Below are 40,553 nucleotides of genomic sequence, written 5' to 3' on the forward strand. Positions count from 1 at the left end.
TCTGTGAACTTTGTTCACAAAAAACGCCTCGCGGAACGTTACCAGTGAACAGTAATGTAATGCTCCGCGAACAGTTAAAAAATAGCTTTATAAACTTGCCTAAATGAGAAATATAGATTATAATTAGAACAAATGTACGGAAAATTACTTTTGAATTGGAGAGAAATACATGGATTTATTTGAATATGCGAAATCCAGGACAATGGAGAATGAATCCCCACTTGCCTCACGTCTTCGCCCTACGAAACTGGAGGAAGTAGTGGGACAGCAGCACATTGTGGGAAAAGATAAATTACTTTACAGAGCCATCAAGGCAGATAAGCTGACTTCCGTTATTTTTTACGGTCCTCCAGGAACCGGAAAGACCACCTTGGCTAAAGTCATCGCCAATACTACTAGCGCAGACTTTACCCAGATCAATGCCACCGTAGCAGGCAAGAAAGATATGGAAGAAGTGGTAAAACAGGCTCAGAATGCCCTTGGAATGTATGGGCGAAAGACGATTTTGTTTATTGATGAGATTCATCGCTTTAATAAAGGACAGCAGGATTATCTTTTGCCTTTTGTGGAGGACGGAACCATTATCCTTATTGGGGCCACCACAGAGAATCCCTATTTTGAGGTAAACGGTGCGCTCCTTTCACGTTCTATTGTATTTGAGTTGAAGGCGCTGGAGATTCCGGAGATTAAAGAACTGCTCCTACGGGCAGTGAACGATAAGGAAAAGGGCATGGGAAGCTATAATGCGGTTCTGGATGAAGATGCCCTGGAGTTTCTGGCAGATATGGCAGGGGGAGATGCCAGAAGCGCTCTGAATGCCATAGAACTGGGCATTCTTACTACGCCAAGAGCTTCAGACGGCAAGATTCATATTACTCTGGATGTGGCTTCTGAGTGTATCCAGAAGCGTGTGGTGCGCTATGATAAAGATGGAGATAACCATTATGATATTATTTCTGCATTTATCAAGAGTATGCGCGGCTCCGATCCGGATGCTGCAGTTTATTATCTGGCGAAGATGCTGTATGCAGGTGAAGATGTGAAATTCATTGCAAGACGTATGATGATCCTTGCTTCTGAAGATATTGGAAATGCAGATCCCCAGGCCCTGGTAGTGGCAACAGCAGCAGCCCAGGCAGTTGAGCGGGTGGGAATGCCGGAATCCCAGATCATTCTTTCCCAGGCTGCCGCATATATGGCGTGTGCACCTAAGAGCAATGCTGCGGTGAATGCTATTTTTGCAGCAATGGACAGTGTGAAGCGTACTAGGACGACTGTGCCGGTTCATCTTCAGGATGCCCATTATGGAGGGCATGAGAAGCTTGGACATGGAATGGGCTACAAGTATGCCCACGATTATCCAAATCATTATGTAAAGCAGCAGTATCTGCCAGATGAGATTCGTGGAGAGAAATTCTATGAGCTGTCAGATATGGGATATGAGAAGAAACTAAAGGAACACATGAAATTTATAAAAGACCATGCAGATTGAAGGAATGATTTTTCGAACACGGTTTGGAATAAATATTGAGTAATTATCAGCAAGTGCTGTTTTGCCAAGCGTGCAGCTGTGAAGGTACTGAACAATTACAATATCTGAAATAAAAAGTGGAGGAGCTTTATAAAAGCCCCTCCATTATTTTTGCATAAATTTCTTCATATTTCTTGGGCCACTGCCTGCACATGGCCTTGGCAGCGGAAAGAGATGGCGCTGCAAGAGAAAGATCGATCACAGAAGCACCCTTCTGCAAAAGCTGAAGGTGAACCACATATTCTCCCTGATTATTAATGTAATAATCGGCTGGAGCTTTCACCTGATTCTTGGTGGAGGCACCTCTGGCTGCCAGGTACTGGAGCACTTCAGTACGGATGTCCTGGGAAATATCATTCTCGAAATAGGTGAGCGTGTTTTTTCCATCTTCAGTAAGATAATAGTAGGAAGTATTGGAAATGGTACGCTTCTCAATCAGTTCTGTTTCCTCAAGCTCGGAAAGGGCCTGTTGCAAATGGAAATAATTTGTGTACTCACGGTCCAGAATAAATTCTGAAATTTCTGAATTAGTGATGGGGGACGAAGAATTCCGAAGCATGTATAGGATGATCAGTTTGTAAACAGTAAATGGTGTAGCCATTTTCCAGCCTCCCTTCTGGTGAAATATTGCGTAAGTTCTAAATTCGAGCGTGTTTGAAAAAGGCTTTCTGCAAGATGCGTATTACACTTTGCGGGAGATTGCGGGAATAATATTTCAAACAGACTCTGATGCTTTGCCCTGAAAACTCTGACGCTCTTTCAAACGGTGGTGGAGCAGATTCAGCACTTCTCTTTTTCTGCTGGCCCATAGAGGGGCGATCAGCAGATCTTTCGGCCCATCGCCGGTAACCCGGTGGATCACAATGGATGGATCCAGATGTTCCAGGCAGTCTGCTACAAGGTCAATATATTCGGTGCGTTCCAGCACTTTAAATTTCCCGGCAAGATAATCATATGCAAGGTCAGTGCCTTTCAGAACGTGGAGCAGCTGAAGCTTGATTCCCTGAATATCCCGGGCATTTAAATAATCCATAGTAGCCAGCATATCTTCCCTGGATTCGCCGGGAAGCCCGAGAATGGTATGAACTACTACTTCCAGACCAGCTGCGCGGAGTCTCTTAAGGGAGTCTTCAAAGCAGGACAGAGGGTAACCTCGCCGGATATAAGCTGCGGTAGATTCATGAATGGTTTGAAGTCCCAGTTCTACCCAGACTGGTTTAACCATGTTTAGCCGGGAAAGAAGTTCTACTACATCGTCCTCCAGGCAATCCGGCCTTGTACCAATAGAAAGTGCCACAATTCCCGGATGGGAAATAGCTTCCTGAAAAATTTTTTCCAGATAAGGCACAGGAGCATAAGTATTGGTGTAAGCCTGAAAATAGGCGATGTATTTGTGAATAGGTCTTTTGGCGGAAAGCATGGCAATTTGGCTGTCTATCTGTTCATGGATAGAGAGGGCTGCACTGGCGGCAAAATCACCGCTGCCACCTTCGCTGCAGAAGATGCAGCCGCCGTGTCCTATTGTACCATCGCGGTTGGGACAGCTCATGCCGCCGTTTAAGGTGACTTTATAAACCTTTTCCCCGAAGCGCTCCTTTAGCATATAGTCAAGGGAGTGATAGGGCTTTCCATTCCAGCTGGTGATCATAAATTCTTATTGTCGGAATCAAGACTGTGGTCTACTACACTGTCAGGATTCGGCTCAGAGGTTTCTTCCGGAATATATTTGTCAAAAATTTTCACAAAGAAATGGGAATTGATGTATGCAATTCCGGAAAATCCAATGAGCACCAGCAGCAGGATGACCATGGACTGTACCTGGGCACTTGGAATAAAAAATACAAGAACCGGGGCAGCAGTGACAAGGATCATAAGTGCTGTATATGGAAGATGGCGGATGGACATCAAAAATGCGTTGGTAAAAGTATTCTTGATGGTATTGTAAAATTTCGCAAGAACCGGGTAGATGTACAGGAAGATCATCAGGTAAACGACCAGGATCATCATAAATAATACCATAAGAACCTTACCGATGGTGCCAGGTGTGCTGCGGCAGATGCTAATGTCAAAGTACAGCAAAAGGGCAGCCGCAAGCATGATCAGATTGATCACAATACCCTGTTTCAGATTCTGTTTAAAGGATTTAAAAAATCCGCGGACGATATAAGACTCTTCATTACGAACCATTTTCAAAGTGACGTAGAACATGGCGGCAATGGAAGGTCCAATGGTCACCACCGGAATGCAGCAGACAATGCAAAGCAGATTCAGAATGATAAGATCTGCCACCCTGCTCATGAAGGTGAAAAATTTGTTATCCATGTTGAAAAAACGATCCATTCAAAAATTCCTCTTTTCTATTTTGTATATAGCATTAATGAGCTTATCACATAGTATAACGAATCTGTGAAAAAAAAGCAATTTGAAAATAAAAAAGAACATAAAAACTATATAATCTTCACAAAAATATTTATAGAAAGTCCTTGCTTATCACACGTCAGAGTGTTAAAATAGTAATCATTGAAAAGAGAATAATAAACATTAAATATAGAAAAAGGAGTAGCGAAATGAGTAAAAATATCAGAACTGAGGCAGTTGACCATCTTTTTGAGGCCATACTTTGTCTGAAGGATAAGGAAGAGTGCTACACTTTCTTTGAGGATGTGTGTACCATTAACGAACTTCTTTCTTTATCTCAGAGATTTGAAGTGGCCAAGATGTTGATGGATAAGAGAACTTACCTTGACATTTCTGAGAAGACCGGTGCTTCCACAGCCACGATCAGCCGTGTAAACCGTTCTCTGAATTATGGCAATGACGGTTATGATATGGTATTTAAGAGAATGGAAGAGAAAAAAGAGCAGAACCGTTCTCTGGATCAGAAGGACGAATAAGCGTCAGAGGATCTGAATCCGAAATAGAATAAAATATACGAAAGAAAACCCGCGAAATTGTGCTATGAGATAATTTCGCGGGTTTTGTACTGTTATTTGTCTTTATTCTTCTTATGTTTGTCCCTGGGCTCAGATGGGGAAATGTCATCGATCATTTTCTCAATGATCATCTTCTTAATGTAGACATCAAAGCTCATGAGACAGATAAAACTGAATCGCTTCAGAAATTCCTGATCTTCCTCATCTGCATCCTGGAAAGTGGCGCTGGAGAAACGGTAATCCTTCAGAAGATTCTTGATCAACTGGTCAATCTTGCGGTTCTCCATTCCAAAAACTTCATTATATACATAGGTCATGTCCTTGCCTGGCTCACCTTTAAAGTATTTCGCTGTGATGGGACCGAGAAGCTTCTGGATGTCTGTGATGGACAGAATATTCTTAAAATAATAAATGAAGATCAGCATGAGCAGATGATCTTTGGAATAGCGCTTCTTCTCAGGGGAAGGGAGCAGGTTATTCTTGGCGTAGTTATTGATCATGGTCTTTGTCAGGATCTTGTCATCATCGTGACGCTTTGTGGACGCAAGCTGATCCTCCATAAACGTGGTGACCTGATCCATGTACAGGTCGATGTTTGGAAGATCTTCTGGTTTTATATAATCCATTCCGGAAATGTGCTCCAGAATGCTCTTTAATATGGATTTATCATCAGCTGTCATTTTTATCACCTCTGCTCCTTATTATATAGTTTTTAAAACTACTTGTAAACTGTTTTTTTCAGATCTTGTGAAAAACAGAAAAAAACCAGAACTTTGTTTACAAAAAACACCTCACGGAATGTTACTGGTAAACAGTAAAAACCCGAATCTATGTTTGGATTTTCTGCACGTTCGGGGTTGTGGGAGATAAGGATTTCATGTATAATGAGATTTAACTATTTGAAAAATCATTCCCGCAATCTGCATGCCCCATTTGACGGTATATTTCGTCCGAATTCAGTTGTCGCAGTCCGCTGTGACGCCCTCATCAGGGCGGAAGCTCCTACAAATTGTGGCGCACATCCTGCAGAAAGCTTTTTTCAAACATGCGTTAGCGAAAAAAGGAGAACATAAATGAGCATATATGATACATTAAATCCCCCTCAGCGCGAGGCGGTAGCACAGACAGAGGGACCAGTCCTGATCCTGGCGGGAGCTGGTTCCGGCAAGACAAGAGTGCTGACACACAGGATTGCCTATCTGATGGATGAAAAGGGAGTAAATCCGTGGAATATTCTGGCTATTACTTTTACCAATAAGGCTGCTCAGGAGATGAGAGAGCGTGTGGATAAGCTGGTGGGCTTTGGTTCTGAGAGTATCTGGGTGTCTACTTTCCACTCAGCCTGCGTAAGAATCCTTCGGAGACATATTGATAATCTGGGATATGACACGAATTTTACAATCTATGATACAGATGACCAGAAGTCTCTTATGAAAGATGTGTGCAGGAAGATGAACATTGACACCAAGATTTATAAAGAGCGTTCCCTTCTTGCCCAGATTTCCCATGCCAAGGACGAGCTGCTTACACCAGATGATATGGAGATGAAAGCTGCCGGAGATTACAATATGAAGAAAGTGGCTTCTGTTTACCGTGAATACCAGGCTGCTCTTCGCAAGAATAATGCACTGGACTTTGATGATCTGATCGTAAAGACGGTGGAGCTTTTTGAAAAATGCGGTGCAGTGCTAGAGTACTATCAGGAGCGGTTTAAATACATTATGGTGGATGAGTATCAGGATACCAATACTGCACAGTTTAAGTTTATCAGTCTTCTGGCCCAGCGGTATCAGAATCTTTGTGTGGTAGGTGATGATGACCAGTCCATTTATAAATTCCGTGGGGCTAATATTGGAAATATTCTTGGATTTGAGCATGTTTTTCCAGATGCCAGGGTAATCCGTCTGGAGCAGAACTACCGCTCTACAAGGAATATCCTGAATGCAGCGAACCAGGTGATCGCGAATAATACAGAACGTAAGGCAAAAACCCTGTGGACAGAGAACGAAGAAGGCAGCAAGGTGCATTTTCGCCAGTTTTTGAATGCTTATGAGGAAGCAGAGTATGTGGCAGGGGAAATCGGCAAGTTAAAAAGAAACGGTCTTGGGAACTACCGTGATTGCGCTATTCTTTATCGTACCAATGCCCAGTCCCGTATTTTCGAGGAGAAATTTATTGCAGCCAATATTCCATATAAACTGGTAGGAGGCGTTAATTTCTATGCACGTAAGGAAATCAAGGATCTTCTCTGTTATCTGAAAACGATTAATAATGCCAGAGATGATCTTGCTGTGCAGAGAATCATAAATGTGCCAAAGCGTGGAATCGGTGCAACGACACTTGGACGTGTTCAGGATTATGCGGACAATATGGGAATCAGTCTGTATGAGGCATTGCGCGTGGCTGAAGAGGTTCCTTCTATTGGAAGAAGCTTGTCAAAGATCGATGGCTTTGTAACTTTTATACAGATGCTGAAAAGCAAGGCAGATGTGATGACTGTGGAGGAAATCCTGCAGGAGGTAATTGATTCCACAGGTTATGTGGCAGAGCTGGAAGCTGAGGATACAGAAGAATCGAGAGCAAGAATTGAGAATATTGATGAGTTGATTTCCAAGACTGTAGCTTATCAGGAGGCTATGGAGGAGCAGAATCAGTCGGCTACGCTTTCAGGCTTTCTGGAAGAGGTGGCTCTGGTAGCAGATATTGATACTGTAGATCCGGATCAGGATTATGTGCTCCTTATGACTTTACATAGTGCCAAGGGTCTGGAGTTTCCGAAGGTGTTTATGGTAGGAATGGAAGACGGCATTTTCCCTAGTCATATGACCATCAGCTATGGCGATGACGGGGAGATGGAAGAAGAGAGAAGACTTTGTTACGTGGGAATTACCCGTGCAATGAAAGACCTTACTTTGACTTGCGCCCAGCAGAGGATGATCCGTGGAGAGACTCAGTATAACAGGGTTTCCAGGTTTGTGAGAGAGATTCCAAGAGAACTGGTAGATCTGGGACACACTATTCAGGAGAAGAAGCCGAAAGTGGAGGAACTAATCCCAACACCGGCGAAATACTCCAAGATGAAAGAGATTCTCCAGGGCAGAAATTATAAGCCAAGAGAATTTAAAGTAACAAAAGCTAATTCGCTGGATTATGAGGTGGGAGATACGGTACGCCATATTAAATTTGGCGTTGGAATTGTGAAGGAAATCGTGGAAGGCGGCCGTGATTATGAGGTTACAGTAGAGTTTGATAAGGTTGGTGTGAAGAAGATGTTCGCAAGCTTTGCCAAGCTGAAGAAAATTTGATTGGAAATTGGGTTTGGAAAAATTTAAAATTAATATATTAACTATGGTAAAATAATTGCAAAAGTGGTATAATAAATAAACCTAATGAGTACTTTGAAAGAGAGGATGGTATCACATGAACATTAAAATGGATAAGCTCGAGGAATTATTATCATTACTTAAGAAAAAAGAAGATGAGAAGCAGAAGAATACAGTCCTCTGGGTACTGGCTATCATTGGCGCTGTAGCTGCTGTTGCAGGAATTGCATTTGCAGTATATCGCTTCTTCGCACCGGATTATCTTGAAGACTTCGAGGAAGATTTTGATGATGATTATGACGATTATTTCGAGGATGAGGAGAAATAAGTAAGGCGTTTAGCGGATATCCACGGTCGTCCACAATTTTTGGAATACAAATCTGGTTTGGATGTGGATAATTTCGGGGATTTTTTATAAGTGAGTGCATATTAAATGAAAAGGTATACGGGCATATAGCAGTTATGCTCCCCCGTATACCTTATTTTTGATTTAAGGTAACTGTTCAGTATCTTCATAGTAATACGCTTCGCGCTGCACAGAAAGACGAACCTTCTTGTGACAAGCACAAGAAGTAGCGTTTGCTGCGCAAACTTAATTTTCGGGTTTTCTGTGAACTTTGTTCACAAAAAACACCTCGCGGAACGTTACCAGTGAACAGTAATCTATTGGCGACAGTATTATATATAAAAGACAGCTGCGGAATAGTTACGATCTATATACAATTATTTTATGGAGGATTTATGAAAAAAGGAGAGATTTACGAAGGAATTATCGAGAAAGTTGATTTCCCTAACAAGGGATATGTGAACATAGATGGAGAAAAAGTAATTGTAAAAAATGGAATTCCAGGTCAGAAAGTTCGCTTTATGATCAATAAGAAGCGTTCGGGCAGGGCAGAAGGCAGGCTTTTGGAGATTCTGGAGAATTCTACCCTTGAGGTAAGAGAGCCTGTATGTAAGATTTTTCCAGCATGCGGTGGCTGCATGTACCAGACAATGTCCTACGAAGAACAGTTAAAAATGAAGGAAACTCAGGTGAAAGGACTTCTCCAGGAGGCAGTAGGTATTGGTACAGACCTTCACTGGGAAGGAATCCACGGAAGTCCTATTGAATTTGGTTACCGTAATAAGATGGAATTTTCCTTTGGAGATGAATATAAAGATGGTCCTCTTTCTCTTGGTTTGCACAAGAAAGGCAGCACTTACGACGTACTGACAGCGTCTGACTGCAAGCTGGTGCATCCGGATATGACGGCGATCCTTTCCAGTGTGCTGGACTTTTTTACAGAGCTTGGGGCTGTGCATTATAAGAAAATGCAGCATACTGGTTATCTGCGCCACTTGCTTCTGCGCCGTGGTGTGACCTCTGGTGAAATTCTGGTACATGTGATCACCACAAACCAGGCAGAGTACGACTATGCGCCGCTGGTATCAAGGCTTCTGGCTCTTCCGCTGGAGGGAAAAATCGTGGGAATTATGCACATTATCAATGATTCTCTGTCTGATGTGGTGCAGAGCGATGAAACCAGATTACTTTATGGACAGGATTACTTCTATGAAACGTTGCTGGGTCTGCGGTTTAAGATTAGTACATTTTCCTTCTTCCAGCCAAACTCACTGGCAGCCGAAGTATTGTACTCCATTGTGCGTGATTACATTGGTGACACCAAGGATAAAGAAGTATTTGACCTCTACAGCGGTACTGGAACTATTGCCCAGCTTCTTGCTTCTGTTGCGAAAGAGGTTATCGGCGTGGAAATTGTTGAGGAAGCTGTGGAAGCTGCAAAAGTAAATGCCGCCTTAAATGGTCTCACCAATTGCCGTTTCATCGCAGGTGACGTCCTGAAAGTCCTAGACAATCTTACTGAAAAACCAGATATGATCATTCTGGATCCCCCTCGCGATGGAATCCACCCCAAAGCGCTGCCGAAGATCCTGGCATATGGAGTAGAAAACATCGTCTATATCTCCTGCAAACCAACAAGTCTTGCAAGAGATTTACCAGCATTTCTGGCAGCTGGTTATGAGGTTCAGCGCAGCTGCAGCGTGGATCAGTTTTGCGAGACGGTGCATGTCGAGACGGTAGTCTTGATGTCAAGGAAAGATAAATAAGTGCCAGAAAGCGGCGTATTTCCGGGCTTTTTCGGAAGTTAGGAATAGAAGCCTAACTCTTGAAAAAGCTCGGTTGTTTTATATGGAAACATATCTACCGCGAAATCTGTGTCAGGTTGTAACATCGGATTAGATGTCACAATTTGAGACAGTGGATTAGATGTCAGGCATTTGGGGATGATTTTGGGAAAATGAAAACGGATGACAACCAATCCGGCAATTCGACCATTTGGGGTGTTTGTAGGCAGTGGATTAGATGGCAAGGAGGAATGAATGAGTGGCAGATATTAAATACCTGTTGAAATTTGGAAAGAGAGAACATTTGGAAAGTCTAGTAAGTGGAAATATATATTGTTCAAATGCAATTACTTTCTGGGGGATTGAAGATAAACTGAAAATCAAAGGACAAGGAGATATTCTTGAAGCTGGTACTAGAATGTTTGCTCAAAAAATGATAATGCAGCATCCAGATACCAAAGAGGTAATTGCAAAATGTGGAAAAGCAAATGGCTTGGTGAGAATAGAACCAGCAGAGAAAATGCCAGTTTTTTGTATGTTTGCTGTTTATGAAGACGATTGCAAAGTCGATATTACTGGAGCTTCAATCATCAATCTTTCAGATGATAAAAAACAGACTATTAGGGAACACTTCCCTAATGCTGATGCTGTTGCAGTAATTCCGAATCCTGAGGAATTTATTGAAGATGTTAAAAGAAGTATCGGTACTGAGATTAAGGCTGAAAAAGTCAATTATTTTCATATAGATAAAGGTTACGAAACCACCGATGGTGAAATAGCTATGGACATGGAGTATATGAAATATTTGATGCAAGATGCATCTCCAGAAAAAGTAGACGGAGGAATAAGATATACTTTTTATGCGGATTATGCATTTAGAGTTTTATTCTGCAAAGATGTATTTTTTGAGCAAGAACAGGAGTATAGAATAGTTCTTCCAAATGAGACTATAGAGGCTGGAAAGAGTTATCCCGTGCGGCTTTCAAAAGATTACGAAATAATTGATTTACATACTTTCTTTGATAATTAGAGGAGGGCGTAAACATGCCAACAACGATAGAAGTAAATAAACAAAGCGTGGAAGCGCTCCTGGGTAGCGGAAAATCAAAACCGTTTGTCATTCCTGAGTACCAGCGACCATATGCTTGGACGGATGAACAGGTAGAAACACTTTTTGAGGATTTATGGGATTTTACTGCTACAAGTGGCGGTACAGAAAGAGAGAGTTCCTACTTCCTCGGAAGTGTGGTTTCCTACGAAAATGAAGATGGTGAGCAGGAAATAATTGATGGACAGCAGCGTATTACGTCTTTGTTTCTGCTGCTACGTGCAATTTATACGAAGCTTGTTGCTACGCCTGCATCAGAGAGAACGGCAGAGGCCAATAACTTTATTGGAAAGATTGAGCCTACTATCTGGAGAACCAATAAACTTACTGGAACGGTGGATTTCAAAAATATCCTTTTGACCTCACGTGTTGTGAATAACGAAGGAAATGAAATTCTGCGATCAATCTTGGAAACCGGAAAAGCGGATGAGGATGCGAAAGATAACTATTCAAAGAATTATCGCCATTTTCAAGAGTTGTTTGATAAGCATTCCACAGAGAATCCATTGATGGTATATCAGTTTATCTATGCGCTCTTGAACCAGGCTATTCTGCTTCCTATCACAGCAGACACCCAGGATACTGCGTTGACTATTTTCTCAACGTTAAATGATAGAGGTCTTCCTCTGTCGGACGCAGATATTTTTAAGGCAAAGATTTACAACCAGCTTGCGCCGGATGATAAGAAGGCATTTATTGACCGCTGGAAAGATTTAGATGAGCAGTCTACAGATGCTAATGAAAGCATCCAGCAGCTGTTCTACTACAATATGTTTTATTATCGAGCACTGGATAAGGATACGAAGACGACTACTCCTGGTGTCAGGAAGTATTATGCGGTTAATAAGTTTGAACGCTTGTATAAGCCTGAATTGTTGGATACTCTTTTTGTTATCCTGAATCTGTGGAAGGTTGTAAACAAAGGAGAGGAACTTGAAGATGAAGCCTGGTCCAAGAATATTAAAATTAGGCAGACACTGGATATTCTGACTTCATATCCGAACGAGTACTGGAAATACCCGGTTGTTATTTACTATGTTTGCTACAGGAATGAAGAAAATTTTGAAACACGATTTGCTCGGTTCTTGAATAAGCTGCTCATGGAGCTGATGACAAAATACTTGATGATACCGACAATCAATGCTGTAAAGCCGGATATTCTGAAGCTGAATTCTGCAATTGTAGCATCGGATATACCTACGTTTGAATTTAAGACTGTCGATATGACACAGCTGGAGCCATATATCCAGAATCCGAATCGTAATGTAGTGCGTATGCTTCTGAAGACGCTTGCGTATGAACATCAGGATGATTTGCTTCCGGCTAAGTGGGAGATAGAGCATATCTTTCCACAGAAGTGGCAGACGAATTATTTTCCGGATGAGCCAGACGCAACCATCAAAGAGAAAATTGAGCATATAGGCAATAAGCTCCCATTCGAAAAGAAGCTGAACATTGTCGCTGGTAATGGATATTTTGGCAAGAAGAAAAAAGAGTACATAGCTTCCAAAATTGTAATTACTAAGGCAATGGGAACCTCTGATGTAATGGATTGGAACCTGGAATCCATCACGAAACGTGATATTCGTGTATCTGATGAGGTTGTCAAAATCATGAACAGATGGAATAACGAATATTTAAACACTCCGGTCAGCGAGGGTAAGGCGGGCGAACCATCTGAGGAAGAATTAGCTCAAATTGAGAAATTTAAAAAGAATGGCTGGATCTAGTGATATGTAGAAGGGAGGCATTCTATTTGGCAAAGAAAAAAGATGAAATAACCATCCGTTCCAGCGCAGCAGAGTACCTGACCTATGTTGCCTCTGTAGGTGATCAACAGGACAGCATAGAGATGCGCTATGAGGATGAGAATATATGGCTGACACAGAAGATGATGGCCACATTGTATGATGTTGGTTCACCAACGATAAATGAACATATTAAAAAAATATATGCGGATAGTGAATTGGAAGAGGCCGCAACTATTCGGAATTTCCGAATAGTTCAAACCGAAGGTTCTCGCCAGGTCACACGCGATACCAAGCACTATAGCCTTCAAATGATCATTGCCGTAGGCTTCAAGGTCAATTCCGAGCGTGCGGTACAGTTCCGAAAATGGGTAAACCAGATCGCAAAGGACTACACCATCAAAGGCTGGGTCATGGATGATGAGCGGCTGAAGCGCGGAACGTATCTGACAGAAAAGTATTTCGATGAGCAGCTAGAGCGCATCCGAGAGATCCGTGCCAGCGAAAGAAAATTCTATCAGAAGATCACTGACCTGTATGCGACAGCCATTGACTATGATAAAAATGCTGCAACAACGAGAAGATTCTATGCGACTGTTCAGAATAAAATGCATTATGCCGTTCATGGACATACGGCGGCGGAGATGATCGTGGAAAGAGCGGATCACACAAAAGAGCACATGGGATTAACCACCTGGGCAGATGCTCCTGACGGAAAGATTAAGAAAAGCGATGTCACGGTTGCTAAAAATTATCTGAGTCAGGATGAAATGAAGCAGCTGAATCGTATGGTGACGGCATACCTGGATTTTGCGGAAAACATGACCTTACGACATATTCCGCTTACGATGCAGGACTGGGAAAAGAGGCTCAACAGCTTCATTGAAATGTTTGATTATGGCATTTTACAGGATGCGGGTAAGGTGTCCGCAGAAATTGCAAAGCTTCATGCTGAGACAGAATTTGAAAAATATCGCGTGATCCAGGACAGTTTATTCATGTCCGACTTTGATAGGTATATGCTGGAGTTGGAAGAAAGCGCAAAGAAATAAGGATCAGATATCAGGTCGAGACGGTGAAATCAGGCAACTCAACTCCCTGCGAGTGTATGGCAAATCCGTGGTTTGAACGGATGGATTGTGTAGAAGTTAAGCGGCCTTCACTGTCTCAACGGTCGAGACAGTGGCAGGTGGCAGCAGTGTAAACTTGCCTTGCATTGTATAGGTAGAAAAGGCCTTATACCGACTTGTTCCCATAGACTTCAATGGTTAAGACCGAGCATAAGGTGCTGTGGGAGCTTGCTCACAAAGGCACCATTATGCGATGGGCTGTATGCGGCGAATGCCGCGGATAAGCGTAGGAAGCTTTGCTTCCGTAGCGCATCCGGCGTGGCGTAGACAAATTAAAAAACATAGATTCCGAGCTTTTTCGGAGGTTTGGATTTGAAGCCAGACTTTTGAAAAAGCTCGGTTTTCTTATATGGAAACATATCCGCTGCAAAATGTGTGTCAGGTTGTAACCCCGGATTAGATGTCACGATTTGAGACAGTGGATTAGATATGTGGAGAATTGTTTAAATCGGAAGTTGATGGAATGGCCTGGTAGAGATGGTTTCAGCGATGGGGGACGTATCTAACCGAGGCGAAATAATCCCTGCGGAATAAAAGAGGAAGGCAGAGATGCTGATGAATTTCAGTTTATTACAAAAAGGAGAATTAGTCATGATAAGACGAGCAATAGATAGAGATGCATCGAGAATTGCTGAGATATCAGTATTCTCCAAGCGGATGAACTATAGAGAAATTTTTCACGATGATATGGTTTCATTTGGTGAAATACAAGTTTATCCGTTGGCAAAAGAATACATCGAGCACCCAGAGATACTTAAGGAATTTTATGTATATGAAGATGATTTTGTTAAGGGGTTCATTCATATTCAGGGAACGCAAGTCTTGGAATTGTATGTAGATACGTTTTTCGTGGATCAGGGAATCGGAGGTAAATTATTAGATTTTGCCGTAAGTAGGAATTGTAATTCACTATGGGTTCTTGAGAAGAATACAAAAGCGCAGCACTTTTATTTGCGACACGGTTTTACTCCAAGTGGAGTAAGGCAATTGGAAGAGGGAACAGAACAATTTATCATTGAAATGATACGTTGAAGTAAGTAGGTTATTCTAGAAGTTAACTGTACCAAAAACATACAATGGAGAAGCTGTAATCCATTGATATGTTTCCACAAACTGATGAGACGTTGGACATATTTTCGCAAACCAACGAGTAAAAAAGAGAGCAGTTCAGACGTCTCAACGCATGTTGAGACGGTAGTCTTGATGTCAAGAAAATAAAATCAAGTGCCAGAAAGCGGCGTATTTCCGGGCTTTTTCGGAAGTTGGGAATAGAAGCCTAACTCCTGAAAAAGCTCGGTTGTTTTATATGGAAACATATCTACTGCAAAATGTGTGTCAGGTTGTAACCTCGGATTAGATGTCACGATTTGAGGCAGTGGATTAGATGGCAAGGGAAAATTCGGTGAATCGCGATTTGTCAGAGCGTTATAGAGGATAAAATTATGTTTTTTGGATATTATCAATTTCACGAAAGTAATTATGCAATCCTTCATATGCAGAAGGGTGCCATTGCTTCGCAAGAGAAGCATATAAAGGGTATCCAATTTTAAGAGACAACAGGTATAAAATATATCTAATTTCCTGTTGTCTCAAATCAACGTATGAAGGGAATTAGAAAAATGAATAATCCATTTAAAAGAATGACCAAAAGAGAATGGGCACTTTGGTTCGTGTCTATTGCTATTGTTGTTATGTCCAATATTATGGCAGGAAGAGTAGATGCTTTGACACTTACTGCAACTTGTATTGGTGTAACTTCACTGATATTTGCCGCACAGGGAAATGTATGGGCACCGATATTGATGACGATTTTCTGCATCCAGTATGCGATAATATCATACCGTTTTCGCTACTGGGGAGAGATGTTTACTTACTTATTTATGTCACTTCCGATGTCTGTTTGGTCGATTGTGACATGGCTGAAAAATGCGAGAAACAGTAGTGATGGAACAGTAGAAATACGAAAAATTACAAGAAAAGGAGCAGGAGTTCTTGTTCTTTGCAATGTGGTAGTGACAATTGCATTTTATATATTACTAAAAAAACTTAACACGCCGAATCTGATATTTAGTACCATTTCGGTAGTAACAAGTTTTTTTGCTGCATCACTCACTATGTTACGGTCTTCCTATTATGCTTTGGGATATGCATCGAATGACATCGTGCTGATTATCTTATGGATACTGGCATCAATTAAGGACCCGGGGTATATTCCAGTGGTTGTAAATTTCTTGATATTTATTCTTAATGACATGTATGGATTCATATGTTGGAAGAAAAGAGAAACAGCACAGTGTTAAGACAATTCTGGTTTGTGGATGTAGAAAATACCCTCCCGGCCATCATGGTCGAGAGGGTGTTGTGCATCTATTGGGATTATTCATCAATATCAATTTTTAGTTCGGACTTAAGCTCCACAGTGAAGTGGTCCTCCCAAACGGTGATTCGCTCGAGCCAGCGCTTTACCAGGGCCTCGTCGATGTATTTCTCGTTTCGGACACTCACGCGTGCCTTTATAGTTTCCTGTAAGGTCATGATCCCTGTATTTTGCATCCAGCGTACCGCCATTCGCCAGAATATCGATTACCTCAAACAGCTTATCAAGATTTTTATTTTGCTTTTTGGCAAGCTTCAAATCCTTTTTAAACTGATTGGTAAACTGAATGTCGTATTTCATACGTCGAGAGCTGCCTTAAGCGCATCCATACTGGAATAACGCGGAGCAGAAGGATCCTTCATCATTTTTCTGCCATCCTCAATGGCAGCGGCTGTCGTATCATTCGGTACTTCCAGTTTTAATTCAAAAGGAATACCATGCTCACGGATAGCGGTTCTCAGGAACATATTTACAGCAGTTGTCATATTCAGACCAAGCTCATTGAAGATTTCCTCCGCCTGATCCTTGATTGCCTTCTCTGTACGAATATTTAAATTAGTTGTTGCCATACAGAACACCTCCATTCAAGTATAGTATACTCAAATGCGTGTCTAATGTCAACACACTGTCATTATATAAGGCACATAAATTTGCTAAAATGCATCAAAATCCCTCTGCGTAGCGATCTGCGCATAGCCTTTGTACTCATCATTGCTGCTTTCTGCGTACATGTCGTTCACCATCCCAATCGTAAGAAGATCCAGATCCCGGCTGGAGATTCCGAGCTGTACGCAGCGAAGCAGAAACAAGGGTGTGGTCATCGGGCGGTCAGTTGCGTGAAGTTTTTTTTAGACTCCACATCCGTCTGGATATTCTATAGATTGAACAGGTGATCCGTGCCGGGACAGCAGACATCGGAGAAAAGTATTTGGCTGTAATCCGTAAGGCTGCCAGTGATTACACAAGAGAAATCTTTCATAAGCTGAGAGAAAGGGAATACAATCCGGAGCTGATGCGTTTATATGTAGTTGTTGGTGGTGGCTGCTGCATGATTCAGAACTTCGGGGAATATGACAAAGACAGAGTAACGATTGTGCGAGACATCTTCGACTTTGCGAATGGTTCATAAACACAGATTTTCTATCAAAATATTATTGACGCACCGGAAACTTCATGGTATTTTATTTTTGATGAAAAATGGGAATTATTTAAAGGCAAACTTGCTGAAAGGCAGGGACGCAAAGCCAGAAGGGGCTAAAGTCAGAAAGTCTGACCATGTCAGCCGGTTGCTGCTGTTTCCATATATAGAAAAGACGTGAGAACGGAAGCGATTCCGATACCTTTTATACTATATGTATATGGATGTGTGAGTTTAAAAAGATGTAGCAGGGACACTGGCAGGATGTTTGTCAGGTGTCCTTTTTATATGCCAAAATATGTACGAGAACTTGCCGGAGCATGTTCTGGAGCGTGGTTGAAAAAGCATTCCTACAATCTGCGCGCCACATTTTGCAGAAAGCTTTTTTCAAACACGCATCAAACAGAGTGAGGGTTTTTATAAAATGTTATATAAGGAAAATTATGAGGATAAAATATATTCTTTAAACAAGACGGTACCTGGACAAACACAGGATTTATCACAGGCAATACAGAAAACACTGGAAAATAATGGCGGGGTAGGTATGTTGACCGGATATTATGACCAAAATCTGTCTATTCTGTCTGTGAGTAATCTGCTGCTACATAGTATAGGACATACGTTCGATTCTTTTATGAAGCAGACAAAAGGCTCATTGAAGAATTTTTTTTACGGCAAGGATATAAGTATATTGGATCGAGACCGTTTTTTGCAGATCCACGGAGCCGGGGAAGCGCAGATCCTTACAGCGGACGGTACAGTGAATAATGTACGGCTTTATAAAGAGGATGCGACAGATGAAGCAGGCAGACAGATCTGGATTATGTCCGTACAGGTCAACTGGGATCATGTAAATCTGGCACTGATCAATGAGGCTATCTGTTCTGGCTTCTGGTATTTTGACTGTGACGAAAACAGTGAGATTGTGAATGCAAACTGGAGCCATGAGTTCCGAAAAATGCTTGGCTATCATGATACTCTGGATTTTCCGAATAAACTGGAATCCTGGTCAGATCTTCTGCATCCACAGGATAAAGAAAGAGTAATGATGCAGCTTCAGGCGGCAATTGCGGATAAGACGAATCAGGTAAAATACCAGGTAGAGTACCGTATGAGAATGAAGGATCATCAGTACCAGTGGTTTCGGGCATCAGCAGAAGTAATACGCCGGCTGGATGGTTCTGCCAGCAGGATTGCCGGGATTTTTATTAATATTGATGCGGAAAAAAAAGAAATTATGCAGGCACAAAAGTCAGCAGCTTTCCACCGTGCCTTTACGAAAACAGATCTGTGCGAATATTATGTTAACCTGGAAGCAAACACATTTGATACCTTTAAGGTTGAACCGTCCCTGATGACTGTTTTTGAACAGAGTCATACATGGGATGAACTGATCCGGCATTTTGTGGATTCCTATGTTGTGGAAACAGATAAGAAGGCAGTATCTGCTTTTTATGATCGTGGCTATATTGCGGAAAAACTGAAGGGTCTGGAAACCGAATTGTCTTTGGAGTGCCGAATCACTCTGAAGGGAGAAGAACGATGGGTCCGTAATGTGATCATACGTGGCGAGATAGAGGATTCAGAATATGCCATGATTTTTCTGCGGGATATTACGGAGGCAAAGGTAGAGAGCGCACGGCATCTGCAGATGGCAGCGGATAATGCTTCCATGGAGCAGCTGATTCAGAGCATAGTGCGTCTGGTTGACCGTTTTGTTGTCTGTGATCTGGAAAATGACAGATATGAATTCTACAATCTGAATGGACAGATGATATATAAACCTCTGGGCTTCTATCATGATTTTCAGATGCAGGTTCTTGAAAAGTATAAGACACTGGAACCGTTGGAAGCTATAGATATTCTGATAGCCCCGGAAAATATCCGGGAAAATCTGAAAAGCGAAAATGATATTTATAAGTTTGAGTATTGCAGCCTGGATGAAAAGACTTATAAAATCGCTTCTTATATTCCCTTGGAATGGAAGAATGGAAAGCTGGAAAAGGTATTGCTGGCATCCATGGATGTGACACAGGAGAAGAAAGCAGAGATTGAATCCCGTCAGGCACTGAAAGAGGCTTACCGGTCCGCAGAAAATGCAAATCGTGCAAAAACAGAATTCCTTTCCAATATGTCCCATGATATCCGGACACCGATGAATGCCATTGTGGGTCTGACAGCAATCGCCGGAGCAAATATTGAGAGTCAGGACAGAGTTATTGAATGTCTCAGCAAGATTACAGAATCAAGCCGTCATCTGCTTGGGTTGATCAATGAAGTGCTGGATATGGCACGTATTGAAAGTGGAAAAATGACACTGGCACAGGAAGATTTCAATCTGTCAGAGTTGGTGGATAATCTTATTACACTTACGCGACCGGTGCTTGATGAACATAAACATAATTTTGATATACACATTAATCATATTGAACATGAGGATGTCTGCGGTGACAGTCTGAGGATTCAGCAGGTATTTGTGAATCTGATGAGTAATGCGATCAAGTATACACCGGATGGCGGGAATATTACTTTTTCCATAGAGGAAAAGCCAAATGGATTTTCGGAGCTTGGATGCTATGAATTCACGATTGAGGATAATGGAATCGGTATGTCGCCGGAATTCCAGAAAATCATGTTTGATCCCTTCAGCCGCGCAGATGACCATCGGACAACCAGAGTTCAGGGAACTGGTCTGGGAATGGCAATCAGCAGAAATATTGTAAATCTGATGAATGGTAATATTAAAGTGGACAGCACCTTACACAAGGGAACTAAAATTACGGTAACAATTTATCTTGAACTTCAGGAAAAAGAGAAAGAAAAGGATGAAAATCTGATGAATTTGCCGGTTCTGGTTGTGGATGATGATAAGACATGCTGTGAAAGTACAGTTGCGACATTGAAGGAGATTGGAATTACAGGCGAATGGGTCCTCTCCGGCAGAGAAGCCGTTGAGCGCTGCTATGCACGTCATGAGCTAAAAAATGATTACTTTGCTGTTATTTTGGACTGGAAGATGCCGGATATGGATGGCATAGAAACTGCCAGACAGATTCGGAAACGGATAGGGAAGGAGATTACCATCATTGTACTGACATCTTATGAGTTCAGCGAGATTGAAGAAGATGCAAAGGCAGCAGGTGTAGATGCTTTTATTGCAAAACCGTTATTCCGTTCCAGGCTGACCGCTACACTGCGGCAGTTTGTTTCTGACAAAAAAGAAAAAACAGCAAGGAATTATCTGGAGAATCTGTCAGAAGCAGATTACACAGGAAAAAGGATTCTGCTGGTCGAGGATAATGAGTTAAACAGAGAAATTGCAGTGGAAATCCTGCAGATGACAGGGGCAGAAGTTGAGACAGCCGAAAATGGAAAAATTGCAGTTGAAAAAGTGGAGGTTTCTCCAAAAGACCGGTATGACCTTATTTTTATGGATATCCAAATGCCTGTTCTGAATGGTTATCAGGCAACCGCAGCAATTAGAAGCCTCCCCGGTGAAAAAGGAGAACTGCCAATTGTTGCCATGACTGCCAATGCTTTTGCAGAAGATGTACAGCTGGCAAAAAATACAGGTATGAACGGACATATCGCAAAGCCGCTGGATATGAATAAGCTGAGTGATGTTTTGAAAAAATGGCTGTAATGATACTGCGAACGGAGTGAACAGGAACGCTGTAATTTATTTATGTGTAGGCGAAAAAATAATTGACAGAAAAACACAGTCATTATAAAATATTTCCGAAAGGTAATGTGGACAAAAGTCTGGGTGGATAAGCTTCCCAGGCTTTTTATGTGAAGATAGAACAGACCGCAGTTTTCTTATTGAAAGAGAAATGTCTGTTTGAAAGTCTGTTGCCTGTCTTTCATTGAGGAGAGAAAAATTTATGTTAAATCAGTTTTCAAGAACCCAGCTTCTTCTTGGAGAAGAGGGGATGAAGAAGCTTGCCGGTGCCAGAGTGGCAGTATTTGGAATCGGCGGTGTTGGCGGATATGTGTGTGAGGCGTTGGTGAGAAGCGGGGTAGGTGCTTTTGACCTGATCGATGACGACAAGGTATGCCTTACGAATCTGAACCGCCAGATCATAGCAACGCGAAAAACAGTGGGAAAATACAAGACGGATGTTATGAAAGAGCGTATGCTGGAAATCAATCCGGACGTGAAGGTGGAGACACATAAGTGTTTTTTTCTGCCGGAGAATGCAGACGATTTTCCATTTGAAGAATATGATTATATTGTAGATGCAGTAGATACCGTTACTGCAAAAATCTCCCTTGTCATGAAGGCAAAGGAGAAAGGGGTTCCGATCATCAGTTCTATGGGTGCCGGAAACAAACTGGATGCAAGCCAGTTTAAAGTTGCGGACATTTATAAGACTAAGGTCTGCCCTCTTGCCAAGGTTATGCGCCGCGAACTGAAGAAACGTGGCGTCCGTAAGCTGAAAGTGGTTTATTCCGAGGAAATCCCTACAAGACCGATAGAGGATATGTCCATCAGCTGCAGAACCCACTGTATCTGCCCGCCAGGTGCCAAGCACAAATGTACAGAGCGTCGTGATATTCCGGGAAGCGTAGCATTTGTGCCGTCTGTTGCAGGACTGATCATTGCCGGAGAGGTTGTGAAGGATCTTTGCAAGCCTTGAAAGATCCCACAAAGTGGGGAGTGCAGGTAATTGAGGATTATGCTCTGAAACGTGACGATTATGCAGATTTCTCCCCGAGAGGGAACGTTGTGTTATAATAAACTAGTCAAGTACAAGGAGGCTTTGGGAGAGCTTTGGTAAACAGAATTGCCATATGTGACGACGTGGAAGTTGAGCGTTTTGTGCTGAAGCGTCAGTTGATGGTGTACTTTCAGACAAATGGCAGGGAGGCGCAGATCCAGGAATATGAATCTGGAGAGAGCCTCCTTGCAGACATTGAAGAGGGCTATATATGGCCAGATCTGATTTTTCTTGATATTTATATGGGCGATCTGAATGGAATGGACACGGCACGGAAGCTGCGTGACCTGGGAGTAAAAGCGCCTATTGTATTTCTGACTGCTTCACCTGATTTTGCGCTTGAAAGTTATGAGGTAGAAGCATCCGGCTATCTTCTGAAACCTGCAGAAGAGAAGCAGACCACAGCAATTTTAAACAGACTGCTGAAGTCTGAGCTTCGCAGGCGGATTTCCGTGAAATGCAGAAGACAGTATCGTTATCCTTTCGTGGATGAAATTTTATACCTGGAAAGTGACCGCCATACAGTAACCTTACATATGCTGGATGGTTCGGTGCTTGAAACTGCGGAAAAACTTGGGAATCTTGAGAAAAAGATAGAGGATCCCCGTTTTTTGCGTTGCCACCAAAGCTTTCTGGTAAATATGGATCACATTACAGATGTAGAAGAGGAGTTTTTACTCCGAAATGGAGAACGGGTTCCCATTCGCGTGAGAGGACGTAAGGATGTGCTGGATGCTTATAATCACTATTTCAGGATAAAGTCATCCGGCAATTGAAAGAGAGCAATTGCCAGTATGGTGAATAAAAAACGGATTTCATAGACAACAGGCAGGAAACACAGTGATTAAACGGAGCTATTGCTCTCTTGATCGCTATGTTTCCTGCCTGTTTTTGTATGGTGCAGATTGCGGTATATTTTGCTCGAATTCGACCTACGCAGCCCGCTGCGGCGCCCTCATCCGGGCAAAATCTCCCACAAATTGTGATGTACATCTTGCGGAAGCCTTTTTTAGACACGCTTTCGTTTCTTAATCCCTGGAAAACAGATCCCTTGTATAAACCTTTTTCTTCACATCGTCCAGGACCTTGTCATAACGGTTCGCCAGAATACACAGGCTTTTTTCTTTAAACTCTTCCAGATTATTTACAACCTTGCTGCCAAAAAATGTGGAACCGTTTTCCAAATTGGGCTCATAGATGATGACAGTGGCGCCTTTTGCCTTGATCCGTTTCATAACACCCTGAATGCTGCTTTGCCGGAAATTATCGGAATTACTCTTCATAGTGAGGCGGTAGACGCCGATAACCACTTCTTTTTCCAGGCTTGACTGATAAAGGTTGTCCTCATTGTAGTTGTAATAGCCGGCTTTTTGCAGTACCTGATCAGCAATAAAATCCTTTCGGGTACGGTTGCTTTCCACGATTGCGGACATCATATTCTGAGGAACGTCGTTGTAATTGGCAAGAAGCTGTTTGGTGTCCTTAGGCAGGCAGTAGCCGCCGTAGCCAAAGGAAGGATTATTGTAATGAGTTCCGATCCGGGGATCCAGACAGACTCCATTGATAATATCGCGGGTGTTCAGCCCCTTCATTTCCGCGTAAGTATCCAGCTCATTAAAATAGGAAACACGAAGTGCCAGATAGGTGTTGGCAAAAAGTTTTACAGCTTCTGCTTCCGTATATCCCATGAACAAGGTGTCGATATTTTCTTTAAGAGCACCCTCCTGAAGAAGTGCTGCAAAAGTATGAGCTGCTTCTCTGGTGTGTTCATCACAGGAGACAATGATCCTGCTTGGGTAAAGATTGTCGTACAGGGCCTTGGACTCTCGGAGAAATTCCGGGCTGAAAATAATATTGTTATTGTGAAGCTTCTTTCGGATAGATTCTGTGTAGCCTACAGGAATCGTAGATTTGATCACAATTGTGGCAGCAGGATTCACCCTTGTGACCAGGCTTAGTACAGCTTCAACAGCGGAAGTGTCGAAATGATTTTTCCTGCTGTCATAGTTGGTGGGGGTGGCCACTACCACAAAATCAGCCTCTGCGTAGGCGGATTCTCCGTCTGAGGTGGCCGTAAGATCCAGTTCCTTTTCCGACAGGTATTTTTCGATATATTCATCTTGGATTGGAGATTTCTTCTGGTTTATCAAAGCAATCTTCTCCGGAATTATGTCAACTGCAACAACATGATTATGCTGAGCCAGCAGTACAGAAATAGAAAGCCCTACATATCCGGTACCTGCGACTGCAATAGATTTATTCATGGTAAGTTCCTTTCTTAAAAAAGTGTGAAATCGGGAAAAAAGAGTTTAAATTTTCACAGTTTGTGCTACAATATATAACACTAATGATGAACCGTTCATGCACAATTTTTATAAATAATAACATGACAGACTGGAAAATACAACGCCTTGGGAACTTTTTGGAATATGCAGATTACAGAACGTTACCAGTGAACAGTAATACAGAACTGACTTTTAAACAGTCTCTGATGAATGGAGGAACAGAATATGTGTACAGCAGCAACCTATAAAACAAAGGATTTCTATTTTGGAAGAACTCTGGATTATGAGATTTCCTATGGAGACCAGGTAGTGATCACGCCTAGAAATTATGTATTTGACTTAAGAGAAGGCGGTCAGCTGAAAAATCATTATGCCATGATCGGAATGGCATGTGTTATGGAGAACTATCCTCTGTATTATGATGCGGTCAATGAGAAAGGTCTTGGAATCGCCGGCCTTAATTTCGTTGGAAATGCCAGCTACAAGAAGCCTGTAGAGGGGAAAGACAATATCACTCAGTTCGAACTGATCCCATGGATTCTGGGAAAATGTGCTACAGTGAAAGAAGCACGCCAGCTTCTTAAGAATATGAACCTGATTGACACCCCATTTCTTCCTGATCTGCCAGTTGCGCAGCTGCACTGGATTATTGCGGACAAAGAGGAATGTATTACCCTGGAGTCGTTGGAAGAGGGAATGAAAATATATGATAATCCAGTAGGTGTCCTCACAAACAATCCGCCCTTTAACTATCAGATGTTTAATCTGAACAATTATATGCAGCTGGCTGTGGAAAACCGCAGTAACACTTTTTCAGAAAATCTGGAACTGAATCAGTACAGCCGGGGAATGGGTGGCATGGGACTGCCGGGAGATCTCTCCTCCCAGTCAAGATTTGTGCGGGTGGCCTTTGTAAAAATGAATTCTCTGTCCGGGGATTCAGAAGAAGAAAGTGTAAGCCAGTTTTTCCACATTCTTGGCAGCGTAGACCAGCAGAGGGGCTGCTGCAAGCTGGGAGAAGACAAGTATGAGATTACGCTATATACTTCCTGCTGTAATACGGATAAGGGAATTTACTATTATAATACTTACGACAACCACCAGATCAGTGCTGTGGATATGCACAAGGCGGACCTGGAAGGTGAGAAGCTTTATACCTATGCGCCCATAAAAGGGGAACAGATCAGAATGCAAAATTAGCTCCCGTTTCGAAATAAATGTTTCAAAAAACTACCATGTTCCAGAAAGAATGTTCGATTCTTATTGCAAAATTTTAATTTAGTGCTATAATGAACTATCATAGATTCAGATGGCGAATTCATATGAGTTCGCCATTTTCTATAGAATAAATCTGGCACTCATATTAAAGGAGTGCTAACAATACAAGGAGGAAACATGTATGATTACAATACCAGTTTATGAACTTCTTCTTTTACCGGAAGTTACATTTTTCTTTAAAAAAGATATGTTTCCGGAAGGCAGAATTAAAGAACAGAATATCGGAGAAGAAATTCTCTTCGTTTTACAGAAGAAAGAAATAGCCCCAGAGGAAATTTCCATGGAAAATATTTTTCCAGTGGGCGTGATGGGAATCATTGAGAATATAGACGAGGAAGGCAGCGTCAAGATTACTACCAGAAAAAGAGTGCAGGTGACTCGTGTAGAATATACTGACGGCATGGTTCAGGCAGAAGCGGTAGATCTTCCGGATATCCAGGATATCTCCCCGGAAGAAGAAAAGGAGAAATTTGATAAGATCAAGAAAGAACTGATGGATTTTGCAAAAGGCTTTCAGTGGGGCGTCTGGGTACGCAGCATGATCTACCATTGGAAAAGCTATCCGGAAGCCGTCAGTGCCCTGGCTGGTTACATGAGCCTTTCCTGGGAAGAAAAATACCATATGATCGAGGTGGATTCCAGGAAAGAACGCATGCATCTGATGGAAGAGGCTGTCTATGAGCTGATGGAGATTTTCCGTGTCAGTGAGGAAGCTGAGACTGCGCAGAAGAACTCCAATGAGAAAGTTTACCGGGAGTCCGCTATCCGGAAGCAGATCGAATTTCTTCAGCAGCAGCTGGACGAAATGCATCCGGAGAATATTTCTGATGTGCGCCGTTTCCAGAAGAAAATCCAGGAATCCGGCATGAATGAGGAAGCACGCAAAGAAGCTGAAAAGGTGCTGAACCGCATGAAGCAGGAAGGAAAAGACAGCCATGAGTATGGTATGCTGTATGATTATCTGGACTTTGCTACAAGTCTTTCCTGGAAGACAGAGGAACCTGCTGAAATTGATTTGAACGAGGCAGAAGAAATCCTGAATGAAGACCATTATGGGTTGAAAAAAGTAAAAGAGCGAATTATCCAGCAGCTTGCTGTTATGGCTCTTAATAAGAAACAGTCTGGTTCCATTTTATTGTTTGTAGGTGCGCCTGGAACTGGAAAAACCAGTATCGGACAGAGTATTGCCCGTGCGCTTCACCGTAAATACGTGCGTATCAGTCTTGGTGGAATCCGTGATGAAGCGGAAATTCGAGGACACAGAAGAACCTACATAGGTGCTATGCCAGGCAGGATTATGGAAGGAATGAAGAGAAGCGGAGCTGCAAATCCGGTTATGGTACTGGATGAGGTGGACAAGCTCGCCAAAGATTACGGCGGTGATCCGGCAAGTGCTCTTCTGGAAGTGCTGGATCCGGAGCAGAACGGAAGCTTTACAGACCATTATATGAATGTTCCTTATGATCTTTCCAATGTGCTTTTTGTGTGTACAGCCAATTCCACCGATACCATTCCTGAGCCATTGCTCAATCGTATGGAAGTAATCCAGTTTCCTGGATATACTGCAGTAGAGAAGTTTCAGATCGCGAGACGTCATCTTTTGCCGAAAGCAATGAAGAGCATGGGAATCAAAGCCCAGAATCTGAAGGTGACAGATGAGGCAATCCGCCGCATTATTGAAGAGTATACAGCGGAGGCTGGTGTCCGCGGACTGAAGAAGCAGATGGATGTGTTATGCAGATATGCAGCTGTGAAGCTGGTAAAGGGTGAGCAGAAGAGCATTACGGTAAGTGAGAAGCGTGTAGCAGAATTTTTGGGACATGGAATTCATCATGAGAAGATTCTGGAAAACCCAGTGCCTGGAGTTGTAACCGGTCTTGCCTGGACCAGTGCTGGTGGAGAAATCCTTTTTATCGAAACTTCTTTTACAAAAGGCGATGGAAAGGTGATCATTACCGGACAGCTTGGAGATGTGATGAAAGAGTCCGCCCAGATTGCCATTACTCTTGTGAAGTCCCTCTATCCGGAATTTGCAGATAAATTCAAGGAAAATGATCTTCACATCCATGTGCCGGCAGGAGCAGTTCCCAAGGATGGCCCATCAGCAGGCATCACGCTGGTAACTGCATTATCCTCTCTGGTGACAGGAAAGCCTGCACCAGCAGAAATAGCAATGACAGGAGAAGTTTCCCTTCGCGGCGGTGTTATGCCTATTGGCGGATTGCCGGAGAAGCTGATGGCTGCCCAAAGAGCTGGCGTAAAGCATGTGTTTATTCCATATGAGAATATGGATGATCTTGATGATGTGGCCGATGAGGTAAAAGAGAAGCTTGAGATTACACCAGTTAAGACCGTGCAGGAGGTTCTGGATTACTGTTTACAGCCTGCACGGTAACAGGCTCTGGAAAAGCTGCTGATATAATAATTTTTTTACCAAAACATATTTTCAGGTTCAAAGAGAGAATTAACAATTAAAATTACAAAAACTATAAGAAGTATGTTATAATAAGTGTACTAAATGAAACAACTGCAAAGACAGAAGTGCAGTGCATGGAAGCCGTTACAGAGTATGAGGCTTTCATTAAAGATCAGATTATAACCCGGACAGAAAGTTGGAGGAAAAGTTATGAAGAAAGGCAAATTATTAGCTACGCTACTCTGCAGCGCATCAATGGTTATGGGAAGCATGGTTCCCACAGTACCGGCTATGGCAGATGCTATGAAGGTTGTTACACTTGGCGCAGATCTTTCAGATGAGCAGAAGAACACCATGCTGAAATATTTTAAAGTAGATTCCAGCCAGGTACAGATTATCTACGTTACCAATCAGGATGAGAGGGATCACTTAAGTTCCTATGTTCCGCTGGAGCAGATTGGTACAAGAACAGTGAGCTGCGCTTATGTGAAGCCTACCACATCCGGTGGCATCAAGGTTCGTACCGCCAATTTGAACTGGGTTACCTGCAATATGATTGCAAGTTCCCTTTCCACATCTGGTGTTACCAACTGTGAGGTTGTTGCTGCATGCCCATTCGAGGTATCCGGTACAGGAGCACTGACTGGTATCCAGATGGCATATGAGACTGCCAGTGGACAGAAGCTTGACGAGACCAAGAAGGAGCTTGCTACTGAGGAGATGGTAGTTACAGGTAATCTTGCTGATTCTGTAGGACAGAATGACGCTACCACTGTTATTAACCAGGCGAAAATGCAGGTTATTGCAGACAATGTTCAGAATGCAGATGATATCTACAATATTGTCGTAAATATCTCCAATAATAACAATGTAACTCTTACAGATGATGAGATTAATACCATCGTAAACCTGCTTCAGCAGATTTCCCAGCAGGACTATGATTACTCTGAGATGCAGGAAACTCTGGAGCGTGTAAATGACAATGTAACAGGAAAGGCAGAGGAGAGCAGTGATTCATCAGATGATGAGGACAGTATTGTGGATAATGTAGACCAGAGTGCTCTTGGTGACAATGTTATCGAGAGTTCTACAGAGGATCCGGGACTTGCTGAGGAGACTGGAGCTGCAGACGAATCCGGTGAAGAATCCTGGGAAGAATTTCCGGCTTCTGATGATTCCGGCGAGAACACAGATGGAAGTACAGATGAGCCAGCTGATGGTGACATCAGTGAAGTTGGCGGAACAGATACTGGTGATGGCAGTGATTCTTCCGAAGAGATCACAGATATATCCCAGCTGAATACAGATTTCCTTGGCGATGATGCGAAAGCGAAATTTGAAAAAGCGAAGACCTTCTGTCAGGGAGAGTACAGCGGTGATGAGGATGCTCTTTACGAAGTAATGGGAGATGATGCTGCAGTTACTGTAACACTTGATTCTGACACAGCCAACAAGCTTTCCATCAAAGTTCTTCAGAAATACCTTGGTATCCTTGGAAATGGTGCTGTTTCCTATCAGGAGGATGGAACTGAGAAATACATTACACCAGAACTGAATATGCTGGATAAAGAGATGAAGAAACTTTTCGGCATTGATGTGATCGATGATGGTGAGTCTTCTGAGGATATTGATGTTCTTGGCGATGCAGTATCTTCTGATGATAAAGATACCCTGTATAAAGATACTATGAAGTTCTTTGAGAAACTTTATGGTGAGAGTTCAGAATCCAGTGATTCAGCTGACGGCTCTGAAAATGTGACAACAGATGAAAGTGCTACAGATGAAGTAGGCGATGAGTCTTATGACGAGACTATTGATGAAGAGTCCTACGAAGAATAACAGACCTGAATTCGGAAGAATACTGTTGAATAGTATGTGTTGATGCTCCAGGAGATGACATGTCTGCTGGTGGAAAAGGTACAGAAACTGATATCCAGTGGGATATTGGGGACTGTACCTTTTTTTGCAGAAAATAACTGTCCTCTTAAAAATAATCAAAACTGTCTATTGAAGACATACCAGTATCTCGCTATGATAAGTGCTAATTAGATACTGCAGTATAAAAAGCAGTGATTAAACAGGAAACATTGGAGCTTGTTTGAGAAATCATTCCTGCAACTTGTGAGGCACATCTTGCAGAATGTTTTTCAATATGTACCAGGTTTCCGGGAAAGAGAGAGAAACCTATGAACAAACAGAATTCTACCATTATGAAACTTGCAGAGACTGCACTTCTTGCAGCACTTTGCTATGTATCTTTTACATTTTTGCAGATTAAGATTCCGGTACCGGGTGGAGATGCTACTTCTCTTCACATCGGAAATACCTTCTGCGTGCTTGGAGCTCTGCTTCTTGGCGGTTGGTACGGCGGTCTTGCTGGTTCTATTGGAATGACTATTGCAGACCTTATGGATCCGGTTTACATTACAGGAGCACCCAAGACTTTTGTCCTGAAGCTTTGCATCGGTCTTATAACAGGTCTTGTAGCCCACAAGATTGCAAAGATCAATGAGACGAACGACAAGAAATACGTATTCAAATGGAGTCTGATCGCTTCCATTGCAGGTCTTGCTTTTAATGTGATCGCAGATCCCATCGTTGGCTATTTCTACAAACAGTACATTCTTGGTCAGCCCCAGGAAGTAGCGAGCATCCTTGCAAAATTAAGCGCCGGTGCTACATTTGTAAATGCAATTGTATCTACAATCCTGGTTGTGATTATTTACAATGCAGTTCGTCCAGCCCTTATTAAGGCAAATCTGATTCATGTATATGTAACTGCAGCGAATGCGAAATAAGAAGAAAATAACCATCTGGAAAAGTCAGAATATAAGATAAGTGAAAGCTCTGGAATGTCTGAACCGTGTACCGCCATTGAAAGTCAGATTTAGAATCTGACGATAGGAAGCGAGTTCAGGCAGTCCGGAGTTTTTTTGTGTTGTTAATGAGACTGAGATGTCTGTTAAAAAAAGAAGATGAATGGCTGGCAGTTTATAAAATTTTAAGATTAGTGAAATTTTTATGACTTTTTCTCAGAACCCCTGGAAACACTGGCAAATTGAGAAATTGTGTGCTACAATGTTACCTAAATCGCAAAAGCAAAGGAGTAGTGCTATGAGTCTGGCAGTAGTAACCCTGAAAAAGGGAGAAGGACGTCTTTTGAAATCCGGCGGAATGTGGATTTTTGATAATGAAGTAGCTTCTATTATGGGAAGCTTTGTAAATGGAGATATTGTACTGGTTCATGATTTTGACGGATATCCTCTGGGAAGAGGATTCATCAATACGAATTCCAGGATTGTGGTACGTCTTCTTTCAAGAGATGAGAATACTGTGATCGATGAGGAATTTTTTGAGAAAAGAGTGCGGGATGCATGGGAGTATCGTAAGAAAGTAACGGATACTTCAAGCTGTCGCGTGATCTTCGGAGAGGCAGATTTTCTGCCGGGTTTTATTGTGGACAAGTTTTCTGATGTGCTGGTGGTACAGTCCCTTGCACTTGGAATCGACCGTTATAAAGAGATGCTGGTGGAACTTCTGAAGAAAGTTCTGGCAGAGGATGGTATCCGGATCTGCGGCGTTTACGAGAGAAGTGACGTGAAAGTACGTAAGCAGGAGGGAATGGAGCCATATAAGGGCTTTATTGGTGAAGAGTTCCCTACTTTGGTTGAAATTGTGGAAAATGGTGTAAAATATCAGGTGGATGTAAAAGACGGTCAGAAGACAGGATTTTTCCTGGATCAGAAATACAATCGTCTGGCAATCCAGAAGCTTTGCAGGAATGCCAGAGTTCTGGACTGTTTTACCCATACTGGTTCTTTTGCTTTAAATGCAGGATATGCAGGAGCGAAAGAAGTAACTGGTGTGGATGCTTCACAGCTTGCAGTTGATCAGGCTACAGCCAATGCAGCTTTAAACGGACTTTCTGATTCTGTAAAATTTATCTGTGAGGACGTCTTCGATCTTCTTCCGAAACTGGAAGAGAAAGGCGAGAAATATGACGTGGTGATTCTGGATCCACCTGCATTTACCAAGTCAAGAAGCTCTGTTAAGAATGCAGTGAAAGGCTATCGTGAGATCAATCTTCGTGCCATGAAGCTGGTGAAAGACGGCGGTTTCCTTGCAACCTGTTCCTGTTCACATTTTATGGATTACCAGCTTTTTACCCAGACCATCGGGCAGGCTGCCAGAAATGTGCATAAACGTCTCCGTCAGGTAGAATATCGCACCCAGGCACCAGATCATCCGATCTTATGGTCTGCTGATGAATCTTATTATCTGAAATTTTACATTTTTCAAGTCTGCAGCGACAGATAGGAAAAGACGGAATGATTGCTGGTTGTTTTGTGAACCATAATAGTGAATGTACAGAATCAGGGATAGGGAAATAATATAATAACAAAAGAGCGACAGAAACTTATTCCAGGAAGATAAGTTCACAAGAAAGAAGGTATTTTATTGAAAGAAAAATTTATGAGATTTATGCAGGGACGCAACGGAGTAGATCAGTTCGCAAGATTCACTATGGGAGTGGCACTGGCTGCTATTGTGCTCACCGTATTTACTGGGACCAGAAGTGGAATTGGCGCATTTTTGGATCTGTTTGGAATGGCTGCCATTGTTTATACTTATTTCAGGATTTTTTCCAAAAATATTTCCAAACGTTATCAGGAGAATCAGAAGTATCTTCAGATGACAGATAAGTTAAGAGCCCGTTTCCAGAAAGAGAAGCGAATGATGAGCCAGCGCAAGGACTATCATATTTACAGCTGTCCTGGCTGCGGTCAGAAAATCCGTATTCCCAGAGGCGGATTTAAGAAAGTGGAGATTGAATGTCCCAAGTGTCATACCAAATTTATAAAGAGGCGCTGATATGTTTGGATATATTGTAATGAACAAGCCGGAGATCAAGATGAAGGATTTTGACGTATACAGGTCCTTTTACTGCGGACTCTGCAGGGAACTGCGTGAGAAATACGGGATATCCGGCCAGATTACATTAAGCTATGATATGACTTTTGTGATCATGCTTCTTTCCGGCCTTTATGAGCCAAAGACGTACAAGGGCACTACCAGATGCATTCTTCATCCTATGAGAAAACAGCCAGTTCGAAAGAATGTGATGACAGAATACTGTGCAGACATGAATATACTTTTAACTTATTATAAATGTCTGGATGACTGGAACGATGACAGAAAATATGTGAAGCTTGGTTACGCCAGGCTTCTCGAGGGGAAAAATAACCGTCTGTTAAAACTTTATCCAGATAAGGCGAAGCGGATCGTCGAACTTCTGGATGAGCTTTCCGCTTTGGAGAAACAGGGAGAGACAGATATAGACAGAATGTCCGGGATTTTTGGGCATATTATGGAGGAGATTCTTGCTTACAGGCAGGATGAGTGGGAGAAAAGCCTTCGAAGAATTGGCTTTTATCTTGGCAAATTCATCTATCTTCTGGATGCATATGATGATGTGGAAGAAGATGTGAAAAATAAAGATTACAATCCTTTCGCAGAAAAATATACAATGGAAGGGTTTGAAGGGGAAGTACGCCAGATCCTTATGATGATGATGGCAGAAACCTGCAGAGAATTCGAGAAGCTTCCTATTATTAAATATGGGGATATTCTTCGGAACATTTTATATTCCGGTGTGTGGTGCCGCTTCGAGGAAGTGAGCAGGAAACGCAGGGAAGAACGGGAGAAAGAACATGTTGGATCCATATAGCGTACTGGGAGTTTCCAGAAATGCAACAGATGAAGAAATAAAGAAGGCATACAGAAAGTTAAGCCGGAAGTACCATCCGGATGCGAATATTAACAATCCGAACAAGGATCAGGCAGAAGAGAAGTTTAAGGAAGTACAGCAGGCATATGAGCAGATCATGAGAGAACGCGAGTATGGAAGCAGTGGTGGATCTTCCGGCGGATACGGTGGTTATGGATATGGAGGATTTGGCGGCTTTGGAGGACAGCAGCGCCAGAGCACTTACGAAGATGAAGAAAGTGTGCGCAGACGTGCAGCAGCTAATTTTGTTCAGAGCGGACATTATCAGGAGGCTATGAATGTGTTGAATTCCCTTTCCCAGAAGAATGGAGAGTGGTATTATATTTCCTCCATGGCGAACATGGGAATGGGGAATAATGTAAAAGCGCTGGAGCATATTCGTGAAGCTGTGCGCCAGGAGCCGAATAATCAGCAGTACCGTATGCTCCTGAACCGGATGGAAGGTGGCGGAAGCTGGTATGAGACACAGCAGGGACCGTTTGGAGGAATGCCAGTGGCAGGGGATGATATGTGCCTGAAGCTTTGTCTGGCGAATGCGCTTTGCGGAATGTGCTGTCCGGGAAGCGGAGTGCTGTGCTGTTGATAAAGTAGAAGTTTATGATACTGTACCGTGGAGAAGGATGCCATTGTACAGTATTCTTTTTTGAGGTGTTTTGATGTTACCAGAGAACAGTAACCTTTGAATGACAGATTTTGTTAAAAATTAATTGACAAGAAAACTCGCACGTATTAAACTGTTAAAGCGTGAAATAGATATAGATACCGCAGACGTGAAGCATCTGACGTTCGTATGGGATAATACAGCTTTTGGGGGCTGCATGACCATTTGTGGGGATTGTGCATCTGGCGTGCGGTAGTATAGGAGGAATCAAATAATGAGTATTCGTATTGGTATCCTGGGATATGGTAACCTGGGACGTGGCGTAGAATGTGCGATCAAACACAATCCTGATATGGAACTGGTGGGAGTTTTTACCCGTCGTGCTCCTGAAAGTGTTAAAATTCTGACAGAGACAGCGAAGGTATATTCTGTAGATGATGCTGAGAAGATGAAAGATCAGATCGACGTTATGATTCTTTGCGGCGGAAGTGCTACTGACCTGCCAGAGCAGACACCGAAATATGCCCAGTGGTTCAATGTGGTAGACAGCTTTGATACCCATAAGAGAATCCCGGAACATTTTGCAAATGTGGACAAAGTAGCTTCAGAGAACGGTCATGTTGGAATTATTTCTGTAGGCTGGGATCCGGGAATGTTTTCCCTGAACCGCATGTATGCAAATGCAATCCTGACAAACGGAAAGGATTACACATTCTGGGGAAAAGGCGTAAGCCAGGGACATTCTGATGCAATCCGCCGTATCAAAGGGGTAAAGGATGGCAAACAGTACACTATCCCGGTTGAGGCTGCACTGGAAGCAGTAAGAAGCGGAAAGAATCCGGAGCTTACTACAAGGGAGAAACATACCAGAGAGTGTTTCGTAGTAGCTGAGGAAGGCGCTGATCTTGCAAGAATTGAGAATGAGATCAAGACTATGCCGAACTACTTTGATGAATACGATACCACAGTACATTTTATTTCCGAAGAGGAACTGAAGCGTGACCACAGCGGAATTCCGCACGGTGGATTTGTAATCCGCACAGGCAAGACCGGCTGGAACGATGAGAACAGTCATGTGATCGAATATAGCCTGAAACTGGATTCCAATCCGGAATTTACTTCTTCTGTAATTGTTGCATATGCCAGAGCTGCATACCGCATGAACCAGGAAGGACAGAATGGCTGCAAGACGGTATTTGATGTAGCACCTGCTTACTTAAGCGCTCTGAGCGGAGAAGAATTAAGAAAACATTTGTTATAATCACTTTATAACAGAAATATTACAGAATTTATAAAAGGACAGTTCTTTTACATTGTGTGGGACTGTTCTTTTTTTATGGAAAATACCTTTGAAATCATTGCTTTTAAAGAAAAATAATACGAAAATATTGTGAAAACTTTACAGAGTTTTACTTTCGGGTTGACGATAGATGGAAATTGTAATATAATGAGCTACATAAAGCTGTAACAACTTTGTAAAAACTTGAAGATGATAATAACAGGGGTTGTGTTTGCTGGACTGCAGTATTACCTGTGGACAGCAACAGATTAATTAAAAAGGAAGGTAAGTATGCAAAACAAATGTAAAAAATTCAGACTTTGGAGTATCCTGCTGCTGGTAATGCTTATGGCAGCCGGTTTTACATGCCATAGTACATCAAGAGATGTACAGGCTGCCACGAAGAATGGATTCCGTACAGTAAAAGGAAAAACATACTACTATAAAAACGGCAAGAAAGTCAAAGGATGGCTTACCCTGAACGGTAAGAAATATTATTTTAATAAATCTACCGGTGTTCAGGTGAAAGGCTGGGTGAAAGATAAAAAGGGCAGAAAGCGTTATTTCACAAGCAAAGCAGGTGTTATGGTAACTGGATGGCTTTCCAATTCCAAGGGACAGCGCCGTTACTTTGCACCGTCAACCGGATACATGAAGAAAAAGTGGCTGAAGCTTGGCGGAAAGACCTATTACCTTTACGCGAAATCAGGCGTTGCAGCTACCGGTTTTGTAAAGGACAGCAAAGGAAATATCCGCTATTTTTCCAAAACGGGAATTATGGCCACAGGCTGGCTGACTAGCTCATCAGGAGTGAAGCGGTATTTTGACACTACATCGAAAACTGCTACCAATGGAATCATGGCAGTTGGATTTAAGACAATTAATAATGTTACCTATTATTTCTACAGCGGCTCCGGAGCTATGGCGACGGGCTGGGTGGAGAATACAGACAAGGGTACAAAGTACTATTTTGATCCTACTACAGGCGCGATGTACACAGGCACACAGACTATTGATGGTGTTACATATACATTTTCCAGTACTGGTGTATGTCAGGGAGAGAAGAAGGATGATCCTTCTCCGAATGGAAATACAGGAAATAAGACCATCAAGAATTATCTTGCAGGAGCACTTTTACCTGTTGGAAAAGCACTTTACGTATGGGGCGGCGGATGGAATGATTCCACAAGAAAGGGTCTCAGCGATACCATGACCAGCTGGTATAATAAATGGTCAGCGAATCCATCCAGTTATGATTACAATAATTACCGTGATCTTTCTACTTCCAATCGTGCGAAAGGATTTGACTGTTCAGGCTTTGTAGGCTGGTCTGCTTATCAGGTAATGCAGACACAGTCCGGTGTAGGATATGGATACACAGTGGTTTCAGGTGAAATTGGAAGCTATTACAAGGGGAAAGGCTGGGGATCAATCGTAAATCAGTCTTATCTGTCACAGAATGGATGGGAGCTGAAGCCTGGCGATATCGGATACAATGATGGTCATACATGGATCGTTCTTGGACAGTGCAGTGATAAGAGTGTTGTTATCATTCATTCCACTCCGCAGGCAGGTGTCCAGATTTCCGGAACTACCACACCTACGGGAAGCTATTCCAGTGAGGCTGCAGCCCTTGCGAAGAAGTATATGTCCTTGTATTCCGGATACAGCATCTTCAACTATCATCCATCCGTTGGAAACTATATCCGAAATGGAAACTATCTGAGATGGAATGGAGATACACTTTCCGATCCGGATGGTTATTATAATATGACAGCAGACCAGATTTTGTACGATCTGTTTGGAAAATAATGGTTAAGTAATATACAAGAGAGAATCAGTGAAAATACTGGTTCTCTTTTTATGTAACAGCGGAAATCTTTGAATTCCCCCTCTGTTGCACAAACACGCTCTGTGTTCTCTTATTTAGACAAATGTATTACGAAATGTTACAAAGTTTTAAAATTTATTGCGATTTAGGGTTGAAATCTTTGCGAGAGTGTGCTAATATGTAGCAAGATTGAATGAAATGTTGCAAACATATTACAAATTGAGCTTTTTAGATTATCAAAAAGATTAACGAGGGTGATGAAACATGAAGAAAAGAATTGTATGTCTGACACTGGCAATTTTAATGTGCGGCTCACAGGTTGTAAGCGTAATGGCTGACCGTGAGAGCGATTTAAGAGAAGAGCAGGCCTGGACAAGCCAGCAGCTGGATGCTACATACGCACGCATGAGTGCCCTGTGGGATCAGAAGCAGCAGCTTGAGAGCCAGATCGAATCTTTGAATTCTGATCTTGTAAATGTAATGGTTTCCATTCAGACTCTTGAGAGTGATATCGCTTCCAAGGAAGCAGAAATTGAGAAAACACAGGGTGACCTGACCAAGGCTCAGAATGCCAAGGATAAACAGTACGGCGCCATGAAGAAACGTATTCAGTATCTTTATGAAAAAGGTGGAAACAATGCATGGTTCCAGATGATGTTAAATGCAGATAACCTTGCAGACCTTCTTACCAGAGCTGAGTATACACAGCAGATGTATGAGCAGGACAGAGAGAGCCTTCAGAAATATGCTAGAACGATTGAGGAGGTTCAGAAGTTAGAAGATCAGTATGAGCAGGAGAAAGCTGATTTTGAGACCATGAAGGAAGAATATGAGGCTCAGCAGTCTAACCTTCAGTATCAGTTGGATGTAACCCGTGCGAACAGTGCTGATTGCGAGAATGAGATCGCATACGCACAGCAGCAGGCTACTGAGTATGCGAACCTTCTGGAACAGCAGCAGGCAGAAATTGAGCAGCTTGAGGCAGAACGTATTGCAGCAGAAGAAGAGGCAAGACGTCAGGCAGAGGCAGAGGCCGCAGCGGCTGCAGCAGCACAGGAAGCAGCTCAGAACGGAGATAATTCCTCAGAAGAGGTTCAGTATGATGAAGATGGAAATGTTGTAAGTGGTTCTTCTGATGGATCTTCTGATTATGAATATGATGAGTATGGTAATGTAATTGATACTGACAATACAGTTGATTACAATTCCGATGCAAACAGCTCCGACAGTTCCTCAGATAGTTCTTCTGACAGTTCATCAGCCAGCAGTTCTTCAGGTTCCGGCTCTTCTGTTGTATCCTATGCAACACAGTTTGTTGGAAACCCATATGTATGGGGAGGAACAAGCCTTACCAGTGGTGCTGACTGCTCCGGCTTCGTGCAGAGTGTATATGCAAACTTTGGCGTAAGTCTTCCAAGAACATCTTATGAGCAGCAGAATGCAGGATACGAAGTGTCCTATGCAGATGCACAGCCAGGCGACTTGATCTGCTATGGCGGACATGTTGCAATCTATATGGGAAATGGACAGATCGTACATGCATCCAATGCCAGAGATGGTATCAAGGTCAGCGATAATGCTGCATACAGAACGATTACTTCTGTAAGACGTCTTGTGTAATCTGAATAAATGAATTTGTGAGCCCTTTCCGGAAATGAAAATCCGGAAGGGGCTTTTTACTGAAAATAATGTGGAAAAGCAAAGAAAAAAGAAGTATAGTAAGAATAAAAGTATTGTCTGAAAATCGTAACATAAATATTTCGTATAGCCAGATGAGAGGTGGAGAAAAATGCTTAGCCATTATCAGATGAAGGAAATTCCATATTTAAGAATATTAGGAAGAACGAATGGCAGTCTGGAACCGGTAACACTATTTTGGACTGCTTCCGGAATTGAACTGAACGTAAAAGCAACAGAAATATGGGTGAAAATCCGCTCCGATTATGATGTTTTTGAGCCATGGGTGGATGTGATCGTAGACGGCGTATTGTCCCAACGGCTTATGGTAAATAAGGGAGAACAGGAAATCTGTCTTTTCCGTAATATGGAAAGGGATAAGGTAAGAAATGTAAAGCTTCTTCGTGATACCCCTGCGTTTCCCACAGATGAAAAAACATTGCTTCAGCTTCTGGAGGTTGAAACTGACGGTGAGTTTTTACCTCTTGAAACACCAAAGCTCAGATTGGAGGTAATAGGGGACAGCATTACCTCTGGTGAGGGCGGCAGCGGTGCAGGAGAAGAAATGACATGGAATTCCTTTTGCTTCAATGCCGTGGATAATTATGCATATATGGCAGCAAAAGAACTGGGCGCGGTGTACAATTGCATCAGTCAGAGCGGCTGGGGCGTTTTCTGTTCCTGGGAAGGCAATGAGCAGCAGGCAATCCCGCTATATTATGAGCAGGTGTGCGGTCTTTTAAATGGAGAAAGAAACAAACAACTGGGTGCTATGGAAAAATGGGATTTCCAGAAGTTTCAGCCTGATGTGATCGTGGTGAATCTGGGGACAAACGACAGCAGCGGCACGAAGAATATGGACAGGGTTGGAAAGGCTGTGGAAGACTTTTTGAGAAAACTGCGCGTATGTAATCCGGAAAGCTATATTCTGTGGTGTTATGGAATGCTTGGAGATGAGATTTTACCAACGCTTGAGAAAGCGGTGGGGAATTATAAAAGAAAAACAGGGGATGAACGCGTAGAATTTGTGAAGCTTCCGGATACACTGGAAGGAGAATTTGGATCAAGGCAGCACCCAGGGCACAGATCTCATGAAAGAACAGCGAAAATCCTGGTGGAGAAGATTCAGGAAAAAATGACGCTGCTGGTCACGCCGTGACTAGCAACATCTGGTTGATAAAAAAATAACAAAAATCTTTTCAAAGGGTGTCAAGCGTTTTTGAAAATGTCCTAAAATAATTGAAGTATTAGCCCCGGCT

General features: G+C 42.5%; 38 protein-coding genes, 1 pseudogene and 1 riboswitch. Of the genes and pseudogenes, 27 read left to right on the forward strand and 12 right to left on the reverse strand.

The features are described 5' to 3' along the window. Window positions 1-169 precede the first annotated feature (169 nt). Window positions 170-1,492, forward strand: a complete 1,323-nt coding sequence (locus LIZ66_RS15055; protein WP_173734854.1) for a replication-associated recombination protein A — start codon at window positions 170-172, stop codon at window positions 1,490-1,492. Between the two features lie 127 nt (window positions 1,493-1,619). On the opposite strand, the gene LIZ66_RS15060 is transcribed toward LIZ66_RS15055, so the two are convergent. The 4 genes from LIZ66_RS15060 to LIZ66_RS15070 are packed head-to-tail and all read right to left on the reverse strand — an operon-like array spanning window position 1,620 to window position 3,871. Further along, window positions 1,620-2,132, reverse strand: a complete 513-nt coding sequence (locus LIZ66_RS15060; protein ID WP_173716614.1) for a DUF4364 family protein — start codon at window positions 2,130-2,132, stop codon at window positions 1,620-1,622. Further along, on the reverse strand, window positions 2,102-2,254 hold the full coding sequence (locus LIZ66_RS20150) for a DUF6783 domain-containing protein (protein ID WP_306797101.1): 153 nt from the start codon (window positions 2,252-2,254) through the stop codon (window positions 2,102-2,104). Before LIZ66_RS20150 ends, LIZ66_RS15060 begins: the two co-directional genes overlap by 31 nt. Next, window positions 2,247-3,179, reverse strand: coding sequence for a tRNA modification radical SAM protein MnmL/YtqA (locus LIZ66_RS15065; protein WP_264467175.1), 933 nt, complete (start codon window positions 3,177-3,179; stop codon window positions 2,247-2,249). The genes LIZ66_RS20150 and LIZ66_RS15065 overlap by 8 nt, the downstream gene beginning before the upstream one ends. Next, the gene (locus tag LIZ66_RS15070; RefSeq protein WP_118578213.1) at window positions 3,176-3,871 is read right to left on the reverse strand and encodes a YesL family protein; all 696 of its coding nucleotides are present in this window, start codon (window positions 3,869-3,871) and stop codon (window positions 3,176-3,178) included. The genes LIZ66_RS15065 and LIZ66_RS15070 overlap by 4 nt, the downstream gene beginning before the upstream one ends. 227 nt (window positions 3,872-4,098) lie before the next feature. Here LIZ66_RS15070 and LIZ66_RS15075 point away from each other — a divergent pair, with 227 nt between their 5' ends. Next, complete coding sequence (locus LIZ66_RS15075) at window positions 4,099-4,425, forward strand: YerC/YecD family TrpR-related protein (protein ID WP_118578214.1); 327 nt, start codon at window positions 4,099-4,101, stop codon at window positions 4,423-4,425. A 92-nt stretch (window positions 4,426-4,517) separates the two neighbouring features. Here LIZ66_RS15075 and LIZ66_RS15080 read toward each other — a convergent pair whose 3' ends face one another. The 3 genes from LIZ66_RS15080 to LIZ66_RS20160 form a co-directional block, all read right to left on the reverse strand. Further along, window positions 4,518-5,144 carry a DUF1836 domain-containing protein gene (locus tag LIZ66_RS15080; protein WP_118578215.1) on the reverse strand — a complete coding sequence of 209 codons (627 nt, stop codon included), beginning with the start codon at window positions 5,142-5,144 and terminating at the stop codon, window positions 4,518-4,520. A 195-nt stretch (window positions 5,145-5,339) separates the two neighbouring features. After that, complete coding sequence (locus tag LIZ66_RS20155) at window positions 5,340-5,420, reverse strand: DUF6783 domain-containing protein (RefSeq protein ID WP_368361321.1); 81 nt, start codon at window positions 5,418-5,420, stop codon at window positions 5,340-5,342. Beyond that, window positions 5,421-5,486, reverse strand: coding sequence for a hypothetical protein (locus LIZ66_RS20160; RefSeq protein WP_408611561.1), 66 nt, complete (start codon window positions 5,484-5,486; stop codon window positions 5,421-5,423). It lies immediately after the preceding gene. 51 nt (window positions 5,487-5,537) lie between these two features. Here LIZ66_RS20160 and pcrA point away from each other — a divergent pair, with 51 nt between their 5' ends. The 8 genes from pcrA to pnuC all read left to right on the forward strand — a co-directional run bounded on the left by pcrA (window position 5,538) and on the right by pnuC (window position 16,203). After that, on the forward strand, window positions 5,538-7,769 hold the full coding sequence (gene pcrA / locus LIZ66_RS15085) for a DNA helicase PcrA (protein ID WP_118578217.1): 2,232 nt from the start codon (window positions 5,538-5,540) through the stop codon (window positions 7,767-7,769). Window positions 7,770-7,884: 115 nt separating this feature from the next. After that, window positions 7,885-8,115 (forward strand): hypothetical protein, encoded by a 231-nt coding sequence (locus tag LIZ66_RS15090; RefSeq protein ID WP_173716615.1) that lies wholly within the window; start codon window positions 7,885-7,887, stop codon window positions 8,113-8,115. A gap of 413 nt (window positions 8,116-8,528) precedes the next feature. After that, a complete protein-coding gene (gene rlmD, locus LIZ66_RS15095; RefSeq protein WP_148461147.1) occupies window positions 8,529-9,899 on the forward strand; it encodes a 23S rRNA (uracil(1939)-C(5))-methyltransferase RlmD in 1,371 nt (456 codons plus the stop codon). Window positions 9,900-10,176: 277 nt separating this feature from the next. After that, window positions 10,177-10,947: a hypothetical protein gene (locus tag LIZ66_RS15100; protein ID WP_148461148.1), complete on the forward strand. Its 771-nt coding sequence runs from the start codon at window positions 10,177-10,179 to the stop codon at window positions 10,945-10,947. Between the two features lie 14 nt (window positions 10,948-10,961). Next, window positions 10,962-12,755, forward strand: a complete 1,794-nt coding sequence (locus tag LIZ66_RS15105) for a DUF262 domain-containing protein (RefSeq protein WP_148461149.1) — start codon at window positions 10,962-10,964, stop codon at window positions 12,753-12,755. Window positions 12,756-12,781: 26 nt separating this feature from the next. Further along, window positions 12,782-13,825 (forward strand): virulence RhuM family protein, encoded by a 1,044-nt coding sequence (locus tag LIZ66_RS15110; RefSeq protein WP_148461150.1) that lies wholly within the window; start codon window positions 12,782-12,784, stop codon window positions 13,823-13,825. Window positions 13,826-14,494: 669 nt separating this feature from the next. Next, window positions 14,495-14,935, forward strand: coding sequence for a GNAT family N-acetyltransferase (locus LIZ66_RS15115; RefSeq protein ID WP_148461151.1), 441 nt, complete (start codon window positions 14,495-14,497; stop codon window positions 14,933-14,935). A gap of 587 nt (window positions 14,936-15,522) precedes the next feature. Further along, entirely contained in the window at window positions 15,523-16,203 is a 681-nt protein-coding gene (gene pnuC, locus LIZ66_RS15120) for a nicotinamide riboside transporter PnuC (protein WP_227200980.1), read from the forward strand. Between the two features lie 107 nt (window positions 16,204-16,310). On the opposite strand, the gene LIZ66_RS15125 is transcribed toward pnuC, so the two are convergent. From LIZ66_RS15125 to LIZ66_RS15135, 3 genes are all read right to left on the reverse strand, one after another. Continuing rightward, window positions 16,311-16,580, reverse strand: a complete 270-nt coding sequence (locus tag LIZ66_RS15125; protein ID WP_227200979.1) for a type II toxin-antitoxin system YafQ family toxin — start codon at window positions 16,578-16,580, stop codon at window positions 16,311-16,313. After that, the gene (locus tag LIZ66_RS15130; protein WP_118578232.1) at window positions 16,577-16,849 is read right to left on the reverse strand and encodes a type II toxin-antitoxin system RelB/DinJ family antitoxin; all 273 of its coding nucleotides are present in this window, start codon (window positions 16,847-16,849) and stop codon (window positions 16,577-16,579) included. The genes LIZ66_RS15125 and LIZ66_RS15130 overlap by 4 nt, the downstream gene beginning before the upstream one ends. An 84-nt stretch (window positions 16,850-16,933) precedes the next feature. Beyond that, entirely contained in the window at window positions 16,934-17,101 is a 168-nt protein-coding gene (locus tag LIZ66_RS15135; protein WP_173716616.1) for a hypothetical protein, read from the reverse strand. Window positions 17,102-17,208: 107 nt separating this feature from the next. Between LIZ66_RS15135 and LIZ66_RS15140 the strand changes: the two genes are divergently transcribed. Further along, window positions 17,209-17,409: a hypothetical protein gene (locus LIZ66_RS15140; protein WP_226815622.1), complete on the forward strand. Its 201-nt coding sequence runs from the start codon at window positions 17,209-17,211 to the stop codon at window positions 17,407-17,409. A gap of 74 nt (window positions 17,410-17,483) precedes the next feature. Continuing rightward, window positions 17,484-17,574, forward strand: a riboswitch (cyclic di-GMP riboswitch). A gap of 78 nt (window positions 17,575-17,652) precedes the next feature. Here LIZ66_RS15140 and LIZ66_RS20165 read toward each other — a convergent pair. After that, a pseudogene (locus LIZ66_RS20165) lies at window positions 17,653-17,790 on the reverse strand (DUF6783 domain-containing protein); the annotation flags it as partial. A gap of 52 nt (window positions 17,791-17,842) precedes the next feature. On the opposite strand from LIZ66_RS20165, the gene LIZ66_RS15145 reads away from it, so the two are divergent. The 4 genes from LIZ66_RS15145 (at window position 17,843) to LIZ66_RS20170 (ending at window position 23,171) form a co-directional block, all read left to right on the forward strand. Further along, window positions 17,843-21,061, forward strand: coding sequence for a hybrid sensor histidine kinase/response regulator (locus LIZ66_RS15145; RefSeq protein WP_118577792.1), 3,219 nt, complete (start codon window positions 17,843-17,845; stop codon window positions 21,059-21,061). 241 nt (window positions 21,062-21,302) lie between these two features. Beyond that, the gene (locus tag LIZ66_RS15150; RefSeq protein WP_148461155.1) at window positions 21,303-22,058 is read left to right on the forward strand and encodes a tRNA threonylcarbamoyladenosine dehydratase; all 756 of its coding nucleotides are present in this window, start codon (window positions 21,303-21,305) and stop codon (window positions 22,056-22,058) included. Window positions 22,059-22,192: 134 nt separating this feature from the next. Further along, entirely contained in the window at window positions 22,193-22,915 is a 723-nt protein-coding gene (locus LIZ66_RS15155) for a LytR/AlgR family response regulator transcription factor (protein WP_226815623.1), read from the forward strand. Between the two features lie 64 nt (window positions 22,916-22,979). Next, window positions 22,980-23,171 carry a DUF6783 domain-containing protein gene (locus tag LIZ66_RS20170; RefSeq protein WP_368356769.1) on the forward strand — a complete coding sequence of 64 codons (192 nt, stop codon included), beginning with the start codon at window positions 22,980-22,982 and terminating at the stop codon, window positions 23,169-23,171. Here the strand turns inward: LIZ66_RS20170 and LIZ66_RS15160 are convergent. After that, window positions 23,168-24,403: a nucleotide sugar dehydrogenase gene (locus LIZ66_RS15160; RefSeq protein WP_148461157.1), complete on the reverse strand. Its 1,236-nt coding sequence runs from the start codon at window positions 24,401-24,403 to the stop codon at window positions 23,168-23,170. The two genes, LIZ66_RS20170 and LIZ66_RS15160, sit on opposite strands and share 4 nt — an antisense overlap. Before the next feature lie 246 nt (window positions 24,404-24,649). Here LIZ66_RS15160 and bsh point away from each other — a divergent pair, with 246 nt between their 5' ends. The 12 genes from bsh to LIZ66_RS15220 all read left to right on the forward strand — a co-directional run bounded on the left by bsh (window position 24,650) and on the right by LIZ66_RS15220 (window position 40,453). Continuing rightward, a complete protein-coding gene (bsh, locus tag LIZ66_RS15165; RefSeq protein ID WP_148461158.1) occupies window positions 24,650-25,624 on the forward strand; it encodes a choloylglycine hydrolase in 975 nt (324 codons plus the stop codon). Window positions 25,625-25,823: 199 nt separating this feature from the next. Then, entirely contained in the window at window positions 25,824-28,097 is a 2,274-nt protein-coding gene (lon, locus tag LIZ66_RS15170; protein ID WP_173716618.1) for an endopeptidase La, read from the forward strand. Window positions 28,098-28,328: 231 nt separating this feature from the next. Further along, entirely contained in the window at window positions 28,329-29,957 is a 1,629-nt protein-coding gene (locus tag LIZ66_RS15175; protein WP_173770700.1) for a DUF1002 domain-containing protein, read from the forward strand. 347 nt (window positions 29,958-30,304) lie between these two features. Beyond that, window positions 30,305-30,916 (forward strand): ECF transporter S component, encoded by a 612-nt coding sequence (locus tag LIZ66_RS15180; protein ID WP_118577788.1) that lies wholly within the window; start codon window positions 30,305-30,307, stop codon window positions 30,914-30,916. A 316-nt stretch (window positions 30,917-31,232) separates the two neighbouring features. Continuing rightward, the gene (locus tag LIZ66_RS15185; RefSeq protein WP_148461162.1) at window positions 31,233-32,435 is read left to right on the forward strand and encodes a class I SAM-dependent rRNA methyltransferase; all 1,203 of its coding nucleotides are present in this window, start codon (window positions 31,233-31,235) and stop codon (window positions 32,433-32,435) included. A 141-nt stretch (window positions 32,436-32,576) separates the two neighbouring features. Beyond that, the gene (locus LIZ66_RS15190) at window positions 32,577-32,990 is read left to right on the forward strand and encodes a TFIIB-type zinc ribbon-containing protein (RefSeq protein WP_173717919.1); all 414 of its coding nucleotides are present in this window, start codon (window positions 32,577-32,579) and stop codon (window positions 32,988-32,990) included. Between the two features lies 1 nt (window position 32,991). Next, a complete protein-coding gene (locus tag LIZ66_RS15195; protein ID WP_173717920.1) occupies window positions 32,992-33,846 on the forward strand; it encodes a DUF5685 family protein in 855 nt (284 codons plus the stop codon). Continuing rightward, on the forward strand, window positions 33,830-34,489 hold the full coding sequence (locus LIZ66_RS15200) for a J domain-containing protein (RefSeq protein ID WP_118577784.1): 660 nt from the start codon (window positions 33,830-33,832) through the stop codon (window positions 34,487-34,489). Before LIZ66_RS15195 ends, LIZ66_RS15200 begins: the two co-directional genes overlap by 17 nt. Before the next feature lie 292 nt (window positions 34,490-34,781). Continuing rightward, complete coding sequence (locus LIZ66_RS15205; RefSeq protein ID WP_173717921.1) at window positions 34,782-35,768, forward strand: diaminopimelate dehydrogenase; 987 nt, start codon at window positions 34,782-34,784, stop codon at window positions 35,766-35,768. Between the two features lie 309 nt (window positions 35,769-36,077). Continuing rightward, window positions 36,078-37,598 carry an N-acetylmuramoyl-L-alanine amidase family protein gene (locus tag LIZ66_RS15210; RefSeq protein WP_148461164.1) on the forward strand — a complete coding sequence of 507 codons (1,521 nt, stop codon included), beginning with the start codon at window positions 36,078-36,080 and terminating at the stop codon, window positions 37,596-37,598. 283 nt (window positions 37,599-37,881) lie between these two features. Beyond that, complete coding sequence (locus tag LIZ66_RS15215) at window positions 37,882-39,237, forward strand: C40 family peptidase (RefSeq protein WP_148461165.1); 1,356 nt, start codon at window positions 37,882-37,884, stop codon at window positions 39,235-39,237. Window positions 39,238-39,406: 169 nt separating this feature from the next. Further along, the gene (locus LIZ66_RS15220) at window positions 39,407-40,453 is read left to right on the forward strand and encodes a GDSL-type esterase/lipase family protein (RefSeq protein ID WP_148461166.1); all 1,047 of its coding nucleotides are present in this window, start codon (window positions 39,407-39,409) and stop codon (window positions 40,451-40,453) included. Window positions 40,454-40,553 lie beyond the last annotated feature (100 nt).

Origin of the sequence: Blautia faecis, from assembly GCF_020554845.1 — a bacterium.
GTDB lineage: Bacteria > Bacillota > Clostridia > Lachnospirales > Lachnospiraceae > Blautia_A > Blautia_A faecis.

Coding starts and splice junctions, on each gene's coding strand:
- LIZ66_RS15105 (WP_148461149.1), top strand. CDS start 10,962: ATGCCAACAACGATAGAAGTAAATAAACAAAGCGTGGAAGCGCTCCTG.
- pcrA (WP_118578217.1), top strand. CDS start 5,538: ATGAGCATATATGATACATTAAATCCCCCTCAGCGCGAGGCGGTAGCA.
- LIZ66_RS15065 (WP_264467175.1), bottom strand. CDS start 3,179: ATGATCACCAGCTGGAATGGAAAGCCCTATCACTCCCTTGACTATATG.
- LIZ66_RS15115 (WP_148461151.1), top strand. CDS start 14,495: ATGATAAGACGAGCAATAGATAGAGATGCATCGAGAATTGCTGAGATA.
- LIZ66_RS15185 (WP_148461162.1), top strand. CDS start 31,233: ATGAGTCTGGCAGTAGTAACCCTGAAAAAGGGAGAAGGACGTCTTTTG.
- LIZ66_RS15180 (WP_118577788.1), top strand. CDS start 30,305: ATGAACAAACAGAATTCTACCATTATGAAACTTGCAGAGACTGCACTT.
- LIZ66_RS15060 (WP_173716614.1), bottom strand. CDS start 2,132: ATGGCTACACCATTTACTGTTTACAAACTGATCATCCTATACATGCTT.
- LIZ66_RS15130 (WP_118578232.1), bottom strand. CDS start 16,849: ATGGCAACAACTAATTTAAATATTCGTACAGAGAAGGCAATCAAGGAT.
- rlmD (WP_148461147.1), top strand. CDS start 8,529: ATGAAAAAAGGAGAGATTTACGAAGGAATTATCGAGAAAGTTGATTTC.
- LIZ66_RS15125 (WP_227200979.1), bottom strand. CDS start 16,580: ATGAAATACGACATTCAGTTTACCAATCAGTTTAAAAAGGATTTGAAG.
- LIZ66_RS15055 (WP_173734854.1), top strand. CDS start 170: ATGGATTTATTTGAATATGCGAAATCCAGGACAATGGAGAATGAATCC.
- LIZ66_RS15080 (WP_118578215.1), bottom strand. CDS start 5,144: ATGACAGCTGATGATAAATCCATATTAAAGAGCATTCTGGAGCACATT.
- LIZ66_RS15135 (WP_173716616.1), bottom strand. CDS start 17,101: ATGACCACACCCTTGTTTCTGCTTCGCTGCGTACAGCTCGGAATCTCC.
- LIZ66_RS15090 (WP_173716615.1), top strand. CDS start 7,885: ATGAACATTAAAATGGATAAGCTCGAGGAATTATTATCATTACTTAAG.
- LIZ66_RS15210 (WP_148461164.1), top strand. CDS start 36,078: ATGCAAAACAAATGTAAAAAATTCAGACTTTGGAGTATCCTGCTGCTG.
- LIZ66_RS15200 (WP_118577784.1), top strand. CDS start 33,830: ATGTTGGATCCATATAGCGTACTGGGAGTTTCCAGAAATGCAACAGAT.
- pnuC (WP_227200980.1), top strand. CDS start 15,523: ATGAATAATCCATTTAAAAGAATGACCAAAAGAGAATGGGCACTTTGG.
- LIZ66_RS15145 (WP_118577792.1), top strand. CDS start 17,843: ATGTTATATAAGGAAAATTATGAGGATAAAATATATTCTTTAAACAAG.
- lon (WP_173716618.1), top strand. CDS start 25,824: ATGATTACAATACCAGTTTATGAACTTCTTCTTTTACCGGAAGTTACA.
- LIZ66_RS15150 (WP_148461155.1), top strand. CDS start 21,303: ATGTTAAATCAGTTTTCAAGAACCCAGCTTCTTCTTGGAGAAGAGGGG.
- LIZ66_RS15070 (WP_118578213.1), bottom strand. CDS start 3,871: ATGGATCGTTTTTTCAACATGGATAACAAATTTTTCACCTTCATGAGC.
- bsh (WP_148461158.1), top strand. CDS start 24,650: ATGTGTACAGCAGCAACCTATAAAACAAAGGATTTCTATTTTGGAAGA.
- LIZ66_RS15215 (WP_148461165.1), top strand. CDS start 37,882: ATGAAGAAAAGAATTGTATGTCTGACACTGGCAATTTTAATGTGCGGC.
- LIZ66_RS15205 (WP_173717921.1), top strand. CDS start 34,782: ATGAGTATTCGTATTGGTATCCTGGGATATGGTAACCTGGGACGTGGC.
- LIZ66_RS15175 (WP_173770700.1), top strand. CDS start 28,329: ATGAAGAAAGGCAAATTATTAGCTACGCTACTCTGCAGCGCATCAATG.
- LIZ66_RS15195 (WP_173717920.1), top strand. CDS start 32,992: ATGTTTGGATATATTGTAATGAACAAGCCGGAGATCAAGATGAAGGAT.
- LIZ66_RS15075 (WP_118578214.1), top strand. CDS start 4,099: ATGAGTAAAAATATCAGAACTGAGGCAGTTGACCATCTTTTTGAGGCC.
- LIZ66_RS15220 (WP_148461166.1), top strand. CDS start 39,407: ATGCTTAGCCATTATCAGATGAAGGAAATTCCATATTTAAGAATATTA.
- LIZ66_RS15160 (WP_148461157.1), bottom strand. CDS start 24,403: ATGAATAAATCTATTGCAGTCGCAGGTACCGGATATGTAGGGCTTTCT.